Annotated in this window: 46 protein-coding genes, 1 other RNA gene and 1 pseudogene (2 of these 48 running past the window's edge); 25 read left to right on the top strand and 23 right to left on the bottom strand. The window is 71.9% G+C overall.

The window, feature by feature from the left end:
* Window positions 1-2041, top strand: the 3' portion of a protein-coding gene (locus OG948_RS25840) for an acyl-CoA dehydrogenase (RefSeq protein ID WP_406298737.1). It extends 164 nt beyond the left edge of the window; the window shows 2041 of its 2205 coding nt (coding positions 165-2205); the start codon falls outside the window, past its left edge; the stop codon is at window positions 2039-2041.
* Between the two features lie 130 nt (window positions 2042-2171).
* On the top strand, window positions 2172-3374 hold the full coding sequence (locus OG948_RS25845) for a lipid-transfer protein (protein ID WP_406298738.1): 1203 nt from the start codon (window positions 2172-2174) through the stop codon (window positions 3372-3374).
* A 194-nt stretch (window positions 3375-3568) separates the two neighbouring features.
* Here OG948_RS25845 and OG948_RS25850 read toward each other — a convergent pair whose 3' ends face one another.
* Window positions 3569-4861: an NYN domain-containing protein gene (locus OG948_RS25850; RefSeq protein WP_406298739.1), complete on the bottom strand. Its 1293-nt coding sequence runs from the start codon at window positions 4859-4861 to the stop codon at window positions 3569-3571.
* Between the two features lie 187 nt (window positions 4862-5048).
* On the opposite strand from OG948_RS25850, the gene OG948_RS25855 reads away from it, so the two are divergent.
* A complete protein-coding gene (locus tag OG948_RS25855) occupies window positions 5049-6731 on the top strand; it encodes a long-chain-fatty-acid--CoA ligase (RefSeq protein WP_406298740.1) in 1683 nt (560 codons plus the stop codon).
* Between the two features lie 37 nt (window positions 6732-6768).
* Here OG948_RS25855 and OG948_RS25860 read toward each other — a convergent pair whose 3' ends face one another.
* From OG948_RS25860 to OG948_RS25880, 5 genes are all read right to left on the bottom strand, one after another.
* Window positions 6769-7413 (bottom strand): LysE family translocator, encoded by a 645-nt coding sequence (locus OG948_RS25860; protein ID WP_406298741.1) that lies wholly within the window; start codon window positions 7411-7413, stop codon window positions 6769-6771.
* Window positions 7414-7762: 349 nt separating this feature from the next.
* Window positions 7763-8413 carry an organomercurial lyase gene (gene merB, locus OG948_RS25865; protein ID WP_406298742.1) on the bottom strand — a complete coding sequence of 217 codons (651 nt, stop codon included), beginning with the start codon at window positions 8411-8413 and terminating at the stop codon, window positions 7763-7765.
* Window positions 8410-9390, bottom strand: coding sequence for an EamA family transporter RarD (gene rarD / locus OG948_RS25870; protein WP_406298743.1), 981 nt, complete (start codon window positions 9388-9390; stop codon window positions 8410-8412). The genes merB and rarD overlap by 4 nt, the downstream gene beginning before the upstream one ends.
* A 92-nt stretch (window positions 9391-9482) precedes the next feature.
* Window positions 9483-10370: an SDR family NAD(P)-dependent oxidoreductase gene (locus OG948_RS25875; protein WP_406298744.1), complete on the bottom strand. Its 888-nt coding sequence runs from the start codon at window positions 10368-10370 to the stop codon at window positions 9483-9485.
* A gap of 83 nt (window positions 10371-10453) precedes the next feature.
* Entirely contained in the window at window positions 10454-10711 is a 258-nt protein-coding gene (locus tag OG948_RS25880; RefSeq protein WP_406298745.1) for a hypothetical protein, read from the bottom strand.
* Between the two features lie 158 nt (window positions 10712-10869).
* On the opposite strand from OG948_RS25880, the gene OG948_RS25885 reads away from it, so the two are divergent.
* The 5 genes from OG948_RS25885 to OG948_RS25905 all read left to right on the top strand — a co-directional run bounded on the left by OG948_RS25885 (window position 10870) and on the right by OG948_RS25905 (window position 16448).
* On the top strand, window positions 10870-11484 hold the full coding sequence (locus tag OG948_RS25885; protein ID WP_406298746.1) for a TetR/AcrR family transcriptional regulator: 615 nt from the start codon (window positions 10870-10872) through the stop codon (window positions 11482-11484).
* 373 nt (window positions 11485-11857) lie between these two features.
* Complete coding sequence (locus tag OG948_RS25890; RefSeq protein WP_406298747.1) at window positions 11858-12967, top strand: Scr1 family TA system antitoxin-like transcriptional regulator; 1110 nt, start codon at window positions 11858-11860, stop codon at window positions 12965-12967.
* Entirely contained in the window at window positions 12937-13050 is a 114-nt protein-coding gene (locus OG948_RS25895; protein WP_406298748.1) for a DUF397 domain-containing protein, read from the top strand. Before OG948_RS25890 ends, OG948_RS25895 begins: the two co-directional genes overlap by 31 nt.
* Window positions 13051-13523: 473 nt before the next feature.
* A complete protein-coding gene (locus OG948_RS25900; RefSeq protein ID WP_406298749.1) occupies window positions 13524-13913 on the top strand; it encodes a DUF3224 domain-containing protein in 390 nt (129 codons plus the stop codon).
* Between the two features lie 969 nt (window positions 13914-14882).
* Window positions 14883-16448 carry an ABC transporter substrate-binding protein gene (locus tag OG948_RS25905; protein WP_406298750.1) on the top strand — a complete coding sequence of 522 codons (1566 nt, stop codon included), beginning with the start codon at window positions 14883-14885 and terminating at the stop codon, window positions 16446-16448.
* Window positions 16449-16584: 136 nt separating this feature from the next.
* Here OG948_RS25905 and OG948_RS25910 read toward each other — a convergent pair whose 3' ends face one another.
* The gene (locus OG948_RS25910) at window positions 16585-17289 is read right to left on the bottom strand and encodes a PaaI family thioesterase (protein WP_406298751.1); all 705 of its coding nucleotides are present in this window, start codon (window positions 17287-17289) and stop codon (window positions 16585-16587) included.
* Window positions 17290-17436: 147 nt separating this feature from the next.
* Here OG948_RS25910 and OG948_RS25915 point away from each other — a divergent pair, with 147 nt between their 5' ends.
* The 4 genes from OG948_RS25915 (at window position 17437) to OG948_RS25930 (ending at window position 23155) form a co-directional block, all read left to right on the top strand.
* The gene (locus OG948_RS25915; RefSeq protein WP_395869457.1) at window positions 17437-18297 is read left to right on the top strand and encodes a MaoC/PaaZ C-terminal domain-containing protein; all 861 of its coding nucleotides are present in this window, start codon (window positions 17437-17439) and stop codon (window positions 18295-18297) included.
* Window positions 18298-19672: 1375 nt separating this feature from the next.
* Complete coding sequence (locus tag OG948_RS25920) at window positions 19673-20749, top strand: Zn-dependent alcohol dehydrogenase (RefSeq protein ID WP_395869455.1); 1077 nt, start codon at window positions 19673-19675, stop codon at window positions 20747-20749.
* A 147-nt stretch (window positions 20750-20896) separates the two neighbouring features.
* Complete coding sequence (locus OG948_RS25925; RefSeq protein WP_406298752.1) at window positions 20897-21826, top strand: 3-oxoacyl-ACP reductase; 930 nt, start codon at window positions 20897-20899, stop codon at window positions 21824-21826.
* A 180-nt stretch (window positions 21827-22006) separates the two neighbouring features.
* Window positions 22007-23155 (top strand): hypothetical protein, encoded by a 1149-nt coding sequence (locus OG948_RS25930; protein WP_395869451.1) that lies wholly within the window; start codon window positions 22007-22009, stop codon window positions 23153-23155.
* A gap of 141 nt (window positions 23156-23296) precedes the next feature.
* Here OG948_RS25930 and OG948_RS25935 read toward each other — a convergent pair whose 3' ends face one another.
* The 9 genes from OG948_RS25935 to OG948_RS25975 all read right to left on the bottom strand — a co-directional run bounded on the left by OG948_RS25935 (window position 23297) and on the right by OG948_RS25975 (window position 41093).
* The gene (locus tag OG948_RS25935; RefSeq protein ID WP_406298753.1) at window positions 23297-25090 is read right to left on the bottom strand and encodes an ATP-binding cassette domain-containing protein; all 1794 of its coding nucleotides are present in this window, start codon (window positions 25088-25090) and stop codon (window positions 23297-23299) included.
* A 4159-nt stretch (window positions 25091-29249) separates the two neighbouring features.
* Window positions 29250-31016 (bottom strand): ABC transporter ATP-binding protein, encoded by a 1767-nt coding sequence (locus OG948_RS25940; RefSeq protein WP_406298754.1) that lies wholly within the window; start codon window positions 31014-31016, stop codon window positions 29250-29252.
* A 350-nt stretch (window positions 31017-31366) separates the two neighbouring features.
* Complete coding sequence (locus OG948_RS25945) at window positions 31367-31504, bottom strand: VenA family class IV lanthipeptide (RefSeq protein ID WP_020549100.1); 138 nt, start codon at window positions 31502-31504, stop codon at window positions 31367-31369.
* Between the two features lie 79 nt (window positions 31505-31583).
* A complete protein-coding gene (locus OG948_RS25950) occupies window positions 31584-33401 on the bottom strand; it encodes an alpha/beta hydrolase family protein (protein ID WP_406300340.1) in 1818 nt (605 codons plus the stop codon).
* A 5-nt stretch (window positions 33402-33406) separates the two neighbouring features.
* Entirely contained in the window at window positions 33407-36505 is a 3099-nt protein-coding gene (locus tag OG948_RS25955) for a lanthionine synthetase LanC family protein (RefSeq protein ID WP_406298755.1), read from the bottom strand.
* A gap of 340 nt (window positions 36506-36845) precedes the next feature.
* A complete protein-coding gene (locus OG948_RS25960; protein WP_406298756.1) occupies window positions 36846-37517 on the bottom strand; it encodes a response regulator in 672 nt (223 codons plus the stop codon).
* Window positions 37514-38776 (bottom strand): sensor histidine kinase, encoded by a 1263-nt coding sequence (locus OG948_RS25965; RefSeq protein ID WP_406298757.1) that lies wholly within the window; start codon window positions 38774-38776, stop codon window positions 37514-37516. Before OG948_RS25965 ends, OG948_RS25960 begins: the two co-directional genes overlap by 4 nt.
* Before the next feature lie 86 nt (window positions 38777-38862).
* A complete protein-coding gene (locus OG948_RS25970; protein ID WP_406300341.1) occupies window positions 38863-39630 on the bottom strand; it encodes an SDR family NAD(P)-dependent oxidoreductase in 768 nt (255 codons plus the stop codon).
* Between the two features lie 155 nt (window positions 39631-39785).
* Entirely contained in the window at window positions 39786-41093 is a 1308-nt protein-coding gene (locus OG948_RS25975) for a PASTA domain-containing protein (RefSeq protein ID WP_406298758.1), read from the bottom strand.
* Between the two features lie 166 nt (window positions 41094-41259).
* Here OG948_RS25975 and OG948_RS25980 point away from each other — a divergent pair, with 166 nt between their 5' ends.
* The 3 genes from OG948_RS25980 (at window position 41260) to OG948_RS25990 (ending at window position 44115) form a co-directional block, all read left to right on the top strand.
* Window positions 41260-42087, top strand: a complete 828-nt coding sequence (locus OG948_RS25980) for a Nif3-like dinuclear metal center hexameric protein (protein ID WP_406298759.1) — start codon at window positions 41260-41262, stop codon at window positions 42085-42087.
* Between the two features lie 136 nt (window positions 42088-42223).
* On the top strand, window positions 42224-42967 hold the full coding sequence (locus OG948_RS25985) for a zinc ribbon domain-containing protein (protein WP_402229627.1): 744 nt from the start codon (window positions 42224-42226) through the stop codon (window positions 42965-42967).
* On the top strand, window positions 42964-44115 hold the full coding sequence (locus tag OG948_RS25990) for a bifunctional RNase H/acid phosphatase (protein WP_406298760.1): 1152 nt from the start codon (window positions 42964-42966) through the stop codon (window positions 44113-44115). The genes OG948_RS25985 and OG948_RS25990 overlap by 4 nt, the downstream gene beginning before the upstream one ends.
* A gap of 264 nt (window positions 44116-44379) precedes the next feature.
* Here OG948_RS25990 and rnpB read toward each other — a convergent pair.
* Together rnpB and OG948_RS26000 are read right to left on the bottom strand one after the other, a co-directional pair.
* Window positions 44380-44789: RNase P RNA component class A (gene rnpB / locus OG948_RS25995), an RNA gene on the bottom strand.
* A 101-nt stretch (window positions 44790-44890) separates the two neighbouring features.
* A pseudogene (locus tag OG948_RS26000) lies at window positions 44891-46258 on the bottom strand (RNB domain-containing ribonuclease); the annotation flags it as partial.
* 150 nt (window positions 46259-46408) lie between these two features.
* On the opposite strand from OG948_RS26000, the gene yaaA reads away from it, so the two are divergent.
* The 4 genes from yaaA to OG948_RS26020 all read left to right on the top strand — a co-directional run bounded on the left by yaaA (window position 46409) and on the right by OG948_RS26020 (window position 49431).
* Window positions 46409-47206: a peroxide stress protein YaaA gene (yaaA, locus tag OG948_RS26005; protein ID WP_406298761.1), complete on the top strand. Its 798-nt coding sequence runs from the start codon at window positions 46409-46411 to the stop codon at window positions 47204-47206.
* Window positions 47207-47382: 176 nt separating this feature from the next.
* Window positions 47383-48075, top strand: a complete 693-nt coding sequence (locus OG948_RS26010; protein WP_406298762.1) for a DUF732 domain-containing protein — start codon at window positions 47383-47385, stop codon at window positions 48073-48075.
* Window positions 48076-48219: 144 nt separating this feature from the next.
* Window positions 48220-48456, top strand: coding sequence for a chaplin (locus OG948_RS26015; RefSeq protein ID WP_395869604.1), 237 nt, complete (start codon window positions 48220-48222; stop codon window positions 48454-48456).
* Between the two features lie 285 nt (window positions 48457-48741).
* The gene (locus OG948_RS26020; RefSeq protein WP_406298763.1) at window positions 48742-49431 is read left to right on the top strand and encodes a bifunctional DNA primase/polymerase; all 690 of its coding nucleotides are present in this window, start codon (window positions 48742-48744) and stop codon (window positions 49429-49431) included.
* Between the two features lie 29 nt (window positions 49432-49460).
* On the opposite strand, the gene OG948_RS26025 is transcribed toward OG948_RS26020, so the two are convergent.
* Window positions 49461-50420 (bottom strand): hypothetical protein, encoded by a 960-nt coding sequence (locus OG948_RS26025; protein WP_406298764.1) that lies wholly within the window; start codon window positions 50418-50420, stop codon window positions 49461-49463.
* Window positions 50421-50542: 122 nt separating this feature from the next.
* On the bottom strand, window positions 50543-51391 hold the full coding sequence (gene map, locus OG948_RS26030; RefSeq protein ID WP_406298765.1) for a type I methionyl aminopeptidase: 849 nt from the start codon (window positions 51389-51391) through the stop codon (window positions 50543-50545).
* Window positions 51392-51497: 106 nt separating this feature from the next.
* On the opposite strand from map, the gene OG948_RS26035 reads away from it, so the two are divergent.
* Complete coding sequence (locus OG948_RS26035; protein WP_406300342.1) at window positions 51498-51710, top strand: hypothetical protein; 213 nt, start codon at window positions 51498-51500, stop codon at window positions 51708-51710.
* 25 nt (window positions 51711-51735) lie between these two features.
* Here OG948_RS26035 and OG948_RS26040 read toward each other — a convergent pair whose 3' ends face one another.
* Together OG948_RS26040 and OG948_RS26045 are read right to left on the bottom strand one after the other, a co-directional pair.
* Window positions 51736-52506, bottom strand: a complete 771-nt coding sequence (locus OG948_RS26040; RefSeq protein ID WP_406298766.1) for an MgtC/SapB family protein — start codon at window positions 52504-52506, stop codon at window positions 51736-51738.
* 141 nt (window positions 52507-52647) lie between these two features.
* Window positions 52648-53382 carry a DUF1508 domain-containing protein gene (locus OG948_RS26045; protein WP_406298767.1) on the bottom strand — a complete coding sequence of 245 codons (735 nt, stop codon included), beginning with the start codon at window positions 53380-53382 and terminating at the stop codon, window positions 52648-52650.
* On the opposite strand from OG948_RS26045, the gene npdG reads away from it, so the two are divergent.
* Complete coding sequence (gene npdG / locus OG948_RS26050; protein ID WP_395869420.1) at window positions 53333-54025, top strand: NADPH-dependent F420 reductase; 693 nt, start codon at window positions 53333-53335, stop codon at window positions 54023-54025. The genes OG948_RS26045 and npdG overlap by 50 nt on opposite strands.
* Window positions 54026-54141: 116 nt before the next feature.
* Here the strand turns inward: npdG and OG948_RS26055 are convergent, their stop codons facing one another.
* Window positions 54142-54750, bottom strand: coding sequence for an NADPH-dependent FMN reductase (locus tag OG948_RS26055; RefSeq protein WP_406298768.1), 609 nt, complete (start codon window positions 54748-54750; stop codon window positions 54142-54144).
* 244 nt (window positions 54751-54994) lie between these two features.
* On the opposite strand from OG948_RS26055, the gene OG948_RS26060 reads away from it, so the two are divergent.
* The 4 genes from OG948_RS26060 to OG948_RS26075 all read left to right on the top strand — a co-directional run.
* Window positions 54995-55186 carry a hypothetical protein gene (locus OG948_RS26060; RefSeq protein WP_406298769.1) on the top strand — a complete coding sequence of 64 codons (192 nt, stop codon included), beginning with the start codon at window positions 54995-54997 and terminating at the stop codon, window positions 55184-55186.
* Between the two features lie 207 nt (window positions 55187-55393).
* Window positions 55394-56428 carry a recombinase RecA gene (gene recA / locus OG948_RS26065; protein WP_406300343.1) on the top strand — a complete coding sequence of 345 codons (1035 nt, stop codon included), beginning with the start codon at window positions 55394-55396 and terminating at the stop codon, window positions 56426-56428.
* Window positions 56429-56432: 4 nt separating this feature from the next.
* A complete protein-coding gene (gene recX / locus OG948_RS26070; protein ID WP_406298770.1) occupies window positions 56433-57386 on the top strand; it encodes a recombination regulator RecX in 954 nt (317 codons plus the stop codon).
* Window positions 57387-57509: 123 nt separating this feature from the next.
* Window positions 57510-57671, top strand: the beginning of a protein-coding gene (locus OG948_RS26075; protein ID WP_406298772.1) for an L-serine ammonia-lyase. It continues 1206 nt past the right edge of the window; 162 of the gene's 1368 nt are visible here — the first part of the coding sequence; the start codon lies at window positions 57510-57512; the stop codon falls past the right edge of the window.

Here is a 57671-nt window from a genome sequence, read left to right on the forward strand (position 1 = left end):
GCATGTCGCGGAGGAGTTCGGCGGCGCGGGGTACGGCCTGGTGGAGACCGTCGTGGCGCTGGAGCAGGCCGGTCAGGGCATGCTGCCCGGCCCGTTCCTGCCCACCGTCCTGGCTTCGGCGCTGATCCAGGCGGACGGCGGCGACGCGGCCAAGGAACTGCTGCCGGGCCTGGTGGACGGCACTTTGATCGGTGCGGTCGCGGTCGGCCCCGGCACCGTGGCGGCGAGCGAGGAGGCGGGCGGCCTGCGGGTGACCGGCGTGGCCACGCCGATCCTGGGCGGCGCGCTCGCCGACGTGCTGGTGCTGGCCGCGCGCCGGGCCGACGGCACGCCCGCGTACGTGGTGGTGGACGCCGCGGACGTGAGCGTGCGGGCGCTCAAGAGCGTGGACCCGACCCGACGCAGCGCCGAGGTCACGGTGGACACCGTGGTCCCGGCCGGGCGCGTACTCGGCGGTGTGGACGAGGACCTGGCCCGCGACCTGGTGGCCGTACTGCTGTCCGCCGAGGCGTGCGGGGTGGCCGCCTGGGCGCTGACCACGGCGACCGAATACGCCAAGGTGCGCGAGCAGTTCGGTCGGCCGATCGGCCAGTTCCAGGCGATCAAGCACCTGTGCGCGGACATGTTGGTGCGCGTCGAGCAGTCGCGCGCGGTCACCTGGGACGCGTCGCGCGCGATCGACGCGGGCTCGGACGCGCCGACCCGGTCCTTGACCGCGGCGATCGCCGCCACGTACGCGATCGAGGCGGCGTTCACCACCACCAAGGACTGCGTGCAGATCCTCGGTGGCATCGGCTTCACCTGGGAGCACGACGCGCACATCTACCTGCGTCGCGGTCTGACGCTGCGCCAGTACGCCGGGCCCGCCGCGTACTGGCGGCTGCGTGTGTGCGAGTTGGCGAGCGCCGGCGCGCGCCGCGAACTGGTCCTGGACCTGCCCGAGGAGGCGGAGGGCCTGCGCGACACCGCGCGCGCGATCCTGACCGAGGTGGTCGGCGAGTCCGGCGCCGAGCAGCGCGCCAGGCTGGCCCCGCTCGGTTACGCGGCGCCGTACCTGCCCAAGCCGTACGGCATCGGCGCCGGTCCGGTCGAGCAGTTGGTGATCCAGCAGGAGATGAAGGCGCTGGGCGTGCGGCTGCCGGACATCACCATGGGCAACTGGGTGATCCCGTCGTTGATCGCGTACGGCACGCCGGCCCAGCAGGAGCGCTTCGCGCCGCCCACGCTGCGCGGCGAGATCCAGTGGTGCCAACTGTTCTCCGAGCCCGGCGCGGGTTCGGACCTGGCCGCGATCAGCACCCGCGCGACGCGGACCGAGGGCGGCTGGCTGATCAACGGGCAGAAGGTGTGGACCTCGCGGGCCCGGGAGTCGCAGTGGGGCATCCTGCTCGCGCGCACCTCGCCGGACAAGCCCAAGCACGAGGGCCTGACCTACTTCATCGTGGACATGGCCGCGGCGGGCCTGGACATCCGGCCGCTCAAGGAGATCAGCGGCCTGGCGATGTTCAACGAGATCTTCCTCGAAGACCTCTTCGTGCCGGACGACATGGTCGTCGGCAAGGTCGACGAGGGCTGGCAGGTGGCCCGCAACACGCTGGGCAACGAGCGGGTGCACATGGGCGCGGGCAGTTCGTTCGGCGCGGGCATCGCGAACCTGGTCGCGGCGGTGAACGGTCCGGCGGGCGAGTTCGTGGACGGCGGCTTCCGCGAGCGGCTCGGCGCGCTGGTGGCCGAGGCGTCCTCGCTCGCGCTGATCGAACTGCGCACCACGCTGGCCCGGTTGTCCGGCCTGGAGCCGGGCGCGGGCGCGTCGGTGCGCAAGCTGGTCGGCACGCCGCACCAGCAGCGCGAGTCCGAGCTCTCGCTCGAACTGCTCGGCCCGCTGGGCGCGGTGGACGAGGGCGCGGGGCAGCAGGCGGCGTTCGGCTTCCTGATGAGCCGCTGCCTGACCATCGCCGGAGGCACCACCCAGGTCCAGCTCAACGTGGTCGGCGAGCGCATCCTCGGGCTGCCCAGGGACCCGCAGCCGGCCGAGAAGTAGTTCCTTCGTTTCGTTCGGTTCGGTCTGTCTGTTTTGTTCATTCAGTTCGTTCCGTTGGTTCCGTTGGTTCCGTTAGTTCCTTTCGTTCGGTGTTCCGTTCAGTGGTTCTCTTTCAGTGGGAGTTCGCGACATGGCACAAAAGGCGTTCATCGTCGGCGTCGGCATGACCAAGTTCGAGAAGCCGGAGAGCCGCGACTGGCAGTACTGGGACATGGTCAAGGAGGCCGGCGACAAAGCCCTGGCGGACGCGGGCGTCGGCTACGACCTGGTCGAGCAGGCGCCGGTCGGCTACTGCTTCCAGGCGTCCACCGCGGGCCAGCGCGCGGTGTACGAGCTGGGTCTGACCGGCGTGCCGGTCTACAACGTCAACAACAACTGCGCAACCGGCTCGTCCGCGCTGATGATGGCCCGTCAGTTCGTCGCGGGCGGGCTGAACGACTGTGTGCTCGCGATCGGCTTCGAGAAGATGAAGCGCGGATCGTTGGGCGGGGGTGGCGAGGGCGACTTCTCCACGTCGCCGGTCGCGCGGCACTACAAGATCATGGGCGACGCGCACGGGTTCTCGATGACCGCGCCGCCGACCGCGCAGATCTTCGGCAACGCGGCGCGTGAGCACATGGCCCGCTACGGCACCACCGCCGAGCAGATCGCGCACGTGGGCGTCAAGAACCACCGGCACTCGGTGAACAACCCGTACGCGCAGTTCCAGGTCGAGTACTCGCTCGAAGAGGTGCTCGGCGCCAAGGAGATCCACTCGCCGCTCACCCGGCTCCAGTGCTCGCCCACCTCGGACGGTGCCGCCGCGGCGCTCGTGGTCAGCGAGCGCTTCGTGCGCGAACACGGTCTTCAGAACCAGGCGATCGAGATCGTGGCCCAGTCGATGACCACCGACACCGAGGAGAGCTTCGCCTCGAACACGTGCATCGACGTGGTCGGCAAGCCGATGTCGGCCGCGGCCGGTCGGCAGGTCTTCGAGCAGTCCGGTCTGGGCATCGAGGACGTCGACGTGATCGAGCTGCACGACTGCTTCTCGATCAACGAGATCCTCACCTACGAGGCGCTGGGCATGTGCGGCGAGGGGGAGGGCGGCAAGCTGGTCGCCGAGGGGGCCACCACATACGGCGGGCGCTGGGTGGTCAACCCGTCCGGCGGCCTGATCTCCAAGGGTCACCCGCTGGGCGCCACCGGCCTGGCCCAGGCCGCCGAGATCAGTTGGCAGCTGCGCGGGCTGGCGGACGCGCGCCAGGTCGCCGACGCCAAGGTCGGCCTGACGCACAACATCGGTCTGGGCGGTGCGGCTGTCGTGGGGCTGTACCGCCGGGGTCAGTTCTAGTCGTTGCCGGTTGTCACCGGTCGTTGCCGTCGCGGCGGGTGCTTGCCGGTGGTGGGTTGCCGGTCGTCGCCAGTCGCTTCCGGTCGTGCGGGTTGTCGTGATTGTCGCGTTCTCGCCGCGCCGGGTCGGCGTCCGTGGGGCGGCTCGGCATCGGGACGGGTGCGGCGTGGGGCCGCACCCGTCGTCGGGTGCGGTCAGCCGCCGTTGGCGCCCGGGACGATGGTGAGGTCGGGCGCCATTCGGTTCGCGGTCGTGGTCTTGCCGTGCAGCCACTCGGTCAGCATGGCGCGCTCGGTGTCGTTCAGGTACAGCCGGGCGTTGGCGCACAACGTCTCGACGTTGCGCAGGAACGCGACGGCCAGGTCGTCGGCGGAGGCGACCGGGTGTGCGGTGGAGGACCAGTAGCCGGAGTAGACCAGCCCCGTGGTGACGAACGCGATCGCCTTGCGGGCGATGGTCTGCATGCGCTCGGCGCACCGGTCGCGGACCGCGCCCGAGGTCTGGTTGCCCTGGAAGCCGTTCTCGCTGACCTCGGCGTGCAGTTCCTCGAAGAGCACGTGGTACTCCTCCGGGGACAGCCGGGGCGCACCCGTGACCGTGGCCACCCGGTCGATCAGGTCGCGGACCGGCTCGCGTACGTGGTCCATCCGACCCTGGCCGTTGGGACGTGCCGAGGGCGGCTGATGTCGGGTCCGGTCGTAGATGTATCCAGGGGGGACCCGGCTGATCAGCAGCTTCTCGTCGGAGCCCTGCTCCAGCATCAGTTCGAGCAGGGACGAGAAGGTGGCCGCGCCGCCCCAGCGGGTGCGGGTGACCTGCTCCCGGCCGACCTGCTGGAGCACCGAGTGGGCCAGCGTCGCGAGCACGATCGGCTCCTCGGACCCGCCGAGTTGCTCGCGTACGTGTGCCATCACCTGTTCGCGCACGCCCTCGTCGGCCGGCGCGACGTCGATCTCGTCGCGCAGGGCCCGTTCGATGAACTCCTGGTCGCTGATCACCACGTCCCCCGCCGCGACGTACGCCTGGGCGGCCGGACCGCTCGCGATCACCATGGTGCGCCGGTCGTGGCTGCGCAGCCGAAGCAGCACGGGCGTGAAGTCCGCGTCCGCGCTCATGATGATGACCTCGTCGAACCGGGTCGAGTGTTGGAGCGTGTCGAGGACGTCCATCACCATGTGGATGTCCGCGCTGTTCTTGCCCCGGCCCGTCAGCGGCGGGCAGTCGATCACGCGAAAGGCCGACCGCGTGAAGAAGGCCCGGTAACGGTCGTGCATGACCGGGTTGAGGTAACAGTTGCGCACGAGCAACGATCGGCGCAGGCCACGCTCGGTCGCCTCGTTCTCCAACCACTCCAACCACTGGGAGGGCTTGCGGGCGAAAATCTCCGCCGAAGCCCGATCCGTCTCGCGCAGCCCGCTGTAAATATTGTCAAAGTCAAGAAAAAGCGCGCTGCGAATTCTGCCTGGTATGCCCGAATCCATACTCATGTCCATGCCTGCCTCCCCCGATGCGTACGGCTTCAATCTGTCCGACGCGTCACGTGCGGGCAAGCGAGGCCACTTACGGTCCGGTTCCGATCTTGGCCGTCTTCCGATCCGCGCGCACCCGGGTTAGGTTGCCAAGGGAAAGCTTGATCGTGCCATGTACGTGTGTCTGTCCGTCAGGAGTCGTGCCGTGTCGGGACGTTGGACCACCACCCTGGACGAACTGCTGCGCGAGCGGGCCGCGGATTCCTCGGCCGCACTCCGATCCGAGGACCGGGTGTGGTCCTGGGCCGAAGTGGTCGCCGAGTCCGCGCGCCGGGCGGCGCTGCTGCGCGGGATGCGGGTCGAGGGCCGGCCGTGGCACATCGGGGTGATGCTGGAGAACGTCCCCGAGTTTCCGCTGCTGCTGGGTGCCGCGGCGCTGTCCGGCGCGGTGATCGTCGGGCTCAACCCGACCCGGGTCGGCTCCGAGCTCGCGCGCGACATCGATCACACCGACTGCTCGCTGGTGATCACCGACGCCACGCACCTGGCGCAGCTACGCACCGCCGCGCCGGACTTCCCGGCGGACCGGCTGCTGTGCGTGGACGACCCGTCTTGGGCGGCGGCGCTCGAGCCGTACGCGGACGCCGAGCCGCCGGCGGAGCGACCGGCGGTCGAGGACACCTTCATGCTGATCCTCACCTCGGGGACCACGGGGCATCCCAAGGCGGTGATCTGCTCGCAGGGCAAGATCGCCTCGCAGGGGGCGAGCGTGGTGGCGATGGAACGGCTCACCGGCGCGGACGTCGCGTACTGCGCGATGCCGCTGTTCCACTCCAACGCGGTCATCACGTGCTGGGCGCCGGCGGTCGCGGCCGGGGCCGAACTGGTGTTGCGCCGGCGATTCTCCGCGTCCGGCTTCCTGCCCGACGTGCGGCGGTTCAAGGTCACCTACGCGAACTACGTGGGCAAGCCGCTGTCGTACATCCTGGCCACCCCGGAACTGCCCGACGACGCGGACAACCCGCTCACGCGCGTCTTCGGCAACGAGGGCGGGCCGCAGGACGTCGAGCGGTTCGCCCGGCGGTTCGGCTGCACGGTGCGGGACGGGTTCGGCTCGACCGAGGGCGGCCTGTCCTTCGTACCGGTCCCGGGCATGCCGCCGGGTGCGCTGGGCCGACCCAACGGCGAGATCCGGATCCTGAACCAGGACACCCGCGAGGAGTGCCCGCCGGCGGTCTTCGACGCCGAGGGCCGGATGACCAACGTCGAGGAGGCGGTGGGCGAGCTGGTCAACATCGGCGGCGCGGGTTCCTTCGAGGGCTACTACAACAACCCGGTGGCGACCGCGCAGCGCATGCGCAAGGGCTGGTACTGGAGCGGCGACCTGGCCTACCGGACCGAGGACGGCCTGATCTTCTTCGCGGGCCGCAGCGGTGAATGGCTGCGGGTGGGCGGGGAGAACTTCGGCGCCACACCGGTCACCCGGATCCTGTCCCGGCACCCGGACGTCGCGGTGGCGACGGTGTACGGCGTGGCCGACGAGGCGGCGGGCGACCAGGCGATGGCGGCCCTGGTGCTGCGCGAGGGCGCGAGCTTCGAACCGGCGGAGTTCGCCGCGTGGTTGGCGGACCAGTCGGACCTGTCCCGGGCCTGGCATCCGCGCTACGTCCGGATCGCCGCGGCGCTCCCACAGACCAGCACGAACAAGATCCTGACCCGCGTCCTGGTCCGCCAGGCCTGGTACACCGGCGCGGACGACTTGTGGTGGCGCGACGCGAAGGACGGCCCGTACCGACCCTTCACCGAGGCTGATCGCAAGACGCTGGAAACGGCGTTCGCCGACCGGGGACGGGCGCATATCTTGGCGCTGATGGAACGGGAGGGGTAGGGGCGGGGCGAGAGCGCGCGGGGGAGGGGCGCGGCTTTCAGCCGTCGGAGGCGGCGACGCCGATGCCGAAGGCGCCGATGACGGTGCCGGTCGAGGCGTCGAGGGTGCGGCGGAAGCGGGGGCGGCGGAGCTTGGCGCGCAGGCTGTTCGCGCCGAGGATGATCACCGCGAACCACACCATGCCCTCGATGTCGTGGACCAGCGCGAGCAGTATCCCGAAGGCGAGATGCGGCGTCCCGGACGGGATGAACTGCGGGATCATCGCCATGTAGAAGACGCCGACCTTGGGATTGGTCAGCGACGTCAGCACGCCGCGCCCCCACGCCGACCACAGTCCCGGAGCGGCCTTGGCGCCGGCCTCCACGCCGACCTCGACATCGGTGTACCGGTTTGCCCACGCGGCCCGCAGCAGCCCGTACGCCAGCCACGACAGGTAACAGGCACCGACGATTCGCAGGCTCGTATAGGCGACCCGGGATGTGGTCAGCACCGCCGAGACGCCGGCCGCCGCCGCGGCGCCCCAGACGAGCGTGCCGGACCCTATGCCGAGCGCGGTGGCGAACCCGTGCCGAGACCCCCGGGTGAGGGCGGCGCGCAGCACGATCGCGGTGTCCGGGCCCGGGATGATCGTCAGCAGCCCGGCGACCAGGGCGAACGAGGCGAGGTGCGTCAACACGTCCATGCGGTCATGCTGCCGGCCTCGCCCGAGGGTCCCGGCGGCGGGCGGCGATCGTCGCGCGACGTGCTGACATGTCGTCATGACCGAGTCCTGGCGGGCGTTTTGGGCGAGGTCGCGTACGGCCGGGGCGGACGGCCGATGCCGGGCCCGGGTTGGGGCGGGGCCGGGAACCGGGGCTCCAGCTGGAACCGAAACCGGGGTCGAGTGGGCGGGTGCGGGATCGGGTGGTGAGCCTCGCCCTCTGCGTGTGCGCGGCGAGGGCTCGGCGCGGGCGTGGTGCCGGGCGTGTTCCGGCGCGGGTGGGCCGTACCGGCGTTGACGGGTGGCGCCGTCGGGACGACGACGTCGCGTCTCACAGGCCCCAGAAGCGGCCTTCGAGTCCGATCGAGGCGAAGTAGGCCGCTGCCATGGCCGGGTCGCGGCGTTCGTAGCCTCGGTGCAGGCGGCCCTCGTACCAGTGCTCGGCCAGGCGCCACAGCGTGGTCAGGTCGAGCACGTGGCCGCGGGTCTGGCCGGTGCGGGCGAGCCAGCGATCCACGCAGCCCTCGTCGCAGAACAGTCGCTGGTTGCCGCACGCGTGCACCACGTCGTCCCACAGCATGGTGATCGGGACCAGGAAGTGCGCCACCTCGTCGCCCTTGGGCGGCTGTTCGGTACCCACGTTCCAGGCGAGTGCCCCCGCGCAGCCCGGGCAGCGGGTCGCGACGAGGACCTCTTCGTCGACCAGATGCGGCACCGCGAAGGAATCCCACGCGCAGCCGCCCCACCACAACGTGCGCGAGCCCATCACCGAGAAGCCCAACGGGACCGCGCTGAACGGATGCGCCATCACGATCGCCCCGTCGCGCAGCACGATGTGCCGCTGCTCGTGCAGGGTCCACAACCCCGCGCGCACGGTGAGCTCCGAGACCCCCAGGATCGCGGCCAACTCCTGGTCGGACGGCGCCCGCCCGGTGTCGGCGAAGCCCCGATAGACCGCCAGGCGCAACTGTTCGACGCTCACGAGGTCGCCTCTCGTTCGGGCGCGACGGTGACCGCAGTCTCCCGGGGCGCGGTGGTGACAGTGGCCTCGGGTGCCCGCTCGGGTACGAGGACGGCGACCCGATTGCGGCGGGACTGGCGGATCGCGTCGTAGGTGAGCACCGCGAGCGCCGTCCACACCAGGGCGAAGCCCGCCCACCGGGCCGCGGGCATCGGCTCGTGGTAGACCGAGACACCGATCCCGAACTGGATGATCGGGGCCAGGTATTGCAGCATGCCGATCGTGCTCAGCGGCACCGTGTTCGCGGCGACCGCGAAGCACAGCATGGGGATCACGGTGATCAGCCCCGCCGTCATCAGCATCAACGCCTGCGGCGTCCCCTCGTGCCCGAACGTGCCCTCACCGGTCCAGGCCAACCAGGTCAGGTAGCCGAGCGCGGGCAGGAACATCACCGCCGTCTCGGCCGTCATCGAGTGGGTGGCGGGGAGGTTCATCCGCTTCTTGACGTAGCCGTAGGTCGCGAACGACGCGGCCAGACTCAGCGCGATCCACGGGACTCGGCCGTAGGCGACGATCAGCACCACCACCGCCGCGATGCCCATCCCCACGGCGGTCCACTGGATCGCCCGCAGCCGCTCGCCGAGCACCACGACACCGATGCCGATCAGCACCAACGGGGTGATGAAGTAGCCCAACGAAGTCTCCACGACCTGGTCGTGGTTGACGCCGTAGATGTAGGCGCCCCAGTTGATCGAGATCATCACGGCGGCCAGCGTGACCGTGGCCAACTTGGCCGGGGCGCGCATGATCTCGCGGATCCAGGACCACTGCCGGAGCGCGGCGAGCAGGACGATCATGCACAGCAGTGACCAGGTCATCCGGTGCGCGAGGATCTCCACCGCGCCGGCCGGTTTGACGTGGGGCCAGTAGAGCGGGAAGAGACCCCACATGACGTAGGCCGCCGTGCCCAGGAGCAATCCGCGTCGTTCTGAACCCATGCCGCAGACGGTACTGGCGAATTGGCCTGCCGTCAGGGGCCAATCCGGAATGAGTGGATCCGCCCCTCGCGCGGCCGGGCGCCCCCGAGGTCTCAGTCGCCGTCACGGCTCATCGCCTCCCAGCGGTCGTATTCCTCGCGGCGGGCCCGGTCCAGCTCGGCGATCATGTCGTAGGCAGCGCCGCCCAGGATGATCCGGCGGGGCGGCTCGGGCAGATCGACGAGTCGCAGCAGCACCGCCGCCGCCCTGGCCGGGTCGGCGTCCTTCGACTCGGCCCACATCTCGGCCAGTTCGGCGCGCAGTGGCGCGTACGCCTCGTTCTCGGTGGTCATGGTCAGGCCGTGGGTGAACAGCGCCGTCTCGTAGCCGCCGGGCTGCACCAGGGTCACGTGCACCCCGAAGGCGGCCAGCTCCATCGCCAGGGCGCCGGTGACGTTCTCGAGCGCGGCCTTGCCCGCGCCGTACAGACCGGTGGACGCGAAGCCGACGGCGGAGCCCATCGAACCGATCTGGAGGATGTGCCCCGAGCCCTGCTCACGCAGGTAGGGCGCCGCGGCCTGGGTCACCCACAGCGCGCCGAAGAAGTTGACGTCGAAGTGCGCCCGGACCTGCTCCTCGGTCACCTCCTCGACCATGCCGATCAGACTGACGCCGGCGTTGTTGACGACGACGTCCAGCCCACCGAAGGTGGCGATGGCACGGGCCACGGTGCGGAACACCGCTCCGCGGTCGGCGACATCGAGGGGAAGGGCCACGAAGCGGCCCTCGTACTCGGCGGCGAGATCGCCGAGCGGCGCGACGTCCCGCGCGACGCCGACGACTCGATCGCCCGCCGCGAGCGCGGCCTCGGTGAAGGCCCGACCCAGGCCTCGCGACGCGCCGGTGATGAACCAGACGCGGGGCTCGCGGTCGGTGGGGCCGGTGACAGCGGTCGGTTCGGTGGCGGGGGTGGTGGCGTCGGCGACAGTGGCGGTGGTCATGAGCGTGGGCTCCTTCGTGTGGGTGGTGTCGGAGGGTTCGGAGGCCGCCGGCGGGGCGGTTCGTGCGGTGGTCGGGATCGGGCTCACCTCGGTCGGTAGCCGGACGAGGTCGCCGTGCGGCGGCCGGCCGGCGCGGGACGAGGTGCGGTGATCCGCGCCTCACGCCGGTGGCGCGGTCGGGGCGGCTCGGAGGGGGACACGACCCGAGGGGCGGCCGCGGCCGCGGCGGAGATCCGCAGACCGGTCGTGGTCGCGGTGCGGACATCGACGGCGGAGAACGCGTCGCTCGCGTCGGTCGCGGGTGCGGTGATCGGGGCGGCGGCGGTCGGGGTGCGGAACATGAGCGACAACTCCTCGGGGACGCGACGGCGAGAGCCATGCGGGACGAATCTCATGTGAGACGAGACGGTTCGTCTCGCTTCGAGATTCGAGCATGCATGCCCCGGATGCTCATGTCAAGACGAGACGGTTCGTCTCGTGGATCGGCTATGCTGTGCCCATGAGCATCGACAACACGAGCGGTGGCACCGCCGCGAAGCCGAACCCGTCCCGGCGCAGCGAACAGTCCCGCCGCGCGATCCTCGCTGCGGCCCGGGAGCTGGTCTCCGAGCTCGGTTTCGCGAAGCTCACGATCGAGGCCATCGCGGCGCGCGCGGGCGTCGGCAAGCAGACCATCTACCGGTGGTGGGGTTCCAAGGGCGAGGTCGTCTTCGAGGCGTTCCTGGCGTTGAGCGACCCGGGGGAGGGCATTGTGCTGCCCGATACGGGTGATATCGCGACGGACCTGAAGTACCTGATGCGCGAGACCGTCGCCGAGTTCGCCGATCCCGCGTTCGAGGGCCCGATCCGCGCACTCAACGCCGAGATCATCAACGACCCCAAGCTCGCCAGGCTCTACCACGAGAAGATGGCCGCCCCCGTCGACGAGGCCAAGAAGCAACGCCTGCGCAGCGCCCAGCGAGCCGGCCAGATCGCCCCGGACATAGACCTCGACCTGGCCCTCGAACTCCTCTACGCCCCCCTCTACCAACGCTGGCTCCTCCGCTCCGGCCCCCTCACCGAGCAATACGCCGACGCCTTGGTCGACTTGACTCTCAAGGCCCTCCGCCCCTGAGAGCCGAGTCCCGCGCCCGACCGACCACCGACGCTCCCCGGCCGCAATCGGCAGCGCGCTCCGAGGCGTTCGCGGGCCGAGCAGGCCGGTATCGGTCCCGCCCGTACCGGCAACTCCCGTGTGTTCTCCGGCGGTTCGAGGGGAGTAGGCCCGACCGCAGCAGGCCCGATGGGAGTCCGTGCCCGTGCGAGCGGATCGGCGGTGAGTGTTCCCCGCCGATCCGACCGGTGCCACGGCGCGCTCGGCGACGCGTTTGTCTACGTCCATGCCGAGGGCGTGAAGCTGTGGATCGGTGGGACCGCGACCCTGGATCGGCTATCGGGTACGCCCGGTGAACCGCGCCGGGCTGCCGGGTCGCCACCATCCGCCACCTGTGAAGAAGCATGAATTGGCGAAATGGGCTGATCAAGGTGGTTACCGTGTGTTTGGTGACCACCTTGGGGGCGTCGTGAAACGTTTGATCGAGCCGGGCAACCCGGCGTTCGTCGCCGCGCGGCACCAGCGTGGGTGGCACTCCCAGCAGCGGCTCGCGGACGCCTTCGAGCAGAAGGCTGTCGAATGCGGGTTTCGCATCGGTGTCAGCGTGCGTCAGGTCCGGCGCTGGGAGAGTGCCGAACCGCCGTGGCCGTCGAGCGACTACCAAACGGTCCTGGAGGCACTGTTCGGGCTGCCACTGACCATGCTTGGCTTTTCGCCACCGGTCGGCTCGCGCCGGTTCGAGGAGGAGATCGCGAGCGCCCAGGTCGTCGACATCGTCGAAGGACTGCACGAGGGCGAGCAATCCGGGTGGTGGCGCACCGACCCGAACGAAGGGTCCGGCGCCCGGGTCGATCGCCTTGTCCAGGTGGAACAACGGGCGGTCGTGACGCGGACGTACGCATCCAGCCTGATTCCCGGGCCTCTTCAGGTCTATGAGTATGCGGTGGCGGCGATCCGCGCCTATTTGCCCGCACTGCCCGAGGACGAAGTGATTCGGCGAGCGCGAAGGCGCACCGAGCGACTGGGTGACCTACAAGCGCACCCCGATGGATCACGCGCGCTGCTGTACATCATCGACGAGCCTGTCTTGCATCGTCCCGTGGGCAACGAAGCGATCCTGCGCAAGCAGCTCGCGCATCTGCTCGTCACGACGTCCGCGCTGCCTCACGTTCAACTTCGGGTGTTGCCGCTGTCCGCCGGCGGTCATCCGGGTATGGCCGGACCCTTCACGCTGTTCGACTTCGGGGACAGGCGCGTTGTGTACGCCGAGGCCCTCACCGGAGCCTCGTGGACTTCTCGGCCGGCCTGTCTCGCTGCGTACTCGCTCGCCTACGATCGACTCCAAGCGGCAGCGCTCACTGCGGACGAGTCAATGCAACGCGTTGCGCAGAGACTCGCGGAATTGGAGACGGCATGGATGCTCGCGGGCGATGGAAGACCAGCAGTCACAGTGGAGGAGAAGACTGCGTCGAGGTGGCGTCCCTGGGAGCCGCTGTCGGAGTGAGGGACAGCAAGGTCGCCGACTCGCCGGTGATCGCGGTCAACTCGGCCGCGTGGGCCCATCTCATAGAGCGTGCCGGTCGCTGATCGGCGCCTTTGGGTCGGGTGGCCGCTGCGGGCCGTTGGCGTCGATCTCGTTTCACGATTCGACAGATGACGTTCGAGAGCGTCGCTTGAGGGCCTGCGGGCCCGGCGGGAGTCTCCTTCCGCGTTCATGCGCAGGTAGTGGTCCCGGCCGCGACCGATGTCGCGGATCCGGCAGTTGGCGATGCGGTGAAGCACCGAATCCAGGGACGGATTGCCGCCGGCCTCAAGTCGGCGACGGACGTTCCTCTCGCCGGATGCGTCGAGCGATGCGTTGCGTTGCGCTGCGCACGCGGGCCGCCGCAGTGGTACCCGGCGGGAAACCGGGTGACGCCACCGACGTGTCCGCTCGAGTGCGACCCCGGCCCCGAAGTGGTGTCCGGGCACCATGAACGGATGGCCACCATGGCGAACACACCAGGGCAGTCGTGAGCCGGCAGTCAACGGTGGTACGGCCGCGGTTAGCCTTGCTGATCATGGATGATCAGGAGCACACCATCGAGGCCGAGTTCGAGATCGTCGACTTCGACGAGACGGTGTACGACGAGCCGGCCGAGGGTCCAAAACGGACTCGGGTCACAATTCGAAAGCACTACAGCGGCGTGATCGAGGGCACGGGCGTCGCCGAGGTGCTCACGGTGCAAGGATCCGCCGGCGGTGGGTACGTGGCGTCCGAGCGAATCGAGGGCACCCTCGACGGCCGTCGGGGCACCTTCGTCATTCAGCACAGTGGGCTCGCCGATGGGGACGACCAGAGCAGTGGCGGGAGCATCGTCCCCAACTCGGGGACCGACGGGCTCGCCGGCATCTCGGGGCAGGCCATGGAGCGCCGGTTCCAGGTGCTCACCCTCGTGTACACGCTCTGAGGGCTGCCGACGCCGGCCACAGCCGGCAGCCGACGGATTTCACACGCAGGCGAAGGCGGTATTCCCACCTGCCGTAACTCTTGGTGGGTGTCGCGGCCGGGTGCCTCCCCGCCAATCGGCCGCGAGCGGGAATCGGAATCGGCCGCCGGCGGACGCGCATGCGCGCCAGGCGCTCCAGCGTGCGGGTTCGTGCCCGCGATGGGTCCGGCGTGGTGGGGGAGGATTGGCGACGCCGACTGCGAGATGTTCCGCATGCGCTCTTCCGCGCCGCGTCGGCCCTGGTCCAGGTGTGGATCGGCGACTCGCACGCTCGCGTCGTGTTCCCCGTGCGGTGCGCGCGCTCGCGCCTCTTCGCGACGGGTGCGGATCGGCGACCGCTGCGTGCCGGCGCGGCCTGCCGGGTGGGTCCCGTGTGTGTCTGCTCCCGCCTGCGCCGCCTCCGCGACCGCCCCGCACGCGCGTCGGGTTGCGTGTGGGCTTCGGGGTCTCGGATCGGCGGCTCTCGTGTCCCCCGGCCCGCCCGTCCCCGTCCCCGTCCCCGTCCTGGCCGCCCCGTCCCGGCCTCGCGTTGCCCGCCTCGGTCGTTTCGGTCCGCCTCCCGGTGTGGTCCATGTCGTGTTCCGGGGGCTTCGGGTGGTGCGTGATCGGGACTGGGGTGCGTGAATCGGATGGTGCGTGAATCGGCTCGGGGGTGCGTGATGTGGCTTGGGAGTGGGGTCCGAGGTGGGGGATATCGGGGCATCGGTCGGTGGGTCAGGGAAAACTGACGGAGAGTCACCTTGGTCGATGGAATTTGGGGATTGGGGCTGCGGTACCGTCACGGACGGTGCGGAATTGTTATTTGACGGACCGTCAGATTTCTCCTTACCGTGGCCGTATATCCACGTCTGGATCAAGGAAACGACGCCACCCCGCTCCCGGGACGGCGTGCCTTGTGCTTCCCGAACGCAGGAGCGTCCCGTGCGAACCGTGAACTCGACACCCCTCAAAACCCGCCTGGTGCGCCGCGCGGGCGTACTCGCGGGCCTCGCCGGCCTCACGCTCGGTGCCACCGCGTGCGGTGGCGACGACGACGCCGGCAGCGGAGCCTCCGGCTCGATGACGGTGCTCATCACGCAGGAGGCCAAGGGCATCGACCCGATCATGACCACCGTGTCGTCGCTGACCGGCGGCAATCAGGCCGCGGCCGTGTTCGACATGCTCTTCTGGATCAACCCCAAGACCGGCAAGGCCGAGCCGCAGATCGCCGAGAGCGCGACCGCCGGCGAGGGCAACTCGGTCTGGACGATCAAGCTCAAGCCCAACGTGAAGTTCTCCGACGGCTCCGCGCTCGACGCCGAGGCGGTCAAGTTCAACTGGGAGCGGCACGCCGACCCGGCGAACCGTTCGGTGCAGTTCACCGCCGTCAAGGGGATGAAGTTCGACGCGGTCGACGCGCAGACCGTCAAGGTCACGCTGCCCGCCCCGAACGCCCACTTCGACCTGGTCGTCGCGCACAACCTGGCGTTCATCGGTTCGCCGACGGCGATCAAGGCGGACCCCAAGCTGTTCGCGCAAAAGCCGGTCGGCGCGGGCCCGTTCAAACTCAAGACGTGGATGCGCGACTCGCAGCTCACGCTGGAGCGCAACGACTCGTACTGGAGCCAGGGCAAGCCCGCGCTCAAGGAGTTGATCTTCAAGCCGGTGATGGACCAGAAGCAGCGCCTGGCCGCGCTGTCCTCGGGCCAGGCCCAGCTCATGACGACGGCGCACTTCCCGTCCACCGAGCAGGCGCGCAAGGACGGCATGACGGTCACCCTCGACCCCAAGAGCGGTGGCTTCATGACCATGTTCGACACGTCCAAGCCGCCGTTCAACGACGCGCGCGCCCGCCGCGCGTTCGCGTTGATCATGAACCCGGACGACCGTAACCAGACCATCCAGGGTTCGCCGGGCCAGACGCTCAAGACCCTGTTCCAGCCCGCGTCGCCGTTCGCCAACCCGGACGCGGTGTACGCCACCAACAACCGGGTCGAGGCGCAGAAGCTGCTCGACGAACTGGCCGCCGAGGGCAAGCCGCTGAACTTCACGTACACGACCAACAGCAGCGCGAGCGCGCGGCTGACGGCCGAGTACTGGCTCACCCAGATCGGCAACATGAAGAACATCACGATGAAGACCGAGTTCCTCGAGGGCGCGGCCTACATCCAGAAGGTGTTGATCAACAACGACTTCCAGGCCTCGGAGTTCGTGATCACCTTCGACGAGCCGGAGCCGGTGCTGTACAACTTCACCCACTCCAAGGGCTCGGAGAACCGCACCAAGTGGAACGACCCCGTCGTGGACAAGGCGCTCGACGACGCCCGCAACAGCGACGACGCGGCGGTGCGCAAGGCCGCCTACCAGAGCGTGCAGGCGGAGATCGTCAAGGAGGTCCCGTTCTTCTCCTACGAGAAGTCCTTCGCGGCGGCGGTCCAGGGCAAGAACACCAAGATCGAGGGCCTGGCGCTGTTCGAGGACGGCCTGATCCTCTTCGACCGGATCGCGCTCAAGTAGTCGCATCCGACGCCGGCCGAGCCGACGCAGTGAAGTGACGCCACGTCAGGGACGTACCCACGGTACGTCCCTGACGTCGTGTCAGGTGAATCCGGGCCGGCCGCACCCGGTCCGAAGCGGTTGCGGGCCGCTCGGATCAGCCGCGCGGCGCGGCCCGGATGAACAACGCCTCGGCGTCCGCGACCAGTTCGCCGTCGGCGTACGACCGGGCGGTGACCCAGGCCTTGCGCCCGTCCACGCGGGTGACGCCGGCCTCGTAGTCGATGCGCGTGTACAGCGGCGTCGCGCGACGCATCCGCACGGTCAGCCACCCGGTCATCCCGAGTGCCCCCGCGCCGGACTGCGCGCAGCCCATCACCTCGTCGAAGGCCGCCGCGACATAGCCGCCGTGCACGCGCCCGTACGGCCCCTCGTACGCGGCGCCGAAGGTCACATGCGCCCGCACCAGTTGCCCGTCGCCGGTGATGTGCAGCGGCGGCGCGAGCGGGTTCGCGGCGCCCACGAGCGGGCCGCGTTCGTGCAGCGCGAGATCGCGCGAGGTCGGTGTGCGCTCGCCCACACGGGCCAGTGCGGCGATGCGATCCGCCAAATCTGATACATCGTCAGCTACGCTTTCCAGCGAGCTCTCCGCGCCCTCCGGGTCGACCGACTTCACCGCCTCGATCAGGCGGCGGGTCGCCTCGGCCAGCCGGTGTCGCGCCGCGCGTCCGGTGCTGTCCGGGTCCGGGCGCGGAGTCCAGGTCAGGCGCAACTCGCGCAGTACATCGTCCGGTATCGGCGGCGGGGCGAGGGCCTCGTCGGCCTCGCGGGTGTCCGTGGGTTCGCGGGCGGCGGCGGTCATGACGGCTCCTGGGTCGGAGTGGCCTGGCTTCGGCCGGGCGAATGGCCGATCATTGCATGTAAAAAGAACGAGTTCTAGTTTTGACGGGCCGCCGTCGCAGGCGGCGCCGTCGTCGTACGGAATCGCAGTCACAGTAGAGGAGACGTCATGCCGATCGATGCCGCGAAGGCCACCGGAGCCGAGCCCCGCACGGGTGAGATCGCCTGGTCGAACAAGGACGTGATCCTCTACCACCTGGGCCTGGGTGCGGGCACGCCCGCCACGGGCGCGGACGAGCTGCGCTACACGTACGAGAAGAACCTGCACGTGCTGCCGACCTTCGCGACGGTGGCGGGCACCAAGGTCGGCGGCAGCCTCTCCGCGCTGCCCGGCATCGACATCAACCTGCGCGCGGTGCTGCACGGCGGCCAGGAGATCGTCGTGCACAACCCGCTGCCGGCCAAGGCCAAGGGCGTGAAGGCGACCAGCCGGGTCGCGGACGTGTACGACAAGGGCAAGGCCGCCGTGATCGTGCTGGAGTCGTCGGCCGAACTCGAGGACGGCACCAAGCTGTACGACTCGCGCGCCGAGATCTTCGTGCGCGGCGAGGGCGGCTTCGGTGGTGAGCGCGGGCCGGTGACCAAGATCGACGTGCCCGAGCGCGCGGCCGACCACACCATCGACGTGCCCACCGGTGCGGACCAGGCGCTGCTGTACCGCCTGTCCGGCGACTGGAACCCGCTGCACGCCGACCCGGACTTCGCCAAGGCGGCCGGCTTCGACACCCCGATCCTGCACGGGCTGTGCTCGTACGGCCTGACCCTGAAGGCGGTCGTGGACAACGTGCTGGGCGGCGACGTCTCGCGGGTCAAGCGTTACCGCACCAAGTTCGCCGGCATCTTCTTCCCGGGCGAGACGATGCGTGTCCGGGTCTGGGAGGAGGACGGCAAGCTGCTGATCAACACCTCCGCCGTCGAGCGCGACGACGCGATCGTGCTCTCCGACACGGTGGTGGAGTACACGTCCTGACGACGCGTCTTTGCCGAAGCGGCGCGGTACGCCGGGGAACCCGAGGTCGCCCCGACCTCGCGACCCCGGCGCCCCGCGCCACCCGCGCCTCCGCCCCGCGATACGCCCCGCCTCGTGGCCGAACCCCGCGATCCCCCGACCCGGGGCCGACCCACATCACCCGGCCCGAGCATCTCCGCCGCACCCGGTGCCCCCACCGTGCCTGCCCGAGCGATAGGCCCGCCGCCACCTCCGCCCCCGCGCACCCGCCGCCCGCACCCGCCGCCGCGCCGACCCGCGCCGCCCGACCCTGCCACTGCGCCCGTCCAGGGCCACCGCCGCGCCTGCCTGCGCCGCATGCCCGCCCCACGCACCGCCGCCCACGTCGCAGGCCGCCCGCACCTGTCGCCCCGTCCGCCTCGACTGTGCGGGCCCGTCTCGCCGAGCCCTCTTGGGTCCCCATCTTCGCGCGCCTGTCCTCGCTGTACGCGCGGCATCGCCCCCGCGCAGTCGTCGACCAAGTCGCTCGAGCTCCGTCCGCCGTCGTGTCCGCCCTGCACGCGCTGTGCCTGCGCTGCCCGCGCCTGCGACCGCATTGGCATGCTGCCTGCACCCGCACCCGCGCCGCCGCGCGCTCCGTCCGCCGCTGCGCCCGCCCCGGTACATCGCGCGCCTGCGCTTACCGCATGCGCGTCGAAGTCCCTGTTTCCCGCGCAGCCGCGCAGCCGCCGGCCGGCGTGGCGCGTGTGCCCGCCGTCGCGTGCGCTCCGCATCCGCCGCGTCTGCGCTGCCGGCGCCTGAGAACACGACGACATGCTGCGTGCCTTCGCCTTGGTGCCACGCCGTGCCCGTCCCGCGCCTCGCATCGTCGCGCCCGTCCGGCCGCCGGCCGAGCTTGGCGCCGCGCCTGCCCTGCGCTCATCGCACCCGGCGCGCCTGCGCTGCCTGCGCCTGCGCCTGCGACCGCGCCAACGGGCTGTGTGCAGCCACCGTTGCATCCGCCCCGCGCCGCCGCTCGCGCTGACACCCCGCGTCCGCCCGCACCCGCCCACGCTCGGGACCCTGCCTGCGCCCGGCGCCCGCCCACACCTGAACCGCCACGCCCGTCCCGCCGCGCGGGTCGCCCGGGCCCCGCCGTCGTGCGCACCCGCCCCGCGCCCGCCGCATCCGCCCGCGCTGCCCCCACCCCGCGTCGTTCGTGCCCGTGAGCGCAGCGCCGTGCGGCGTGTGTTCGCCGGGCGGGTGTGTGACCTTGCCTTGTCCCGGGCCGGATGCCTTTCGCCTTCTCGTGGGGGCGGATACCTTGACCGTGTCATTGGTCTTGAGTCAAAACGAGAACAAGTTATAGTTCTTGACCGGGCCAAGTATTGGTTCGCAGAAAGACGAGGGAGCCCCCATGCGCGCAGCGGTTCTGCACGAGACCGGCCAGGACAAGCTCGACGTCCGGGATGACGTCGAGGCCGTGGGCATGGGCCCGGGACGCGTGCGGGTCAAGCTGCACGCGACCGGCGTATGTCACTCGGACCTGTCGGCGATGACCGGCGTCCTGCCCCAGCCCGCGCCGTTCGTCCCCGGCCACGAGGGCGCCGGCGAGGTGGTCGAGGTCGGCGACGGCGTGAGCACCGTCGCGGTCGGCGACCGGGTGATCATCTGCTGGGCGCCGCCGTGTGGCGTGTGCAACTACTGCCGCGGCGGCCAGTCCAACCTGTGCCTGGCCGGCTTCATGAACGCGGGCACGCAGAACTTCACCTTCGGCGGCACCCCGTCGTACGGCTTCACCGGCACCGGCACCTTCGCCGAGGAGGTCGTGGTCGCCGCGCCGTGCGCGGTCAAGGTCGCCGACGACGTGCCGTACGAGATCGCGGCGCTGATCGGCTGCGGCGTCACCACCGGTGTCGGCGCGGTGTTCAACAGCGCGCGGATCGAGCCGGGCGCGTCCTGCGCGGTGATCGGCGCCGGCGGCGTGGGCATCGCGGTGATCCAGGGTCTGCGCGCCGCCGGTGCCGCCGAGATCGTGGCCATCGACCCGGCCGAGTCCAAGCACGTGTGGGCCAAGCAGTTCGGCGCCACGCACGCGATCACCCCGGACCAGGCCGCGGACGCCAAGCGCGACCTGACCGCCAATCAGGGCTTCGACTACGTCTTCGAGGTGGTCGGCAAGTCGTTCACCGCGCGCAGCGCGTACGACCTCACCCGCCGCGGCGGCGACGTGATCATCGTCGGCGCGGGCGCGATGGACGACAACGTCTCGTTCAACATGTTCGAGCTGTTCTTCGACCAGAAGCGCATCATCGGCAGCATCTACGGCGGCGGCGACATCGTCTCCGAGTACGAGCGGATCACCAAGCTGTGGCGGGCCGGTCGGCTCGACCTGGAGGCGATGATCACGCACCGCCTCACCCTCGCCAACATCAACGACGCGTTCGACCTGATGAAGAGCGGCGAGTCGATCCGCACCATCGTCACCCTCTGACCGAGCAGCACCAGAGCCCCCAAAGCGAGCGGCGCCGTAATCCGCAGCCCGCCCACCCGTGACAACGGGTGGGCGGGTGGGCACGACAACGCCCAAGCCAACCAAGACGCGACCGCAGCAAAGCCACCGACCCACGGGAGTTACCGCATGACCACGTCGCTGGATGGCAAGGTCGCCGTAGTCACCGGCGCCGGCCGGGGCCTCGGCCGCGCCGAAGCCCTCGAACTCGCGAAGCAGGGCGCGGCCGTCGTGATCAACGACTTCGCCCCCGAAGGCAGCCCCAACCCGGCCGACGACGTCGTCGCCGAGATCGTCGCGGCCGGTGGCAAGGCCGCCGCGCACCGCGGCGACGTCTCCGACTTCGACGCGGCGGGCAAGCTGATCCAGCTCGCGATCGACACCTTCGGCTCGATCGACATCGTGGTCAACAACGCGGGCATCCTGCGCGACCGGATGATCTTCTCGATGACGGAGCAGGAGTGGGACTCGGTCCTGGCGGTGCACGCCAAGGGCCACTTCAACACCACCCACCACGCCTCGAAGTACTGGCGGGAGAAGTCCAAGGCGAGCGGCGGCGCGGTGTACGCGCGGGTGATCAACACCGCGTCCGAGGCGTGGCTGGCCGGCTCCGCCGGGCAGCCCAACTACGCCGCGGCCAAGTCGGCGATCGTGGGCCTGACCATGTCCACCGCGAACGCGCTGGTCAAGTACGGCGTGCGGGCCAACGTGATCTGCCCGCGGGCGCGCACCGGCATGACCACGCACGTGTTCGGCGAGAGCGCGAACAACATCGCCGAGGGCGAGATGGACCCGCTGGCGCCCGAGCACGTCGCGCCGCTGGTCGCCTACCTGGCCAGCCCGGCCGCCGAGCAGATCACCGGCCAGGCCTTCGTGGTGCACGGCGGCTTCGTCGCGGTGATCGAACGCCCCACGCTCCAGGCCAAGTTCGACTCGAAGCAGGCAACCTTCACGCCGGACGAGCTGGACCAGGTGCTCTCCGCGCACTACGCGGACAAGAAGCTGGGCGCCGGCTACACCGCCGACGACCTGCTCTTCCTCAAGCGCGACCCGCGCTGATTCCCGATCCGCGGGGCCGGGGGCGGCGGAATCGCCCCCGGCCCCGCTTTCGCCCACACCGTTGACACGTGTCGTGACGCGGCCGCGCAGGGCTCCGCGCGGATCACCGCGATCGGGCCGCGGCCGGCCGGCCGCCGCTACGAGGGGCATCTCTCGTACCGCACCAAGAAGGGGTTCCCCGTGCTGACCTCCGCCGACGACTTCCCGATCCACCAGACACCCGAGCCGGTGGCCACGCCCGCCACTTCGGACCGCAACGCGTACGACCGCTACTGGTTCAACGGCTACGACCGCGACGGCGCGTTCTACTTCGCGTTCTCGCACGGCCTGTACCCGAACCGGTTCGTCGCCGACGCGCACTTCACGATCAGCGTGGACGGCGTCCAGCACAGCCTGCACGCGTCCCGCCGGGCGCCGCTGGACCGGTTCGACCTCACCGTCGGCCCGGTCGGGATCGAGGTGCGCACGCCGCTGAAGGTGCTGCGGGTGTACGTCGAGCCGAACGAGCACGGGCTGGGCTGCGATCTGACCTTCACCGCGCGCGCCGCCGCGATCGAGGAGGAGCGCACCACCACCCGCAACGGGCACCACGTGATCATGGACTCGACCAGGTTGACCCAGCTCGGCGTGTGGTCGGGGACGGTGACGCTGCCCGGCGGCCGGATCCTGGAGATCGACCCGGCGACCACCCTGGGCACCCGGGACCGCTCGTGGGGAGTACGGCCGGTGGGCGAGCGTGAGGGCGGCGCGCCCAAGCCGTTCAATCCGATCCTGTGGTTGTGGACGCCGATCCACTGGGCGGACGAGGTCAGCCTGTGGGCCTCCTTCGAGCGCGCGGACGGGCACATGTACCACGTGGACGGCAAGCGGGTCGCCGCGACACCGTTGGGCACGCTGCCCGACCCGGCGGACGTTCCGGTCCCCGAGGACCAGCCGGTGTTCGAGAAGCTGACGCCGCATCACCACGCGCTCACCTGGGTCCCGGGCACCCGGCGCATCCAGGGCGGCGAGTTCCACATGACCGACGGCGCGGGCGAGCCGTTCGCCTACCGGATCGAGCCGATCGGCACCCGCGGGCTGCTCGCGGGCCTGGGCTACCTGCACTCCGAATGGGGCCACGCGGTCTGGCAGGGCGAGCTCAAGGTCGGCTACGAGAGCTGGGAGCTGGACAAGGTCGACCCGCTGCAGTTCGACCGCCAGCACCAGCAGCAGGTGATCCGGGTGACCGAACTGACCGGCGCGGGTCGGGTGGGTGTCGGGGTGGCCGAGCAGTTGTTCTTCGGCCCGCACGAGCCGTACGGCTTCACCGAGATCCTCGACGGCGCCTGAGTCGGTGCGTGGGACGTGCCCGAGACGGCGCGTGGGACGGCGCCTGAGTCGGTGCGTGGGACGTGCCCGAGAGGGCGCCTGAGTCGGCGTGTGGGACGCGCCCGAGTCACGACGGCCCGGGGCGCGCGGGATCGGGTCGGGTCAGCGTCGGACCCGGCCCCGCGCGTTCTCCTCGGTGCGGGCGGGCTTGCGCTCGAACCAGCCGACCGGGTCGGTCGGCCGCTGCTCCCACGTGCCCACCAGATCGCGGTAGAGCGCCGATTCGGCGAGCAGTTCGTGATGGGTGCCCAGCGTCGGCCGGTTGCCGTCCATGAGCAGGATGTGGTCCGCGCGGCGCGCCGAGTCGATCCGGTGCGCGATCACCACCAGGGCGCCCGCGCGGGTCGCGAACGCCGCCTCGGCCAGCGCCTCGGTGGGCGGGTCCAGGTGGCACGTGGCCTCGTCGAGGATCACGAAGCGAGCGGGGGACAGGTACGTCCGGGCCAGCGCGATCAGCTGGCGCTCGCCGGCGGACAGCGCGCCCGGGTCGGCGATCCGCGCGTCGTAGCCGCCGAGCCGGGCGATCAGTTCGGCCGCGCCGACCAAGCGCACCGCGCGGTCCAGATCGGCGCGCGCGACGTCCGGGTCGAGGTAGCTCAGGTTCTCGTGCACGGATCCGGCGAAGACGTACGCCTCCTGCGGGACCACCGCGATCGTGGCGCGCAGCGCGGGCTCGGGCCAGTTCGGGAGCAGGGTGTCGGCCAGGGCGACGGTGCCCTGATCCGGCGCCAGCAGGCCGGCCAGCAGGGCGGCGAGGGTGGACTTGCCGATGCCGCTCGGGCCGACCACCGCCAGATGCGAACCGGCGGAGACGGTCATCGTCAGGTCGCGGACGACCGGCTCGGCGAACGGGCCGTAGCCGAAGGTGACCCGGTCCAGGACGAGACCACCGGAGCCGGACGGGGCGGGCGCGGGGCGGGCGGCGGGCATCGGCGCGGGGTCGGTCGTCTGGGCCAGGCGGCCGGCGACCACGAGCAGCTCCAGGAACCAGCCGCCCACGGTCGCGGTCGCGGCGCGCACGGCGGGCTCCAGGTGCTGGGCCAGGTACAACGCGGCACCCGCCACCTCGCCGGTGCTCAGGGTGCCGTCGCGGACCAGCCAGGGCGCCGCGATCAGCACGGCGAGCAGCGGGAGTTGGCCGCCGAGGGCGACCACGAGCAGCCGTAGCGAGGAGGCGCGGGCGAGCAGCTTGGCGGCGCGCGCGCGGGCGTCCACGGCGGCGCCCAGTTCGGCCACGACACGCTCCTGTGCGCCGCACGCGACCACGTCCCGCAGACCGGCGACGGTGCGACCGGTGTGCGCGGCGATCTCCTCGTCGGCGAGTACGAGGGCGCGCCGGCGCCGGGCCAGCGGCGGCAGCAGGCGTACGAACAACCACGTGGCCAGGCCGAGGGGGATCAACACGAGCGGAAGCAGAATGGGCGCGAGGACGGCGAGGCCCAGCAGCGCGGCCACGATCGTCACGCCGAGCTGGCGCAGCGTACGCAGGAGCGACGCGGTCAGGTTGCGGCAGCTCTCGACCTGCTCGGTCAGCCGGGCCACCGCCGCATCCGCGCGCATCCCCGCGCCGGGATGCCCGGACGTCGCGTCCAGCACGGCGTCGGACACCACCCGGCGCACCAGGGTGTCCCGGATCGGCTCCACCACGGCCGCCAGGTGCGGGAACATCGCGTACGTGGCGGCAGCCCGAATCAGCATCGCCAACGCGAGCATGCCGAGCAGCACGAACCCGACACCGAGCCGCCCGGCCAGGAACCCGCGATCGAGCGCGGCGGCGAGCAACGCGCCCGACAACAGCGCGGGAATCCCCTCCGCCACCGACCACCCGAGCACCCGCCCCAAGGCCGCCCGCCGCGCCCGCAACAACCCCACCAACAACGCCTGCCCGGCCCGCAACCCACCACCGTAGGGGCCGGCACTGTGCCGCCGGCGGGGTCGGGGGACGCGGGGGGTTTGGGGGGAGTTGCGGGGCCGGCGCGGGGAGGCGCCGGATTCGGGCGGGGAGGTGTCGAGTCCGGGCGGGGAGGTTGGCCCGTGCGTGGAGGTGGCTGGCCCCGGCAGGGGGGTGCCGGGTCCGGGCGGGGAGGTGTCAGGCCCGTGCGGGGAAGTGCCGGGTCCGGGCGCGGGGGTGCCTGGCCCGGGCGGGGAGGTGTCAGGCCTGTGCGGGGAAGTGCCGGGTCCGTGCGGGGGGATGCCGGGTCCATCCGGGGAAGTGCCGAATCCGTGCGCGGAGGTGTCGGGTCCATGTGCGGAAGCGTCGGGTCCGGGCGCGGAGGTGCTGGGTCCGTGCGGGGATGTGTCGAATCCGAGCACGGAGTTGCCCGACCCATGCGGGAAAATGTCGGACCCGGGCGTGGAACTGCCTGGTCCGTGCGCGGGACTTCCCGGCCAGGGTGGACGGGTGCCGGCCCTGTCCGGGGAACTGCCGAACCCAGACGCAGAGTTGCCTGTCCCGGGCGGAGGGGTGTCGGGCCCATGCAGATGGGTGCCGGATCCATGCGAGGAGTTGCCTGGCCCATCCGGGGAAATATCCGATCCGGGTGTGGAACTGCCGGGTCCATGAATGGAACTGCCGAGCCCGGGCACGGGACCGCCGCTTGGCTGTGCGGAGTTCTCGGGCATCTGCGGAGAGCTGTCGGACCCTTGAGGGGAGTCGCCAAGCCCGTGCGAGGAGTTGCCGGGGGAGCGTCCCGCGTCGTCCGCGGCACCATCACCATCGCGGACGCCCATCGCTCGTCCCCGTCCCCACCACGAGCGGGCCGCACGCACGCCAGAGCCACCTCCGTCCTGACGCCCACCACCGCCACGCCGCCGATGCCGAGCGGGCCCACCACGGCCAACACGGCCGTCGCCCGACGGACCATCAACCGGACCCAGCGGCGAGGACACGTCGCGTCGGAGCGGCTCGATCGAGGGCGGGGTGTGTGCGGGAGTCCCCGGGCTGCCGCTGGGCGGAGTACGGTCCGGGATCTCCGCGGCCGAAGGGGCATCGCATCGAGGCCGCTCGATCGCGGCGCCGCCGGTGGGTGGGGTGTCCACGTGGGTCGGGTTCGCGGCGCCCGGGGCTACGTCACGTCGAGACGGCTCGGTCACGGGCGGGGTGTGTAGGGCAGCGCCCGGCTCGCCACTCGGCAGCTCCCGCGCCGGGATCCCCACGGCCGAGGGCACATCGCATCGAGACGACTCGATCCCGAACCCACCGGTCGGCGGGGCGTTCACGGTGGTGCCAGGGTTGCCGCGGGTCGGAGCCTGCGTCGGGATCCCCGCAGCCGGGGGCGCATCGCATCGAGGCAGCTCGGCCGAGGGCCCGCCGGTGGGCGGGGCGTTCACGGTGGCCCGGTGACTCGACCGTTTGGCCCCCCGAGTCCGCCATCGGCGCCCGCGAGCGACGGGTTCGGTCGTCGCAGCCGCGTACGCGTCCGCCCGCACCGAGTCTTCCCCGAACTCCGCTCCGCCTCCCACCCACAACACCCGCCGCCGCCCACTACGACCAGGAGTTTCTGCCGTGCCTGCGTGCTCCTCCGGCACAGGCACGGAGAATCCTCCCGACTCCGGGCCGTCGCCCACCCACAACATCCGCCGCCGCCGCTCACCCCGGCCGGGGGTCTCGTCCGCGTCCGCGTCCTCCTCCGGCGCGGCCGAGAGCCCTTCCGCTTCCGCACCCGCCCACGAGATACGCCGTCGCCTACTCCGACCGGGGGTCTGAGCCGTGTCCGCGTCGTCCTCCGTCGCGGGTGTGGAGAACCCCTGCGATTCCGGGCCCGTGCTCGCCCATGGCCCACGTCGTCGCCTACTCCGGCCAGGGGTCCCGGCCACGTCTGAGTGCTCCTCGGCTGTGGTTGCCGGGAGTTCTTCCGACTCCGGGTCCGCGCCTGCCCAGGACACGCGCAGCCGTCGTCCACTTCGGTGGGAGGCCTGAGCCGAGTCCGTGTCGTCTTCCGGTGCCGGTGCGGGGAGTTCTTGCGATTCCGGGTGGGCGCCTGCTCCGGACACCCGGCGCCGCCGTTGTCCACTTCGGCCGGGGGGCTGAGCCGAGTCGGCGTCGTCCTCCGGTTCCGGTGCGGTGAGTTCTTTCGATTCCGGGTCCGCGCCTGCCCGGGACGGGCGCCGTTCCCCATGCCGGTCGGGGACCTCGGCCCGGTCCATGTTGTCCTGCGTTGTGGATGCCGGGAGTTCTTGTGATCCCGGGTCCGTGCCTGCCCAGGCCACACGTCGTCGCCTACTCCGGTCGGGCGTCTCGGCCGGGTCCGCGTGCTCTTCCGGTGCAGGTGCGGGGAGTCTTTGCGATTCCGGGTGGGCGCCTGCTCCGGACACCCGCCGCCGTCGTCCACTTCGGCCGGGGGGCTGAGCCGCGTCCGGCTGCTCCTCCGGTGCCGGTGCGGGGAGTCCTTGCCATTCCTGGGCGGCGCCTGCCCAGGGCAGGCGCCGTCGGCGGCTCCTGCTGGAGAGGGCAGCTGCGTCTGTGTCGTCCCCCGGTGCAACCGCAGGGGATTCTTCCGATTCCGGGCCGGTGCCTGCCCACACCAGTCGTCGGCGTCCGGCTCGACCGGGAGCCGGGGCTGCGCCACTGTCGTCTTCGGGAGCGAGGGACGAGTCTTCGTTCGGCACGGGGTCCGCGTCCGCCCACGGCACGTGCCGGCGTGTGCCCTCGCCGGGGGTCTCCGTGCCTTCACCGCCGTTGGTGGGCCCGCACGAGGAGGCCGTGTTCGTCTCCGGGGCCCCGCTTGCCCACGTCGCCCGTCGCCGAGCGCTCCGCCCTCGTGCGGCTCGGGAGCGCCACCGCCGAACACGCGGGTCGGGGGCCTCGGTCGCCGGAGCATCGCCGGAGTCCGGGCCGGTGGTGTGCGAGGCACGAGAGGGGTCCGGGTCCCACCCCGGCTCCCTACGCGAGCCTTTCCCCACCGAGCCGCGAGCCGGACGGGATACCTCCTCGGGACCCTCAGGGGCCGGCGGTTCGGCGCGACGTCGACTCGGGTTCCATACCGGGACCACCACGCGTCGGCGTCGCCCGGTGGGTCGTTCCGGGGCGGGGTTCGGCTCCGTGGTTCGGTCGTCCTGTGGCCCGTCGTCGGTCATCCGGCTTCCCCCTTCGGCCTCGGCCTCGGCAACATCGCCGGGCTCCGTGCTGTCCTCGGCGGCGATCGACGCCCGTTGCCCATTCCCTGGAAGCGCCGAGCGCGCCGCGTGCACGGTCACCGCCGAACACCAAGCCCACTCGCCGGACCGGCCCTCCGCCGCCGCGCGCCCCGCCCATTCACTCGCGCCGTCCCGCAACGCGCCGCTCGCCATCGCCGCCCCGCCGTCCGCCGCCACGCGCCGCGTCCGCTCATCCGGGGTGCCCTGCCCGCCGCCCCCATCCGCCGCCGCGCGCCCCGCCTGCTCATCCGGGGTGCTTTGTCGGCCGTCGGTATCCGCCGCGTTTGCCACTGCCGCGCGCCCTGCCCATTCGCTCGGGCGGTCCCGCAACGCGTCGCCCGCCATCGCCGCCCCGCCGTCCGCCGCCACGCGCCGCGTCCGCTCATCCGGGGCGCCTTGTCGGCCGTCGCCGTCCGCCGCCGCGCGCCCTGCCTGCCCATCCAGGGTGCTTTGCCGGCCGTCGGCATCCGCCGCGTGCCCTACCCGCTCACCCGAGGCGTCCTGCCCGCTGTCGGCTTCGGGCGGGCCTGCCATCGCCGCGCGCCCAACCCACTCACCCGAACCGTCCCGCAGAGCGCCGCCCACCTCCGGTGTCCAGTCCGTCCGTATGCCGCCCGCGGCCTCCCCTGCCGCCCCGCGTCCCGGCGCGACGTTCCCCGTTCGTTCGCCCGGTGCTCTCCGGTCCGTGTCGCCCACCTCTGCCGCACATCCCGTCCACGCGCCCAGCGGCTCCCGCGCAGGGCCGCCTTCCATCGCCACGCGTCCCGGCGGTCCGTCCGAGGCGGCTCGCGTGACCCTGTCCGCCGCGTGTTCCGTTCGTGCCGGGTGGCCGTGTTGCTCGTTCCGGGGTTCGGGTTCGGTGGGGCGGTGGCGGTTCGGCGGAGGTTCGTTGGTGTCGTCGGTCATGTGACCCCGTGCCTCATCGGGTCGTGTTCGGGTCGGGGACGCGGGTGGTGAAGATCGCGCGGTAGGCGGGGTCGCTCCAGAGTTCGGCGTGGGTGCCGATCGCCTTGATGCGGCCCGCGGCCAGCCAGGCCACGAAGTCCGCGCCGGCCGCCGCGGTCGCGCGGTGGGCGACGACCAGTCGGGTGCGGCCCGCGAGCCCGGTGCGGAACGCCTCGTGGATGTGGTGTTCGGTGACCGTGTCCAGGCCGCTGGTCGCGTCGTCCAACACCAGCACCCGCGCGTCCTGTACCAACGCCCGCGCCAGACCCAGCCGTTGCACCTCGCCTCCGGACAGCGCGAGCCCCTGGGTCCGGGTCGCGTAGCCGGCCGGCAGCCGACGGACGAAGTCGTCCGCGAACGCCATCCGGGCCGCCTCCGTCACCGTCTCCGCATCCGCCCCGGGCCGCCCGTACGCGAGCGCCCCCGCCAGATCCGCGCCCACCAGGACCGGCCGCGGAAACGCGTACGCGATCGCGCGTCGCAATTCGCCGCGCGCCAACCGGGTCACCGGCATCCCGTCCAGGAGCACCTCGCCCTCGTCCGGCTCGCGCAACCGTCCCGCCAGCGCGGCCAGCGTGGACTTGCCCGAACCGGACACCCCGACCAGGGCGACACACGCGCCCGCCGGCACCGTCAAGTCGATCCCGTCCAGCACCACCCGGTCCGCGTCCCGACCCGGTTCCGACACCCGCACGCTCACCCGCCGGAAGGTCAACTCGCCCCGCCCCGGCGGCAGTGTGCGTGCCGTCCCGTAGCCGGCCGGCTCGACCGCGAGCAACTCCGCAGCCCGAGTACGCCCGGCCCGCGCGTGGGCGACCCCGACGAGTGCCTCGACCTGCTCCAGGAAGCCCAGTCCCAGCGCCGCGTACCCGGCCGCCGCGACCAGTTGGCCGGGCGGGATCCGCCCCTCCGCGAGCAGCCGGCCGGCGATCGACAACACGGTCAACTCGACCATCGGCGCGAGCAGCAACACCTGGGCGACCGCGTTGCGTTGGGCCCGCCACAAGCCGTGGCCCGCGGCCGACAACTCGGGCAGCGGGGCGAGGATCCGAGCGATCTCGCGATCCCGCGTGCCGCAGGCCCGGATCGTCCGGGCCCCCGCGAGCGCGTCGGTCAGCCGGGCGGCCAGGCCGCTCTGCACCACCTGGTAATCGGTGAACAGAGCGGTCGCGCGGGTCATGAACAGCCGTACGACGAGCAACCCCGGCAGCAGGCCGCCGAGAAAGCCGACCGCCAGCCACGGATCGATCAGCGCCAGCGCGACGATGCCGCCGATCGAGGTGACCAGCGCGCCCAGCGTGCCGAGCAGCGAGGGGACCAGGCCGGCCGCGTCGGGCGCCGCGCCGACCAGCCGGGAGGTGACATCCCCGGCGGCAAAAGGATTCCGCGCGCCGGTGCCCAGATCGGTGACCTGTACCGCCAGTCGCCGGCGCAACCGCGCGGTCAGGTCGGCGGCCAATCCGGGACCGGCCATCTCGGCCAGCACACCCGCGAGCAACCCCAGCGCCAGTACGGCCACCAGCCGCACGGTCGGTCCCGTCGCGGAGTCGCCGCGCACCACCGCGTCCACGGAGCCGGCGACGGCCGCGGGCAACAACAACGCGGCGATCGACCCGGCCGGGACGGCGAAGGCGAGCGTGAGGGTCGCCCCGGGCGCGGTGCGCAGCGCGGCACGGAACCCGGTGCCGGTGCGGTCCACCCGCTTCGGGGTGGTCTGCGTGGCTATCGGCACATCGGCCACAGCATGACTCCTCGGGTGCGCGGACCGTGGAACGGGGCGGCGCCCGAACGGCGCCGTCGCGACGAAGAAGGACGACGAAGAAGGAGAGACGAAGACCAGGAGACGAAGAAGGAAGGAAGCACGAGCGGCGTGCCGCCCGCCCGGAACCGGCCGCGATTGCCATGCTGAGGATCGGCCCGAGACCGGGAGCTCCTGATTCCGGCAGGAACTCCCGGTCCCGGGTTCGTACTTACCGGCTCGACCACCGGCTCCTCGACCACCGACTCACCGCTGCGAACAACGGTTCACCGCACGGATGCCGGTCCGTCGACGCGCACACCGCCCAACCGGCCGGCGACGCGATCCCGGAGTTAGCTGATCGTGAAGATCAGGCAGGTGACGAGCAGGCAGGTGAACTGACACCCGTTGCCGCCGTGGCCGCCCAGCTCGACCGACTCGGTCTCGGGGAGCTGCTGCAGGGCCGCGAGGTCGGTCTCGATGTGCTCCATGGTGATTCTCCTTCGGGACGGTGCCGCCGTCGCGAGCGGTCGCCCGCGACGGGTGGTGCGGGGCGGTTCCCCCCTGTCGTCACACCCGGCCGGTTTGCAGGAAACCGGTCAGGCGGGCGTGGAGATCGGGTGCCCCATCCCCGGTCAGGACGTCGTGGCCCAGACCGGGAAGCTCCAGGTAGCGAAATTCGGTGCCCTCGACCCGGCCGCGGCCGAGCAGGGTGTGGCGCAGGGTCCGGGACTGGCCGACCGGGATGGTGTCGTCCCGGTCGCCGTGCACGAACAGCAGCGGTACGGCGATGCGATCGCACACCGCGACCACGTCGCGCGGCCCCTGTTCGTCGGCGTACTCGGTGTCGCCACCGAGTCTGGTCATCAGCGCCCGGATCGGCACCGAGGCCTCGGCGATCAACCGTGGTCCGGACAGGAACGGCGCCACGGCCAGGCACCTCGACCACACGTTCGGCGCGAACGAGGCGGCCAACAGCGCGAGATAGGCCCCGTAGCTGACCCCGAACAGAGCGGGCGGGGCGAGTCCGAAGGCGGCCCGCTCGGCGCCGATCGTGCGGCCGATCGCGGTCACGTCGGCGAGGTCCGGGCCGCCCCACGCGCCGTGCAACTCGCGGGCGAACTGCGCGCCGTACCCGGTGCTGCCGCGCTGATTCGGCGCCACCACCGCGATGCCCGCCGCCGCGAGCCGTTGCAACAGCGGGTCGAACTCGAACCGCCACGCCGCCGCCGGCCCGCCGTGCAGGGCGAGCAGCACGTGCTCGGCCGCGCGCCAGTCCGGACCGCCGTACACGATCGACTCGACCGGCCCCGTGCCGCCGACCAGCAGCTCCAGGTGGGCCGGGCGCCAGACCGGCCGGGCCGCGTCGTCGAACCCGATGAACGGGCCCGGTTCGCCGTCCTGGCGCCACGTGCCGGGCCGATCCGGGTCCAGCCGGGCCAGGCAACTGGGCCGATCCGGCGCGGAGTACGGGATCCGCAGCCCCTGTTCGGTCCACCGGCCGACCGCGCCCAGACAACCGTCCGGCGTGGCGACCTCCACCAGCGTGCCGTCCTCGGGGGTCCACACCGCCAGCCGCGAGATCGCGCCCCGATCGAGTTGGAGCGCCACCCGGCGGCCGTCCGGCGCGATCGCGATCGGCCGCACCGCCGCGTCGGGCAGATGTACCAGCTCCGGGAAGCGCACCCGCCCCGGCGCCTGCGCGCGGTCGGCGGGCAGCCGGATCCAGCCCAGCCGGTCGCCGCCCGGCGCGTCACTCGCGATGACCAGCAGGCCGCCGCCCGGATCGGCCAGCAACAGCCGGTCGTTGCTGGCCTCGGTCAGTTCCAGGAAGGGCCGCACCGTGGCGGTCTCGAAGTCGAGGACGACGGTCTTGATCCGGCCGTCGCGCACCTGGTCCAGCGCCAATCGTCGGCCGTCCGGTTCGAGTCGGACCCCGCCGCCGTACAGGCCGGACAACTCGGCCACGGGGTCCAACCGGCCGTCCTCGCGGACCAGCCACACCGTGGTGGACGGCGTCGTGTCGGCCCCGAGCGCGAGCGCGAGCGCGTCCGGACCCGGGGACGGCAGCAGCCGCAGGCCGGGCAGCCGAACCGTGCTCAAGTGCCGTTCGCTGCCCGCCTCGTCGGCCTCCAGCAGGACCAACTCGTGCCGGCCGGGCTGGTGTCGGCAGATCAGCACCCGGCCGTCCGGCAGCGCGAGCAACTGGCTGTGCAGCCGCTCGGGCGCCCCGGTGCCCACCGGCAGCGCGCCACTGGCCCGGCCGGGCCGCAACGACCAGGACTCGACCCGCCAGGTGCCGTCGCCCGGCGTGGCCAGACACGCCGCGTGCCCGCCGTCGGCCGCGAACGACCAACTGATCCGGCGCAGCGGTCGCGTCGTCACCATGGTGTTCACGCGTCCTCACCGTGCAACCAGAGCCGGCCGCCGCCGTGGCCGAGCCGCAGCAGGAAGCCGAGGACGCCCGCGGTGCCGGTGCCGTACGAGGCGGAGACGCCGATCGCGGTCTCGTCGGCGGGCACCCGCAGGCCCTCGATCAGCGCGGTCCGGGCCCGGAGCTGGTCGGCCAGGTCGGCGGCGCGAGTGCGATGGCTCTCGTCGTCGAGCAGTTCGGCCAGGTCGAGCAGGAACTCGCCGTTGCCCGCGAGGCCGTGGCACGCGGCGGTGCCCGAGTGCCAGCGGGCCCGATGGACCGCCGCGCCCGCCCGCTCGGCCAGGTCGCGGTGCTGCGGATCGCCGTCCGCGCGCCACAGCCGGACCAGGAGGGTACCGACACCGGCCGAACCGCTGCACCAGTGCGCCAGTCGTACGCCCGCCGGATCGCCGGGGCCCTGCGGCCACCACGCGGTGTCGCCGTCGGCGCGCACGGTCCGGGTCAGGGTGCGGGCCGCGGCCCGGGCGCCGTCGAGGCAGCTCTCGCGGCCGGTGGCCAGGGCGGCTTCCAGCAGGAACGTGCCGACGCCGGCGACGCCGTGCGCGAAGCCGAGGTGCGCCGCGCCGGCCAGGCGCGAGTCGAAGTCCTTCGGGACCGGCCACAGGGTGAGGTCACCGGCCTGCCGGGCCGCGCCGAGCAGCGCGTCGGCGCACGCGACGACGCGCTGCCGGAACCGCTCGTCGCCGGTCGCCCGCCACATCCGGACCTGGAGCAGACCGGCCCCGGCGGCACCGTGGCACACATCCGGATTGGGCCACGTGATCGGCACCCGCAGCGCCTCGTCGACGGCCGCGGCGGCGAGCTTCTCGTCGCCGAGCAGGGCCGCCGCGTCCTGCAGGGCCCACGCGGTGCCGGAACGCCCGAAGTGCAGGCCGGGCAGGACCACCGGTTCGGCCGCCGCCCGATCGCGCAACCACGCCGCGCCGTCCTCGACCGCGCGATGCAGCGCGTAGCGCAGTCGAGGTTCGAGCGTGGTGGTGTGCGCGGCCCGGGCCAGTACCCCCAGCACACCGGCGGCGCCGTACTGCACGCTGCACGGATCCATCGCCGCCGCGCCGGCCGTCATCGGCCACAGCCGATCCACCCGCCCCGGCGTCATCGTCGCGATCAGGTGGGCGAGCCCGTCCAGGAGCAGCGGATCGTCCTCCGGCGGCTGCGGATGCGGCGGGACCTTGTCGCCCTCGGTGTCCGGATGCGGCCGAGGCCCGTCCGGCGCGTCCTGGCGCGCGGCCACACCGACCTCGGCATCGGCACTCGCGCCCGCGAAGCCCCGACCGCCGTCCCCGCCACTCCCGCCTTTTGGCCCGGCGGCATCGCCGTCATCGCCGACCCGCCCGGCCACGGCGCCGTCATCGCCGTCCCGGCCGACAGCGGCGCGATCCCCGCCGTCCGCGCGCTCCCCGCCGTCCCGACCCCCGTCCGCACCCTCCCCGTCGTCACCGTCGTCACCGGAGACGCCCGCTCCCGAACTCGGGCCCGAGCCCGCCCCGACCCCGCCATCCACCCCCGCGACGTACGCGCCCAACCGCTGCACCGTCCACCGCGCCGTGGGCTCCTCGTGCCACAGACCGCGGATCGCCGGCGCCAGCCGCCGTGCCGTCTCGCCCTGCCCTGCCGCCAACTCCAGCCACGCGCCAAGGCGTTCCACCGTGCTGCGGCTCGCCCCCACGTCCTCGGGCAGGGCCGGGTCGGCGCCGGTGGCCAACAGGAAGAACAGGCCGCCCAGGCTGTACAGATCGGCGGCGGGGTGCACGCGATGCCCGCCGTCGGCGGTGGGACGCTGCTCCGGCGCCCGATAGCCGGGAGTACCCGCCGCGCCCGCCCGGGAGCCGATCTCGGCGGCCAACTCCAGGTCCACCAGACGCACGGCGTGGTCCGGCCCGACCAGCACGTTCGTCGGCGACAGGTCGCGGATCACCAGGCCCTCGTCGTGCACCGTCCGGACCAGCCGGATCAGTTCCTCGACGATGCCCCGGGCCCGTGTCCAGGGCACGTCCGGGTCCTGCGCGTGTCGGCCGACCCAGGTGCGCAGCGGCTCGCCCGGAACCCGCTCCTGGGCCAGGAAGATCGTCTCGGCCTCCTCCACGAGCGCGACGTGCCGAGGAGTGAGGCCGGTGTGCGCGAGCCGCCGCATGAGCATCGCCTCGTGCCGCAGCGCGGCGCACGCGTCCCGCCCGGAGCGGTCCACCTCGATGTGCGCGCGGGCCTGCTTGACCACGACATCGCTGTCGTCGGTGGTGTCCCGGCCGACGAAGACGCCGCCCTTGGCCGAGTGCCGCAGCGCCGAGGTGACCGCGAAGCGGCCCGCGATCAGCACCCCCGGGGGCCGGGCCGGCGCGGGCGTGGCGACGGGCGCCGAACGGGCCCGCCGCACCAGCGGATCCGGTGCCCACGGCGGCGGGGTGAACCAGGCCTCCCGGGCGTCGTCCACGGCCAGCCCGTCGGGGTCGGTGAGCACCGCCCGGTAGCCGCCGTCGTTGCCGAGCACCGCACGTCGGCCGAACCCGCCGTAGCGGTAGTGCACGACGCTGCCCGGTCGACACGGCCGATCGGAGAGGATGCCCGGCCCGCTCAGCTCGCGCGTCACCTCGTCGAGCGCGTCCACCAACTCCATGAACTGCTCGTCGTCGTCGGGATAGACGGTGATGAACTTGCCCGCCGAAGCCCGGTCCGCCTCCCGCGAGTTCAGCATCCGCAGCCGCTCCGTGTCGCCGGCGAACTTGAACGCGACCCGGCGCGGCAGGAGCACGTCGCAGACCCGGCCGAGCACGTGCGGGGCGTCTCCGGTGCGCGCGCTGACGTGGATCTTCCAGCCCTGGGCGCGGGCCGCGTGGCCCGGCGGTCGTACGGTGCACCAGAAGTCGTCCGAGCGCACGTCCCACCCGGCGCCCGCCTCGGCGGGGTCGGGCCGACCGGCGGCCCGACCGTCGTGATCCTGTTCCCGGGCACCGACCGCAAAGCGGTCGAGCGCCGCACGGACGCGGTCGACCAGGTTCGTACCCGGCGCGCCGTGGCCGCCGGTGCGCTCCGCACGGTGCCCACGAGTCGTCGTCGCCATCCCTGGACTTCCCCCTCGACTGTGCCCTCGCGCCCCGGTCGGCGATGCGCGTCGCGCTCGTCGACCGGTGCCCGGAAACGGTTGTCGAACGACCGTTGTGACTCGGTCGCCGACATGGCCGCCCCGCCTCGGATCGCTCCCCCCGGCGGGACGGCATGACCGTACGCAGCGCGTTCGGGCCACCTCAACGAGTTGCGGCAGCCTTCACCCCTTTGAGTGAAGTGACCCGCATTGAGGGTTGGTTGGTCAGTTGATCTGCATATTTCCGAACAGTCGATATCGGCGCAGGTCAACGGGATGGCATGGGGGCAACCATGCGGCTGGGAATGGGCTGATCGAGTTACTCGCCGATTCCGCGCTGTTGGGCCAGGATCGCGGCCTGGACCCGGCTGCGCAGGCCCAGTTTGGTGAGGATCCGGCTCACGTGCGTCTTGGCCGTGGCCTCGGCCATGTCCAGGTGTTCGGCGATTCGCTGGTTCGACATGCCCCGGCCCAGGCACGCGAGCACGTCACCCTCGCGCGGCGTGAGCGACGCGAGCGCCTCGGCGCCCACCTCGGGCCCGTCCGCCGGTCCCGGGCGGGAGGGGCTCGCGAACGCGTGGATCAACCGGCGGGTGACCTCCGGCGCCACGAAGCCGTCGCCGCGCGCGACCAACCGGACCGCCTCGACCAGGCGTTCGGCGTCCACCGTCTTGAGCAGGAAGCCCGCGGCGCCCGCGCGCAGCGCGCCGAACACGTATTCGTCCAGGTCGAACGTGGTCAGGACCAGGACGTCGAGGCCTTCCGCGGTCAGCTCGCGGGTGGCGCTGATCCCGTCCATGCGGGGCATCCGCACATCCATCAGCACCACGTCCGGGCGCAACGACCGGGCCAGTTCCACCGCGTTCTCGCCGTCGACGGCCTGGCCCACCACCTCGATGCCCGTCGCCGCGTCCAGGATCAGCACCAGTCCGGCCCGGACCGCCGCCTGATCCTCGGCGACCAGCACGCGCAGTGTGTCGATGTCGCTCACCCGGTCCCACCCTTCGGCCCCATCGAGGCGTTGTCTCCGGCGCCGCGCACCACGTCGTCACCGCACGGGAGTTCGGCCCGTACGTACCATCTGCCGTCGCGCGGCCCCGCCTCGAACACGCCGCCGAGCAACGAGACGCGCTCGGACATGCCCACCAGTCCCGCACGGGCGCCGGGCAGTCGGGTCACGTGCTCGGGATCGATCCCGTTGTCCCCGATGATCACCACGTTCTCGGCACGATAGGCGAACACCATGCGCAACCGCTGCGGTGTGGCGTGCTTGAGCGCGTTGGTCAGGGTCTCCTGGACCACCCGATAGGCGGCCAGGTCGACGGGCGTGGGCAACTCCCGCACCACGCCGGTGACCTCGATGTCGACGATCAGCCCGGCCCGGCGCACGTGTTCGACCAGCCGATCGGTCTCCGCCAGACGGGGTACGGACACCGGTTCCTCGGGGGTGTTCTCCGAGCGCAGCAGGCCGATCATCCGGCGCATCTCGGTGAGTCCCTGCAGGCTGCTCTCCCGGATCACCTCCAGCGTCTCGCGCAGTCTGGCCTCGTCCATGCTCTTGACCGACAGCGCGGCGGTGGACTGGACCGCCACCGCGCTCAGGTGGTTGGCGATCACGTCGTGCAATTCGCGCGCCATCCGGGCACGTTCGGCGACCACGGCGGCCTGGTGGTCGAGTTCGGCCAGCCGCGCGGTCTGGGTCGCGCGCAACCGTTCCACCTCGGCCTTCTCGCGGTGTTCGCGCACCGAGAAGCCGGTGAGCACGGGGGAGATGCCGACCAGTCCGATGTAGAAGATGGACAGGACGAACAGCCGGAACTCGCGGGTCACCGCCCAGACCGTGCCCGCGCCCAGGATCAGCACCACCACGTTGCCGTACAGCAGCCCGAACGCCAGTCGCGACGTGCCGTACAGGCACGCCGCGTACAGCACGTCGGACCACATGATCAGGCCGCCGATGGAGGGCCCGAGCGCGATGTCCACGCCCTCGCAGGCCATGCCCAGGAACACCGCGAAGCGCGGAGACGTGCTGCGATGGCACTCGGCGACGGTCAACGGCAGCAGCGGCAGCAGCCGCAACCACCGGCCCGGGTCCCACGCGCCCCAGATCAGGTAGGAGTTGGTGACGAGCAGGACGAGGGCGCCCGCGAGGACCACGCCGCCGATCGCGCAGTCGCGACGGATCGGCGGCGCGAGGCCGGGGAGATGGAAGGGCAGGGGGCGCTGCCACGCCGAGGTCGGATCGCTCACGCCCCCATCCCAACATCATTGGGGCGGACATGCCGACCGTCTGCGCCGACCGGCGCGATGATCGTCCTGATTGATGCCGATTCCCACTACTTCGGCTGAAAGCGAATCCCGCCGTCGAGCCGGATCACCTCGGCGTTGAGGTAACTGTTGGTGAGCAACTCGTACGCAAGCGAGGCGAACTCGTCCGGGACGCCCATGCGCTTGGGGAACAGCACCTGCTGCCCGAGGGTGTCCTTGACCGCCTGCGGTGCGGCGGCGAACAGCGCGGTGTCCATCGTGCCGGGCGCGATCGTGTTGACCCGCACGCCGATCGCGGACAGGTCGCGCGCGACGGGCAGCGTCATGCCGGCCACGCCGGCCTTGGACGCGCCGTACGCGGCCTGGCCGATCTGCCCGTCGAAGGCGGCCACCGACGCGGCGCACACGATCGCGCCGCGCTCGCCGTCCGCCTGCGGCGAGGCGCTCGCCATCGCGGCGGCGGCGAGCCGGACCGCGTTGAAGGTGCCGATCAGGTTGAGCCGGACGATGAACTCGAAGGCGGCGAGCGGGTGCGGCGTGCCGTCCCGGGCCACCGTGCGGGCGCCCATCCCGGTGCCGGCGCACGAGACCAGCGCGCGCAGCGGCGCGACGGCGACCGCCGCGTCCACCGCGGCCTGCATCTGCTCCTCGTTCGTGACGTCGGTCGCCACGAAGACGGCGCCGGCGCCGATCTCGGCGGCGACCGCCTTGCCCCGCTCCTCGTTCTTGTCCGCGATCACCACCGAGGTGCCGCCGGCCGCGAGTCGGCGGGCGGTCGCCTCGCCGAGCCCGGAGGCCCCGCCGGTGACGATCGCGGACGCGCCTGTGAGGTCCAGCATGAGCGTTCTCCCCTCGCCTGTTCTTGACTGAGGCAAGCTATTGCATGGAGAGGGGAGGCGACCAGAGGACCTGACGGTAAGTCAGTTCCGCTGGGCGCGGCGGGCCGGCATGGATCGTGTGCGGTGCGCGGGCCCCGGTCGTCCGCCGTGCGTCAGCCCGGGCCGGTCTCGGTCGCGCGCGGGGCCACGCTCACCGCCACGGTCGTGCCGATCGCCACCACCTCGCCCGAACCCGGAGTCGAGCCGGTGACCACGTCGCTCCGGGAGGCCCCGGCGGGCAGCCCGATGTTCAGGCGGGCGTTCTTCAGCGCCGTGGTCGCGTCGGCGACGGTCAGGCCGGACAGCGGCGGGACCGTGGTCGTCACCGGAGCCGACGACGAGGCGGGATCGGTGGGCCTGATCGTGATCGGCGGCCGGGTGACCGGCGGCGTGGTCCGAACCCCGGACATCGTCACCACGATCTCCGCCTTGTCCCGGTCCACCTTCTTCCCGGCCGCCGGGTCGGTGGAGGCGATCGTGCCGCCGGTGCCCTTGACGACGCCGCGAAAACCCTTCTCCCGCAGCAGCGCGACGCCCTGCGCCTCGGTCATCCCGACCACGTTCGGCACGGTCAGCTTCCCGGGCGCGCCGGTGCTCGGCGAGGCCGAGTCGGACACGTCGGGCGTGCTGGTCACCGGCGCCTCGGTGGTCGGCACGGCGGCCGGGGAGGACGCGGCCGAGGACCCCGCCGACCCCGTCGGGTCGGTCTTGGCCGCCGGCTTCTTGTCGTCCGAGCCCGCCATCGCCATGCCGATCAGCAGCGCCGCGACGATCGCGGCCACCGTCGCGGCCACGGCGCCGGCGATCCTGGTCCGCCGCTTGCCGCCCCGACGCTCACGATCGTCGTGGTAGGGATCCACCGGTGCGCCGCCCGGTCGCCGACCACCATCCGGGTCGCGGTCCATGGACACCACCCGCACCGAGAACGGCGCGCACGCGGACACCCGCATGTCCCGGGCGGACACCACCCGCACCGGGACCTCGCTCTCCTCGACCACCCGGGACACCGGTTCGAAGGCGCTGCCACCACTGTCCGCGCCCACCTCGCCCAGGCCGAACATCCCGCTCGGCGCGACCTGGTCCTCGATGTCCGGGGGCACCGTGTACACGATCGTCCAGATCCGGGTCTCGCCCGGATACACATCGGGCGCGCCGGGGCGGTCCAGGCCGATCCGCCGGCCGACGTCCCGGGGCAGTTCGGGGTCGTAGCGGTCCGGCGCGCTGCCCGCGTTGCGCAGGGTCAGCGTCACCATCACCGTCTCGCCGGCAGCCGCGGTGATCCGACGAGGTTCGCACCATGCCTGGACCGCGCAGGCCGGATCGCCCATGCGCTGGCCGTGCAGGTCGGTGCCGCATTGTTCGCCCGGGCAGTACGCGTCCGTCTCCAGATAGGACGTACCGCACAGCAGACAGTGCACCATCGTCGTCCCCCTCGTCGGTCGTACGACAGTGCGAGCCTGCCTACCGCACAAACGCTTCGGATGGGACCGAGTTCACACAATCCGGGGGTGCTCCGGTGCGCTGCGTCACCGTCCGCCCCGGATGCCCGAATCCGGGGCGGCGACCTCGGAGCGGTAACCTCCCTTCGTGCCCAAGCTCTCCGACGTCGTCAGCGCCCTCGAACGGATCTACCACCCCGAGTGGGCCGAATCCTGGGACGCGGTGGGGCTGGTCTGTGGCGATCCGGACGCCGAGGTGCGCTCGGTGATGTTCGCCGTGGACCCGACCCGGGCGGTCGCCGACGAGGCGCTCGCCCGCGGCGCCGACCTCCTGGTCACCCACCACCCGCTGTTCCTGCGCGGAGTGCACTCGGTCGCCGCGACCGGTTTCAAGGGGCGCGTCGTGCATGCGCTGATCACCGGCGGCTGCGCCTTGCACGTCGCGCACACCAACGCCGACTCGGCCGCCCCCGGCGTCTCGGACGCGCTCGCCGCCGCGCTCGGACTGACCGTCACCGCCCCGCTCGACCCGGCCCCGGCCGACCCGAGCGAGTGCCGGGGCATCGGCCGGATCGGCGAGTTGGCCGCCGCCGAGACGCTCGCCGCGTTCGCCGCCCGGGCCGCCCGGGCGCTGCCCGCCACCGCGACCGGCCTGCGGGTGGCCGGCGACCCGGACCGCCTGGTGCGCACCGTCGCGGTGTGCGGCGGCGCGGGCGACAGCCTCTTCGACGCGGTCCGCCGCAGCGGCGCCGACGTCTACGTCACCGCCGACCTGCGCCACCACCCGGCCTCGGAGGCGCTGGAACACGGCGGCCCCGCGCTGCTGGACGCCCCACACTGGGCCACCGAGTGGCCGTGGTTGGCGTACGCGGCCGAGGAACTGACCCGTGCGCTCGCCGCGACCGGTACTACGGTGGAAACCCACGTGTCGGAACTAGTCACGGACCCGTGGACGTTCCACACACCGCACCGCTGAGCGCCGTGACGACGCGCGTGTGGCCCGATCGGCCCGACCGTCGTCCGCAACACCCGAAGCCACCCACCGAAACGCAACGGGTGGGCGGGTGGGAAGCAATCTCCCGCCCACCCGAGCCGCATCCAAGGAGCCCCCGCTGAACGCCGCGCCCGCCGACCAGCTCCGCCTGCTCGACCTCCAGGCCCTCGACTCGCGAATCGACCTGCTCGCCCACAAGAAGCGCACGCTGCCGGAGAACGAGGAGATCGACCGCCTCGGCTCCCGGCTCGCCCGGTTGCGCGACCTCGTGGTCGCGGGCGAGACCGAGGAGAGCGACGCGGCCCGCGACCAGACCAAGGCCGAGCAGGACGTCGACCAGGTCCGCAAGCGCGCCGAACGCGACCAGCAGCGACTGGACTCGGGCCACGTCACCTCGCCCAAGGACCTGGAGAACCTCCAGCGCGAGGTGGCCTCGCTCGCCAAGCGCCAGGGTGACCTCGAAGAGGTCGTCCTGGAGGTGATGGAACGCCGCGAGGACATCCAGGGCCGGCTGGCCAAGCTGGTCGCCGAGCGGGACGAGGCGCAGGCCGCGCGCGACGCCGCCGAGTCCCGGCGGGCCGCCGCCGAGGCGGAGATCGACACCGAGGTGAGCGCCACCACCAAGCAGCGCGCGGTGATCGCGGCGGCGATCCCGGCCGACCTGATGAAGCTGTACGAGCGCATCCGCGAGCAGTCGCACGGCGTGGCCGTGGCCCCGCTGTTCCAGCGCCGCTGCGAGGGGTGTCGGCTGGAGCTGGGGATCACCGACCTCGGCGCGATCCGGGCGGCCGCGCCGGACGCGATCGTGCGCTGCGAGAACTGCCGGCGCATCCTCGTCCGCACGGCCGAGTCGGGCCTGTGAGGCTCGTCGTCGAGGCCGACGGCGGTTCCCGGGGCAACCCGGGGCCGGCGGCCTACGGTGCGCTGGTGCGCGACGCCGAGACCGGCGAGGTGCTGCACGAGGTGGCCGAGGCGATCGGCGTGGCCACCAACAACGTGGCCGAGTACCGCGGTCTGATCGCCGGCCTGGGCGCGGCGCACGCGATCGACCCGACGGCGACCGTCGAGGTGCGGGCCGACTCCAAGCTCGTGGTCGAGCAGATGTCGGGCCGCTGGAAGATCAAGCACGCCGACATGCGCGACCTGGCGACCAAGGCCCGGGGCATCCACCCGCCCGGGCAGGTCACCTACACGTGGATCCCGCGGGAGCAGAACAAGCACGCCGACCGGCTGGCCAACGAGGCGATGGACGCGGCGGCCAAGGGCCGGGCCTGGACCCCGCAGGAGTCCACCGCGTTCGCCACGCCCCGGACCCCGGAGCCGGTGGTCGAGGAACCGATCACCACCAAGGTCCGCCCGACCGCCCCCGGTTGGGGCCCGGACCTGGGTCGCCCGACCACGCTGGTGCTGTTGCGACACGGCGAGACGGTGCTCACCCCGCAGAAGCGCTTCTCCGGCACCGGCGCCGACCCGGACCTGTCCGAGCGCGGTCGTTGGCAGGCCGCGCGCGCGGCCGAGGCATTCGCCGAGCGCGGCACGATCGAGGCGATCGTGTCCTCGCCGCTGGGTCGCTGCCGGCAGACCGCGGAGGCGGTCGCACAACGACTGGGCCTGAAGGTGCGCGAGGAACCCGGCTTCCGGGAGACCGACTTCGGCGCGTGGGAGGGACTCACCTTCGCCGAGGCGCGCGAGCAGACCCCGGACGCCCTCGACGCGTGGCTGACCTCGGCGGACGCGGCCCCACCCGGTGGCGAGAGCTTCACCGAGGTGGCCCGCCGGGTGGAGGTGGCCCGGGACAAGACGATCGCCCGGCACCCCGGCAGGACCGTGCTCGTGGTCACCCACGTGACGCCGATCAAGACGCTGGTACGGATCGCGCTCGGCGCCCCGCCGGAGTCGATGTTCCGGATGGAACTGTCCGCCGCGGCGATCAGCGCGGTCCAGTGGTGGTCGGACGGCAACGCGTCGCTGCGAGTGTTCAACGAGACCGCGCACCTGCGCGGCGCCTGACATCGGGCGGCGTGGTCGAACAAAGGTTTGACGGCGCCGCCCGATGTGTGGCATAGTCGGAAGCGCCTTCAGCGTGCCCGCCAGTGGAATCCGGGCGGACCACGCGGAGGACCAAACTTCCGAAAGCCCCGAGCCTGGGTTCAGGCCGGGGCTTTCGTCTTTGCCCGGCCGGCCCCGGACGGCTCGTCACGGCCGGCCCGACGCCTCCCACGACACCGACCGGCGAGCCGCGTCGGCGGGGGAGGGGCGAGAAAAAGGAGACGACGGATGAGTCGGCCTCTACGCCGGGTTCTGTCTCCCGGGAGCCTTGCGGCGCCCGGGGAGGCGGCCATCCATCTACGACTGCCGTTGCCGACAGCCTCCAGCGGTCTACCCGCGAACTCGGGCGGGCCGCCCTCGAACGTTCGCGCAGAGCACGTGTGACGGTGCTCCTCTTGACCTTGCTCCGGGTGGGGTTTACCTAGCCGCCCGAGTCACCTCGGGCGCTGGTGGTCTCTTACACCACCGTTTCACCCTTACCGATCGTCCGAGGACGTCGGCGGTCTGTTTTCTGTGGCACTGTCCCGCGGGTCGCCCCGGGTCGGTGTTACCGACCACCCTGCCCTGTGGAGCCCGGACGTTCCTCGGCGGAACCCTCCGAGGAGGAATCCCGACGCGGCCGCCCGGCCGACTCATCCGTCGTGCCCGCCATCCTAGCGGGTGCGCCCGGCGCCTTCGCCGGGGCGAACCGCACCCTGCGCCGGGCGTCGTCGGCCTCGGTCAACCGGACCCGGACCCGCTCGCCCAGGCCCAGACCCGGCCCGTCGAAGCGGGCCCGCACGGCGGGTTCGGCGAGTTGTACCGTCCCGCCGTCGCCGCGCTCGTTCAGGTCCACCACCACCGCGTCGAACTCGTCGCCGACGTGGTCGGCGAGCACGACCGCCTCGACCAGGGAGACCGCCTCGCGCTCGACCTCGTGCGCCCGCCGATCGCCGGTCTCCATCGCCTTCGGCAACTCGTGCAGCCGGGCACCCACCCAGTCCGGCACGTCGGTGCCCGCGACCAGGGACACGCAGATCTCGCCCGCGTACCGGTCGACCAGCCGCCGCAGCGGCGCGGTCACGTGCGCGTACTCGTCGGCGACCGCCGCGTGCCCGGCCTGCTCCGGGACCCCGGCGTCGAACGCGGTGTAGCCCGCTCCGCGCAGCAGACCGGTGGCCTCCTGGAGGAACGCCGCGTGCCGCGGGTTGTCCGGATCGAGCGAGCGGATCACCGCGCCGTACGTGTCGCCGTCGGGCCACGCCACATCGAGCGCGCGGCCGACCCGGCGGACCTGGGCCAGCGCCTCCGGCGCCGGTTCGGGCAGCGTGCGCAGGATGCCGACGCCCGCGTAGGTCATCAGGTCGGCGGCGGCGATCCCGGTCAGCAGGGAGATCTGCGCGTTCCAGCCCTCGGCCGGGATCGGCGCCCGGTATTCCAGGCGCCAGGTGTCGCCGTCCTCGACGATCTCCTGCTCCGGGATCGGCAGGCTCACCCCGCCCCGTTCGCTCTCCAACGTCTCGCGCAGCATGCCGATCTCGGCGAGCAGCGCCAACGGCTCCTCGGCGGTGCCCGCCTCGATCGCGCGCTGCACCTGGGGATAGTCGAACCGGGCCCGGCTGCGCACCATCGCGCGAAAGACGTCGGTGCCGGTCAGGTCGCCGGATTCGTCCAGGTCGAGCACCCACACCAGCGCGGGCCGGTCCGACCCCGGCAGCAGGCTGGCCGCCGCCTCGGACAGGATCGGCGGATGCAACGGGATGCGCTCGTCCGGCAGGTAGAGCGTCTCCACCCGGCGCATGGTCTCCGCGTCCAGCGCGCCGCCGGGGGTGACCCAGGCGGCGACGTCGGCGATCGCGTAGTGCACCCGATAGCCGCTGTCCCGACGAGTCAGGTGCATCGCCTGGTCCAGGTCCAGCGACTCGGCCGGATCGATGGTCAGGAACGGCAGTTCGGTCAGATCCCGGCGGGTCAGGCTCGGCCCGCGCCGGGCGGCCGCCTCCGCCTCCGCCGACACCTCGCGGGAGAACGGGCCGGGCAGCCCGAGGTCCGCACGCAGGCGGGTGAAACCGGCGCGAAGGCGATCACCGTCCGCGGACCTGATGTGGAGATGGCGACGAGGCACGGGTCGAGCTTAGGAAAGATCGGCTGCGGTGCGAAGGACTTCACCGGCTTTTCGCCCGCGCGCCCGGAGCCGCTGCGTCATGATCGGCCCGACTCCTCCCCATAAACTTGATCGACCCCCTTTCCGCCCGCGCCGCTTGGAGTCCCGCCCGTGCTCGTGTTGTTGCCGCCCTCCGAGGGCAAGGCCGCTGCGGGGACGGGCCCCGCGCTCGATCTCGCGGGCCTTTCGATGCCGGAACTGAACTCCGTGCGGCGGCAGGTGCTCGACTCGCTGATCACGCTGTGCGAGGGCGACGAGCTCAAGGCGCTGGAGGTGCTCGGGCTGGGTCCGAAGCTGCGCGGCGAGGTGCTGCGCAACCTGGACCTGCGCGAGGCGCCCGCGCTGACGGTGGCCGCGCTGTACACCGGTGTGCTCTACGACGCGCTGGACCTGCCCTCGCTCACCGGCGCGGCGGCGGCGCGCGCGGCGGGTTCGATCCTGGTGTTCTCCGGCCTGTGGGGGGCGTTGCGGCCGACCGACCGGGTGCCGCCGTACCGCTGCTCGATGGGTGTGCGGCTGCCCGGCATCGGCGCACTCGCGGGTCAGTGGCGCGCCGCGATGGCCCCGGTGCTGCCCAGGCTCGCGGGCGAGGAACTGGTCCTGGACCTGCGGTCGGCGGCGTACGGCGCGGCCTGGAAGCCGACCGGCGCGGTGGCCGAGCGGACCGCGACGGTACGGGTGTTGCACGAGCGGATCGTGGACGGTGTCGCCAAGCGCTCGGTGGTGAGCCACTTCAACAAGGCGACCAAGGGCCGGGTGACCCGGGACCTGCTGGTCTCCGGCGCCGAACCGCGCAACCCGGCCGAACTGGCCGACGCGCTGCGCGCACTGGGGTGGACCGTGGAGACGGCCGAACCGAAGCAGGGGGGCACACCCTGGGCGCTGGACATCGTGGTCGCCGCGGTCTGAGTACGGTCGGCATGTGTGCGATTGCGATCGAAAGAAGACTCGCCTTGACAAATGAGGAGAGCTTCATGATCCTTACGCTTCCTCCGCGGGCCAAAAACCAAGCATTTCGTCCTACTTTTGGATGATCCGTGCGCCGTGCTCGACGGAGGCGACGATCCGACATCCATGGGGGATGAGTGAGTTACCCGCCGCCGCCCGGCCAGGACCCGAACCAGCCGTACGGCCAGCCCCAATACGGCCAACAGCCGTACCCGGGGCAGCAGCAGCCCGGCCAGTACGGCCAACCGCAGTACCCGCCGGGTCAGCCGGGCCAGTACGGCCCGCCGCAATACCCGGGCGGCTACCCGCAGGGCGCCGGCTACCCGCCCCAGCCCGGCCGCAGCCGCAAGGGCCTGTGGATCGGCGTCTCGGTGGTCGCGGTGCTCGCGATCGTCGGCGTGATCGTCGCGGTCGGTATGTCCGGTGACGACGACAAGAAGAGCTCGGCGTCCTCGACGTCCTCGGCGAGCGCGTCGACCGGCTCGAAGTCCGGATCGGCGACGCCGTCGACCAAGCCGACCAAGCGCGTCACGTCGCCCGACCCCACCGAGGACGAGGACTCGCCGTCGCTCCCGGGCGGAGGCGGCGGACTCGGCGAGGACAACTTCCTCACCACGGTGCACACGCTCATCCCGGGCACCAAGTCGAAGCCGGACGCCGAACTCGTCGCCCAGGGCAAGCAGGCGTGCTCGGACCTCAAGTCCGGGAAGACCCTGGTCGAGAGCGCGATGAAGGTGACCGCGGTGAGCGCGGTGCAGGAGAAGGGCATGCTCGTGGGCGGCGCGATCGCGGCGTTCTGCCCGGACCAGTCCGGCAAGGTCGGGCGCTGACCCCCGATTTCGCCGGCGGCACCATGCTCCCGCAGTGAACGAGTGAATCTCGCCGGCCGCGCGTTTCCGCCCACCCACCACGTCGTTGACCAGCGTGCCGAACCTGGTCGGCACGTTACGTGGAGGAACAACGCTGTGACGAACATGAAGAAGATCGCCGCCGTGGCGGCCATGGCCGGTGGCATCGCGGCCATGGGCGCCGGCGTGGCGACCGCGAGCGCCGAGTCCGAGGGCGCGGCGGTCGAGTCGCCGGGTGTCGCCTCCGGCAACCAGATCGCCGGCGACCTGCACGTCCCGGTCAACATCTGCGGGAACACGGTCGACATCCTGATCGCCGTGCTCAACCCGACGTTCGGCAACACCTGCGTCAACGCGGGCTGATCCACGCGCCGCGGCCCGCCGCCGGCGCGACCGCCCCGTTCCCGACATTCGGGAACGGGGCGGTCGTCGTTGCGGGCGGCGCACCGAACCGAAGCGATCCGCGATGTACATTTCTCGCGGGTTCGCGGTGTCGTACCGGTGCTTTTCCGATCACCTGCGAACCCGGTCGGCATATCGACTCGGGCGACCCGCGATGATGGGGATTGCCCGGGCCGGTCTTCCGCGTTGTATACGCAGAGGCGCCGTGTGGGGCGCGTACGAAACGCACGCGGAAGAAGGGGTTCCATGGAGCGAATGGGCAGAATGGCCGGATGGCTGCGCCGTCGACCGCGTGAGGATCCGGACACCGTTCGCGACCGGCGGGCCGGACTGCTCATGGACCTGGTCGAGCGCGGCTGGCCCGTCTGTCCGGCGGCGCACCCGGTGGGCTTCGGCTGTTCCTGTGACCGGGTCGGCTGTCCGGCGCCGGGCATGCACCCGGTCTCGTTCGCGTGGCAGACCCAGGCGTCCACCGACCCGGTCCAGGTGGCGCGCTGGCTGGAGTTGTATCCGGAGGCCAACTTCGTCACCGCCACCGGCGCGGGCCACGACGTGTTGGACGTACCCGCGCGGGCGGGCGAGATCGCCCTCGCGGTCTTCGCCGAGCAGGGCATCGAGATCGGTCCGGTGGCCTCCTGCGGCCCCGAACGCACGCTGTTCTTCACCGCGACCCGCGGCACTCCCGCCGACGAGGACGAATGGTGGCCGTGCGAGTTGGACTGCCATCCCGAGACGCTGGACGCGCATCCGGGCCTGCGCTGGCACTGCCGGGGCAGCTATGTGCTGGTCCCCTCCGCAGAGCACCCCTCGGGGCAGCAGGTGCGCTGGATCCGGGGCCCCGAACTGCCGCTGCCCGACCCGCTGCGGGTGCTGGACGTGCTCACCGACGCGTGCGACACGGTGGGCGCGACCGCCGGCGACGTGCGCTGGATGTAGCCCGGCCCGCCCACCCCGGCGCCGGCGGATCACTCGCCGTCGGCGCCGACCAGGCCGTACATCCAGCCGACGAGTTGCACCTTGCCGCCCGCCTTGGGGACCACCGCGACGTACTCGGAGAGCCGGTGCTCGGTGACCGCCCTGGTCGGCTTGCCGGTCAGGAAGGTCAGGGTCGAGGGGTCCACGTCGCCCAGCCGGCGCGGCGGTTGCACGGTCAGCTTGACGCTGTGCTGGAGCGCGAAGAGCACCAGCGCGCCGCCGTCCTTCGTGCGCAGCGCGAGCGGCGGGAACTGGTTCGCCGCGCCGTCCACGGTCTGCCGCACGAAACCCTCACCGATCGGCTCTTCGCGCTGCTTGCGCAACTGTGCGGTGTACGGGTCGGGCCCGAACAACTCGGCGCGGGTCTTGCCGTCCTTGAGGAACTCGGTGAGCGCGGGCGCCAGTTCGCCGGGCGCGGCGGCCAGTCCGGCGGCGTTCGGGGCGACCGGTTCGAGGTAGCCGTCCGCGTCCCGGCGCAGTTCGGGCAACGGGCTCTGCAGGGTCGGGCCCCACGCGGCCTGCCAGACCGCGTCCGGGTTCGCCTTGACGAACACGAGCAACTGCGGCTTGGCGTTGTTGAAGTTCGGCGTGCTGTGCACGGCGAACCACTTGGGCCAGCCGATCACCTTGGGGATCAGGAACTCGGGCCGCTCGTGCTTGATCGGGGCCTTGCCCAGATTGCCGCGCGGGTCGGTGAAGCTCAGGATCTTCAGACCGGCCTGGTCGAGCGCGCCGAGCGAACCGGTCTCCACCCGCGCGTTGAGCGGGAGGTCGCGGTTCGCGTAGGCCTGGTTGTTCTGCACCTCGTAGTCGTGCAGCACCTTGCCGGCCTCGTGCCGGTCCAGGGCCTCGACGGGCGTCGTGGAGCCGTGGACGGCGACACAGCCGGTGGCGGTGAGCGCCGTCACGAGCAGAGCGGCGGCCGTGGCCACCGCGCGGGATATGCGCATCGGTACTCGGCACTCTTCCAGGGGAGCGGGCAGGAGGAGATCTCGCGAAACCTTACTGCCCGCGCCCGGTGCCGCACCGCTCCCGCCCGGTGTCGACCACGACCACACGGGAGCGCACGAAGCTACGCGACGGTCAGGACCTCGGCGCCGGTGTCGGTGACGACCAGGGTGTGCTCGAACTGCGCGGTGCGCTTGCGGTCCTTGGTGACCACGGTCCAGCCGTCGTCCCACATGTCGTAGTCGTAGCTGCCCAGGGTCAGCATCGGCTCGATGGTGAAGGTCATCCCGGGCTCCATCACGGTGGTCGCCCGCTCGTCGTCGTAGTGCGGGATGATCAGCCCGGAGTGGAACGAGCTGTTGATGCCGTGGCCGGTGAAGTCGCGGACCACGCCGTAGCCGAAGCGCTTCGCGTAGGACTCGATGACCCGGCCGATCACGTTGATCTGGCGCCCGGGCCGGACCGCCTTGATGCCCCGGTTCAGCGCCTCGCGGGTGCGCTCGACGAGCAGCTTCGACTCCTCGTCCACGTCGCCGACCGGGTAGGTCGCGTCGGTGTCGCCGTGCACGCCGCCGATGAACACGGTGACGTCGATGTTGACGATGTCACCGTCGTTCAGGCGCGTGGTGTCCGGGATGCCGTGGCAGATCACCTCGTTGATCGAGGTGCAGATGGTCTTGGGGAAGCCCCGGTAGCCCAGGCAGGACGGATAGGCGTGGTGGTCCAGGACGTACTCGTGGGCGACCCGGTCCAACTCGTCGGTGGTCACGCCCGGTGCGATGTGCGCGGCGGCGGCCTCCATCGCGCCCGCCGCGATCCGGCCCGCGACGCGCATGCGCTCGATCGTCTCGGCGTCCTGCACCTCGGGCCCCGTGTACGGGGTCGGCGCCGGCTTCCCGACATACTCCGGCCGCGGGATGTCGGCGGGAACAGAGCGGATGGGGGTTGCCTTACCGGGTACGAGAATCGCCATAACCAGCGAGTGTAGCCGGCGCCGCGACCGAGGCATCGATCGATACGACGGATACGACCGGATACGACGGACAGCAGCTCGAGTGGGCGGAGGACGGGTCGTGAGGTTGAGACTGTGGCGCAAGGCCGAGGGGCGCGCCGGCGAGTGGTACTACTGCATCAAGCACGCCAAGGTCGAAGAGGGGCCGGAGTGCCCGGCACGCGACCGGCTCGGACCGTACGCCACCCGTCGGGAGGCGGCGAACGCGCTGGAGACCGCGAAGACGCGCAATCAGGCCTGGGAGAACGACCCCAACTGGAACGACCCCGGGCGCCGCTGAACCGACCACTCGGGCGGCGGTCGGGTCACTCGGAGGGTTCGGGGACCCGCCCGCCGCCCGCGGTGAGCACTCCGGGCAACTCGGAGATGCCGGACACCAATTCGGTGGGATCGGCCGGGCCCTCCAGGAGCAGGACCACGGCCGCGGCCCGGGGCTCGGTGGAGGTCTCCCCCGGGTCCTCCGCGGCCTCGCGGTCACGGTTGTGCACGGACACGTCCACCACGGTGAACCCGGCGCCGGTACAGGCGACCAGGACCGCGGAGAGCACACCGTGCCCGGGGAGGTAGCCGATCCGGACCTCGGCCACCCGGTTCCGCGGCCCGCTTATCCTGCGGATGATCGGCGGATAGCCGTACGCGACCACGAAGTGCAGCGTGGTGACCCCGATCGCGAGATAGGGCAGGCCCGCGCCGCAGGCCATGCCGATCGCGCACGTCAACCAGACGACCGCGGCGGTGGTCAGGCCGCGCACCGTGTCGCGGCGGACGAAGATCAGGCCGCCGCCGATGAAGCCGATGCCGGAGACCACCTGCGCGGCGATCCGGGACGGATCCCAGCCGACGTGGCCCGCGGGCAGCACGTCGGCGAAGCCGTACTTGGAGATCTCCATGAACAGTGTGGTGCCCACGCCGACCAGTGCGTGGGTGCGCAGTCCCGCGCTCTTCTGGCGCACCTCGCGCTCGACGCCGATCACGCTGGAGAGCACGAAGGACAACATCAGCTCGGAGAACTGGGTCCATCCCTGACTCTGCGCGATCCACTGCGACCAGGCCGCCAGGGTCGTGCCGGAATCCACGCGCCCACCTCCTCCGCCCGGGACCGGGGTCCCGGGGCTGCTCGACCGCTTTCCCGTCCCCGCACGCTACGACCTCGGACAAAGCCGTGGGTTACGCGCGGGGGTCCGGAAACCGGCGATCGAGGGAGGGGTGGGCGTGGGTCAGGCGCGGCGCGACCCGGCCATGGTCCGCTTTCGCGATCCGCTCGGCGTGGATACCGCCTTTCGGGTACGCGAGGCGGAGGTCCGGGAAACCGCCGTCCTCGATGCCGTCGTCCTCGATACCGCCTTTCGAGTGGTCGAGGGCTTGGTCGAGGCCTTTCGGGATTCCGCCTTTCGGGGTGGTGCCTTCGCCGTGGCGGACTTGGCGGGCGCGCTCTTGCGCACCGTGCCGCCGCGCTTGGCGACGGTCCGGGCGACCGGCGTCCGGCGGGGCGAGGCCGCGGACTTCGACATCCGGGCCCGGGTCGAGGCCGGGGCGTCGACGGTGCGATCGTCGACCGTCTCGGTGTCGCCATTGCGCTGGACGGACCGAAGTGCGGTCAATGCCTCGCGCTTCGTCCCATAGGGCGACGACTTGATGATGGTCGAACCGTTGGCGGCTGCCAGGACGAATCCGTACTTGCCGGAGCGTCCCTTGGTGACAATGAATTTGGCCGGCACTGCGTCTCCTCGGAGAGCGTAGAGAAAGTTTTCTCTTCCAAGGAAACACGGTTCGTCCCGGTTGTCATATATAAGTGCTATTTCGGAGTGAATCGACCCGCACAGCCGAAAACCAGTGTGACCTCGACTGCATCCGGGTGCGCACCCCGTGTCCTCTGCGGTTTCGGCCGGCAGGATCGCGCCCATGACAACCCCCTCGTCCCCCAAACGCGACCCGCGTGACCTGCCGAACATCGACCATCTGGTCGTGGGCGTCCTCGGCGGCACCGGTGAGCAGGGCCGCGGCCTCGCGTACCGCCTGGCCGTCGCCGGCCAGAAAGTGATCATCGGATCGCGCAACGCAGAACGGGCCGCCTCCGCCGCGGCGGAGCTCGGCGCCGGTGTGCGCGGCGCCGACAACGCCACCTGCGCGGCCGAGAGCGACATCGTGATCATCGCCGTGCCCTGGGAGGGGCACCGCGACCTGCTCGTCGCGCTCAAGAGCGAGCTCGCGGGCAAGATCGTCGTCGACTGCGTGAACCCGATGGGCTTCGACAAGCAGGGCGCGTTCGTGCTCGACGTCGAGGAGGGCAGCGCCGCGCAGCAGGCCGCCGCCGTGCTCACCGACTCGGCCGTCACCGCCGCCTTCCACCACGTCTCCGCGGTGCTGCTGCTCGACCCGAACGTCGAATCCCTGGACACCGACATCATGGTGCTCGGCGATCAACGCGACGCCACCGACGCGGTGCAGGCGCTCGCCTCGCGGATCCCGGGCATGCGCGGGGTGTACGCCGGACGGCTGCGCAACGCGCGTCAGGTCGAGGGGCTCACCGCCAACCTCATCTCGACCAACCGCCGCTACAAGGCGCACGCCGGTCTGCGCGTCACCGACGTGTGAGGCCGCGATCCCGGGTGCGACCCACGACGCACTCGACCGAAACGGCGTGAGGCCCCGCACATCATCGGATGTGCGGGGCCTCACGCCGTTTCGCCTCGCCTCGGTGCCGCCCGCGGTCAGGCCGTCGACGCGGCCCAGGCGCCCAGCGGACGGGCGACCAGCTCGCCGGCGTTGTTGTCGATCGCGTCCTGCAGGCCGGCCAGTACGTGGGTGACCATGCCGGCGGTGGCCGGGTCGGTGAGCACGTGCTGCACGTCGGCCTCGACGCCGAGCCGGGTGTGCACCTCGGGGACGGAGATCTCCGGGCCGGAGACGACGAAGTTGTTCAGGTCCCGGAGCAGCGTCTTGAGCTGGATCAGCGCGCGGATGCCGCCCTGGACGCCCGGCGAGGCGGACATCGCGACGATCGACTTGCCGGCCAGCACACCCCGCGCGTACGGACGCGAGGCCCAGTCCAGCGCGTTCTTCAGTACGCCCGGCAGGCTGCGGTTGTACTCGGGGGTGGTGATGATCAGGCCGTCCGCCTCGGCGATCGCCTCGCGCAGGCGCACCACGGACGCCGGCGGGTTGGCCTCCAGGTCCTGGTTGAAGTGCGGGAGTTCGTCCAGGCCCTTGTACACCTCGATCTGCATGCCCTCGGGCGCGAACGGCTGGAGGGCGTTCACGAGCGCGGTGTTGAACGACTCGGCGCGCAGCGAGCCCGAGATGGCGAGGATGCGGGTCATGGGTTCCTCCGTGGAGACGGCGAGGCGAAGCGGAAGCATTTGGTTGAACGCTTAACAAACTACCTCGGGTTTGTTGCCGGCTCAACTTTCGCTGGTCAGCGCGCGTGCCTCGGGTGCCCCCGGGCGTCCCGGGGCGTCGCCGGCCGGTGCCGGCGGCCGGGTCGGCGGGGGCGACAATGGAACCGCGTCGCGCCCGTACCGCCCGCGACCCGTTCCTCGCCCGCGCCCGTCTGGAGCCCCCGCCATGCCCCGCATCGTCGTCCTCGCCGTGATCGTGTGCGTCCTGGCGCTCGCCGCCGCCGTGGTGGCCTTCGTCGGCGGCAGTTGGCTCGGCGTCCCGTTCGTGCTGCTCGCCGCGCTGGACGGGAACATCGCCTTCTACTACCTGCGCCGGCACCGCGTGCGCCGTTCGCGTGAACTGGCGGCGCAGGCCTGATCCGGCCGTCGACGGGCCCGGTGCCCGTCCCCCGTATGGGTGGATGCCGGCTCCGGTGGCGTGTCGGCATCGAATTCGAACAAAGGTTCGGGCTAACCTTCGACCCGACGTTGTCCACAGGCGTACGCCGGTCGTGCCTGCGTGTCGGTGCGACGGGTTAGCGTTCAAGGTGTGAAGCGAACACCACAGACCGGCAAGGCGGCAGGCATGGCAGGACAGGATCGCGAGAAGGCGTTGGAGAACGCCCTCGCCCAAATTGAACGGCAGTTCGGGAAGGGTTCGGTGATGCGTCTCGGCGACGAGGCGCGCGCACCGATCGAGGTCATTCCCACCGGCTCGATCTCGCTCGACGTGGCACTGGGCATCGGTGGCCTCCCGCGGGGCCGCGTCGTCGAGGTCTACGGCCCGGAAGGCTCCGGCAAGACGAGCCTCGCGCTGCACGCCATCGCGAGCGTGCAGCGGGCCGGCGGCATCGCGGCGATCGTCGACGCCGAGCACGCGCTCGACCCCGACTACGCGAAGAAGCTCGGCGTCGACACCGACGCCCTGCTGGTGTCGCAGCCGGACACCGGCGAGCAGGCACTGGAGATCGTCGACATGCTGACGCGCTCCGGCGCGGTCGACATCATCGTCATCGACTCGGTGGCGGCGCTCGTGCCGCGCGCCGAGATCGAGGGCGAGATGGGCGACTCGCACGTCGGCCTCCAGGCCCGACTGATGAGCCAGGCGCTCCGCAAGATCACCGGTGCGCTCAACCAGACGAACACCACCGCGCTGTTCATCAACCAGCTCCGCGAGAAGATCGGCGTGATGTTCGGCTCGCCGGAGACCACGACCGGTGGCCGGGCGCTGAAGTTCTACGCGTCGGTGCGACTGGACATCCGGCGGATCGAGACGCTCAAGGACGGCACCGAGGCGGTCGGCAACCGCACCCGGGTCAAGGTGGTCAAGAACAAACTGGCCTCGCCGTTCAAGCAGGCCGAGTTCGACATCCTCTACGGCGTCGGGATCAGCCGCGAGGGTGGCCTGATCGACATGGGCGTCGAGCACGGCTTCGTGCGCAAGTCCGGCGCCTGGTACACGTACGAGGGCGACCAGCTCGGTCAGGGCAAGGAGAACGCGCGGAAGTTCCTCAAGGACAACCCCGACCTCTCCGACGAGATCGAGAAGAAGATCAAGGAGAAGCTGGGGGTCGGCCCGCGGGTCGACGTGCCGGCGGAAGCGGAACCCGAGGAGGGCTGAGCCCGTGGGTCGCCCTGCCGGCGAGTGGTCGAACACGTGGGGGGACGGATCCGAGGACGGACCCGTCTCCCCGCCGGTCGACGCCGCCGAACTGCGGGCCGCGTTGGCGGCCGTCACGGCGCGTGCCGCGACGGGGGGTGGAACCGCGCGTGGTGGTGCCGAGGGAGGTGCCGCGCGCCGAGCCGGCCCGACGCGACGCGAGCTCGCGGAGCGCGACGCGCGGGAGTACGACCCGGAGGACGACGGCTCGGGGGCCGCCGCCTCGAGGACTTACGAGCGGGCCGCCGGTCGGCGGTCCGAAGACGGTCGGGCCAAGCGCGGCACACGGGACACACGGGAGCGGGCCGGGACTCGGGGCCGGGCCCGTCGGGACACGGACGACGAGGGCATCGACGGCGCCGAGGGAGCCGATGCCGCGCCCGAACCGCTCGCCGATCCGGAGGCCACCGCGCGGGCGATCTGCCTGCGCCTGTTGACCGGGCGCGCCCGAACCAGGGCCCAGTTGGCGGACGCGCTGCGCCGTCGGGAGGTGCCCGACGAGGTCGCCGAATACGTGCTGGGCCGATTCACCGACGTGGGACTGATCGACGACACCGCCTTCGCGGGCGCGTGGGTCGACACCAGGCACACCGGCAAGGGCCTGGCCCGCCGCGCCCTGGCCAGGGAACTGCGGCAACGCGGTGTGGACGCGGTCGTGGTGGACGAGGCGGTCGCGCGACTCGATCCGGAACAGGAATTGGAGACCGCCCGGGCTTTGGTGGCCCGCCGGTTGCCGGGCACGCGCGGCCTGGACCGGGACAAGCGCATCCGCAGGTTGGCGGGCATGCTCGCGCGCAAGGGATACGGCGAGGGACTGGCCCTGCGGGTGGTCCGGGACGCGCTGGCGCACGAGGCCGAGACCGACGAGGCCGGCGACCGCGACGAGACCCCGTGGCGAGCCTGGGACGGACCGGTCTGATCCGGGCCCCCGCGGCCCCGGTCGGTGACCTAGCCTGGGAGCGTTGTCCGAGCCGTCGGACCGCCACAAGCGCGTCCCTCGGCGCGCACACGTCCCTGCCGTCCGCTTGAAGGGCCATCCGCCTTGGCGATCAGTGTGTTCGACATGTTCTCGATCGGGATCGGCCCGTCGAGCTCCCACACGGTGGGTCCCATGCGCGCCGCGCGGATGTTCGCGCAGCGGCTCAAGAGCGAGGGTGTCCTGGACCGGGTCGCCTCCGTCCGGGTCGAGCTGTACGGCTCTCTG

This window comes from Embleya sp. NBC_00888, assembly GCF_045207655.1.
Classification (GTDB): Bacteria; Actinomycetota; Actinomycetes; order Streptomycetales; family Streptomycetaceae; genus Embleya.

What these genes read in the sequence shown, in the direction of transcription:
- OG948_RS26020 (WP_406298763.1), top strand. Translation starts at nt 48,742, where the DNA reads ATGGAGCGAATGGGCAGAATGGCCGGATGGCTGCGCCGTCGACCGCGT.
- recA (WP_406300343.1), top strand. Translation starts at nt 55,394, where the DNA reads ATGGCAGGACAGGATCGCGAGAAGGCGTTGGAGAACGCCCTCGCCCAA.
- OG948_RS25920 (WP_395869455.1), top strand. Translation starts at nt 19,673, where the DNA reads ATGCGCGCAGCGGTTCTGCACGAGACCGGCCAGGACAAGCTCGACGTC.
- OG948_RS25950 (WP_406300340.1), bottom strand. Translation starts at nt 33,401, where the DNA reads ATGGTGACGACGCGACCGCTGCGCCGGATCAGTTGGTCGTTCGCGGCC.
- OG948_RS25915 (WP_395869457.1), top strand. Translation starts at nt 17,437, where the DNA reads ATGCCGATCGATGCCGCGAAGGCCACCGGAGCCGAGCCCCGCACGGGT.
- OG948_RS25885 (WP_406298746.1), top strand. Translation starts at nt 10,870, where the DNA reads ATGAGCATCGACAACACGAGCGGTGGCACCGCCGCGAAGCCGAACCCG.
- OG948_RS25875 (WP_406298744.1), bottom strand. Translation starts at nt 10,370, where the DNA reads ATGACCACCGCCACTGTCGCCGACGCCACCACCCCCGCCACCGAACCG.
- OG948_RS26015 (WP_395869604.1), top strand. Translation starts at nt 48,220, where the DNA reads ATGAAGAAGATCGCCGCCGTGGCGGCCATGGCCGGTGGCATCGCGGCC.
- OG948_RS25925 (WP_406298752.1), top strand. Translation starts at nt 20,897, where the DNA reads ATGACCACGTCGCTGGATGGCAAGGTCGCCGTAGTCACCGGCGCCGGC.
- OG948_RS25900 (WP_406298749.1), top strand. Translation starts at nt 13,524, where the DNA reads ATGGATGATCAGGAGCACACCATCGAGGCCGAGTTCGAGATCGTCGAC.
- OG948_RS25880 (WP_406298745.1), bottom strand. Translation starts at nt 10,711, where the DNA reads ATGTTCCGCACCCCGACCGCCGCCGCCCCGATCACCGCACCCGCGACC.
- OG948_RS25975 (WP_406298758.1), bottom strand. Translation starts at nt 41,093, where the DNA reads ATGGTGCACTGTCTGCTGTGCGGTACGTCCTATCTGGAGACGGACGCG.
- OG948_RS25910 (WP_406298751.1), bottom strand. Translation starts at nt 17,289, where the DNA reads ATGACCGCCGCCGCCCGCGAACCCACGGACACCCGCGAGGCCGACGAG.
- OG948_RS26055 (WP_406298768.1), bottom strand. Translation starts at nt 54,750, where the DNA reads ATGACCCGCATCCTCGCCATCTCGGGCTCGCTGCGCGCCGAGTCGTTC.
- npdG (WP_395869420.1), top strand. Translation starts at nt 53,333, where the DNA reads ATGACAACCCCCTCGTCCCCCAAACGCGACCCGCGTGACCTGCCGAAC.
- rarD (WP_406298743.1), bottom strand. Translation starts at nt 9,390, where the DNA reads ATGGGTTCAGAACGACGCGGATTGCTCCTGGGCACGGCGGCCTACGTC.
- OG948_RS25845 (WP_406298738.1), top strand. Translation starts at nt 2,172, where the DNA reads ATGGCACAAAAGGCGTTCATCGTCGGCGTCGGCATGACCAAGTTCGAG.
- OG948_RS25850 (WP_406298739.1), bottom strand. Translation starts at nt 4,861, where the DNA reads ATGAGTATGGATTCGGGCATACCAGGCAGAATTCGCAGCGCGCTTTTT.
- OG948_RS26045 (WP_406298767.1), bottom strand. Translation starts at nt 53,382, where the DNA reads ATGTTCGGCAGGTCACGCGGGTCGCGTTTGGGGGACGAGGGGGTTGTC.
- OG948_RS25945 (WP_020549100.1), bottom strand. Translation starts at nt 31,504, where the DNA reads ATGGAGCACATCGAGACCGACCTCGCGGCCCTGCAGCAGCTCCCCGAG.
- OG948_RS25860 (WP_406298741.1), bottom strand. Translation starts at nt 7,413, where the DNA reads ATGGACGTGTTGACGCACCTCGCCTCGTTCGCCCTGGTCGCCGGGCTG.
- map (WP_406298765.1), bottom strand. Translation starts at nt 51,391, where the DNA reads ATGGCGATTCTCGTACCCGGTAAGGCAACCCCCATCCGCTCTGTTCCC.
- OG948_RS25955 (WP_406298755.1), bottom strand. Translation starts at nt 36,505, where the DNA reads ATGGCGACGACGACTCGTGGGCACCGTGCGGAGCGCACCGGCGGCCAC.
- OG948_RS26060 (WP_406298769.1), top strand. Translation starts at nt 54,995, where the DNA reads ATGCCCCGCATCGTCGTCCTCGCCGTGATCGTGTGCGTCCTGGCGCTC.
- OG948_RS26025 (WP_406298764.1), bottom strand. Translation starts at nt 50,420, where the DNA reads ATGCGCATATCCCGCGCGGTGGCCACGGCCGCCGCTCTGCTCGTGACG.